The sequence below is a fragment of the Gilliamella sp. Pas-s95 genome, assembly GCF_009795795.1.
GTDB classification, from domain to species: Bacteria; Pseudomonadota; Gammaproteobacteria; order Enterobacterales; family Orbaceae; genus Gilliamella; species Gilliamella bombicola.
Window position 1 is genome coordinate 1 of sequence record NZ_WTFC01000021.1, and the last position, 43,013, is coordinate 43,013.

The 43,013-nt window shown below is 36.9% G+C and carries 34 protein-coding genes; 22 read left to right on the plus strand and 12 right to left on the minus strand.

The annotated features are described in order from the left end of the window. Nucleotides 1-356 (minus strand): hypothetical protein (locus GQ598_RS06900; RefSeq protein ID WP_160403161.1); only part of this gene is annotated, 356 nt, incomplete at its 3' end. 345 nt (nt 357-701) lie between these two features. Between GQ598_RS06900 and GQ598_RS06905 the strand changes: the two genes are divergently transcribed. Beyond that, nucleotides 702-3,344 carry an SEL1-like repeat protein gene (locus GQ598_RS06905; protein WP_160403163.1) on the plus strand — a complete coding sequence of 881 codons (2,643 nt, stop codon included), beginning with the start codon at nt 702-704 and terminating at the stop codon, nt 3,342-3,344. A gap of 39 nt (nt 3,345-3,383) precedes the next feature. Further along, nucleotides 3,384-3,707 (plus strand): hypothetical protein, encoded by a 324-nt coding sequence (locus tag GQ598_RS06910; RefSeq protein WP_091350508.1) that lies wholly within the window; start codon nt 3,384-3,386, stop codon nt 3,705-3,707. 77 nt (nt 3,708-3,784) lie between these two features. Here GQ598_RS06910 and GQ598_RS06915 read toward each other — a convergent pair whose 3' ends face one another. Both GQ598_RS06915 and GQ598_RS06920 read right to left on the minus strand, forming a co-directional pair. Then, complete coding sequence (locus GQ598_RS06915) at nt 3,785-4,771, minus strand: putative type VI secretion system effector (RefSeq protein WP_160403165.1); 987 nt, start codon at nt 4,769-4,771, stop codon at nt 3,785-3,787. A gap of 37 nt (nt 4,772-4,808) precedes the next feature. Next, a complete protein-coding gene (locus GQ598_RS06920; RefSeq protein WP_160403167.1) occupies nt 4,809-5,606 on the minus strand; it encodes a hypothetical protein in 798 nt (265 codons plus the stop codon). Between the two features lie 254 nt (nt 5,607-5,860). Between GQ598_RS06920 and ppnN the strand changes: the two genes are divergently transcribed. Beyond that, nucleotides 5,861-7,237: a nucleotide 5'-monophosphate nucleosidase PpnN gene (gene ppnN / locus GQ598_RS06925; protein WP_160403169.1), complete on the plus strand. Its 1,377-nt coding sequence runs from the start codon at nt 5,861-5,863 to the stop codon at nt 7,235-7,237. Nucleotides 7,238-7,323: 86 nt separating this feature from the next. Here the strand turns inward: ppnN and radA are convergent, their stop codons facing one another. The 3 genes from radA to GQ598_RS06940 form a co-directional block, all read right to left on the minus strand. Beyond that, on the minus strand, nt 7,324-8,703 hold the full coding sequence (gene radA, locus GQ598_RS06930; protein WP_091350518.1) for a DNA repair protein RadA: 1,380 nt from the start codon (nt 8,701-8,703) through the stop codon (nt 7,324-7,326). A gap of 9 nt (nt 8,704-8,712) precedes the next feature. Continuing rightward, a complete protein-coding gene (serB, locus tag GQ598_RS06935) occupies nt 8,713-9,687 on the minus strand; it encodes a phosphoserine phosphatase (RefSeq protein ID WP_160403171.1) in 975 nt (324 codons plus the stop codon). A gap of 189 nt (nt 9,688-9,876) precedes the next feature. Next, complete coding sequence (locus tag GQ598_RS06940; protein WP_160403173.1) at nt 9,877-10,218, minus strand: helix-turn-helix domain-containing protein; 342 nt, start codon at nt 10,216-10,218, stop codon at nt 9,877-9,879. Nucleotides 10,219-10,326: 108 nt separating this feature from the next. On the opposite strand from GQ598_RS06940, the gene GQ598_RS06945 reads away from it, so the two are divergent. Further along, entirely contained in the window at nt 10,327-10,866 is a 540-nt protein-coding gene (locus GQ598_RS06945) for an NAD(P)H-dependent oxidoreductase (protein WP_160403174.1), read from the plus strand. A gap of 55 nt (nt 10,867-10,921) precedes the next feature. On the opposite strand, the gene rsmB is transcribed toward GQ598_RS06945, so the two are convergent. Beyond that, the gene (gene rsmB, locus GQ598_RS06950; protein WP_160403176.1) at nt 10,922-12,214 is read right to left on the minus strand and encodes a 16S rRNA (cytosine(967)-C(5))-methyltransferase RsmB; all 1,293 of its coding nucleotides are present in this window, start codon (nt 12,212-12,214) and stop codon (nt 10,922-10,924) included. A gap of 29 nt (nt 12,215-12,243) precedes the next feature. Continuing rightward, the gene (locus GQ598_RS06955) at nt 12,244-13,587 is read right to left on the minus strand and encodes a Na+/H+ antiporter family protein (protein ID WP_160403178.1); all 1,344 of its coding nucleotides are present in this window, start codon (nt 13,585-13,587) and stop codon (nt 12,244-12,246) included. A gap of 187 nt (nt 13,588-13,774) precedes the next feature. Here GQ598_RS06955 and GQ598_RS06960 point away from each other — a divergent pair, with 187 nt between their 5' ends. From GQ598_RS06960 to GQ598_RS07010, 11 genes are all read left to right on the plus strand, one after another. Next, on the plus strand, nt 13,775-14,647 hold the full coding sequence (locus tag GQ598_RS06960; protein ID WP_160403180.1) for a shikimate dehydrogenase: 873 nt from the start codon (nt 13,775-13,777) through the stop codon (nt 14,645-14,647). Nucleotides 14,648-14,760: 113 nt separating this feature from the next. Then, nucleotides 14,761-15,534: a type I 3-dehydroquinate dehydratase gene (gene aroD, locus GQ598_RS06965; protein ID WP_160403181.1), complete on the plus strand. Its 774-nt coding sequence runs from the start codon at nt 14,761-14,763 to the stop codon at nt 15,532-15,534. Nucleotides 15,535-15,810: 276 nt separating this feature from the next. Continuing rightward, complete coding sequence (plsB, locus tag GQ598_RS06970) at nt 15,811-18,246, plus strand: glycerol-3-phosphate 1-O-acyltransferase PlsB (protein WP_160403190.1); 2,436 nt, start codon at nt 15,811-15,813, stop codon at nt 18,244-18,246. A 242-nt stretch (nt 18,247-18,488) separates the two neighbouring features. Next, on the plus strand, nt 18,489-21,557 hold the full coding sequence (gene fdnG / locus GQ598_RS06975; protein ID WP_160403192.1) for a formate dehydrogenase-N subunit alpha: 3,069 nt from the start codon (nt 18,489-18,491) through the stop codon (nt 21,555-21,557). Between the two features lie 13 nt (nt 21,558-21,570). Then, a complete protein-coding gene (fdxH, locus tag GQ598_RS06980) occupies nt 21,571-22,545 on the plus strand; it encodes a formate dehydrogenase subunit beta (RefSeq protein WP_160403194.1) in 975 nt (324 codons plus the stop codon). Beyond that, the gene (locus GQ598_RS06985; RefSeq protein ID WP_160403196.1) at nt 22,538-23,254 is read left to right on the plus strand and encodes a formate dehydrogenase subunit gamma; all 717 of its coding nucleotides are present in this window, start codon (nt 22,538-22,540) and stop codon (nt 23,252-23,254) included. Before fdxH ends, GQ598_RS06985 begins: the two co-directional genes overlap by 8 nt. Before the next feature lie 91 nt (nt 23,255-23,345). Next, on the plus strand, nt 23,346-24,254 hold the full coding sequence (gene fdhE, locus GQ598_RS06990) for a formate dehydrogenase accessory protein FdhE (RefSeq protein ID WP_160403198.1): 909 nt from the start codon (nt 23,346-23,348) through the stop codon (nt 24,252-24,254). A gap of 151 nt (nt 24,255-24,405) precedes the next feature. Then, nucleotides 24,406-25,368: an ABC transporter substrate-binding protein gene (locus tag GQ598_RS06995; protein ID WP_160403200.1), complete on the plus strand. Its 963-nt coding sequence runs from the start codon at nt 24,406-24,408 to the stop codon at nt 25,366-25,368. 271 nt (nt 25,369-25,639) lie between these two features. Beyond that, nucleotides 25,640-26,620, plus strand: coding sequence for an ABC transporter substrate-binding protein (locus GQ598_RS07000; protein ID WP_160403202.1), 981 nt, complete (start codon nt 25,640-25,642; stop codon nt 26,618-26,620). A 67-nt stretch (nt 26,621-26,687) separates the two neighbouring features. Then, nucleotides 26,688-27,620 (plus strand): ABC transporter permease, encoded by a 933-nt coding sequence (locus GQ598_RS07005; RefSeq protein ID WP_160403204.1) that lies wholly within the window; start codon nt 26,688-26,690, stop codon nt 27,618-27,620. A 2-nt stretch (nt 27,621-27,622) separates the two neighbouring features. Continuing rightward, nucleotides 27,623-28,417 carry an ABC transporter ATP-binding protein gene (locus GQ598_RS07010; protein ID WP_091350557.1) on the plus strand — a complete coding sequence of 265 codons (795 nt, stop codon included), beginning with the start codon at nt 27,623-27,625 and terminating at the stop codon, nt 28,415-28,417. A gap of 69 nt (nt 28,418-28,486) precedes the next feature. On the opposite strand, the gene GQ598_RS07015 is transcribed toward GQ598_RS07010, so the two are convergent. Further along, nucleotides 28,487-29,836 (minus strand): histidine-type phosphatase, encoded by a 1,350-nt coding sequence (locus tag GQ598_RS07015; protein WP_160403206.1) that lies wholly within the window; start codon nt 29,834-29,836, stop codon nt 28,487-28,489. A gap of 232 nt (nt 29,837-30,068) precedes the next feature. Here GQ598_RS07015 and dauA point away from each other — a divergent pair, with 232 nt between their 5' ends. Both dauA and GQ598_RS07025 read left to right on the plus strand, forming a co-directional pair. After that, nucleotides 30,069-31,742, plus strand: a complete 1,674-nt coding sequence (gene dauA, locus GQ598_RS07020) for a C4-dicarboxylic acid transporter DauA (protein WP_160403208.1) — start codon at nt 30,069-30,071, stop codon at nt 31,740-31,742. A 190-nt stretch (nt 31,743-31,932) separates the two neighbouring features. Next, nucleotides 31,933-32,487, plus strand: a complete 555-nt coding sequence (locus GQ598_RS07025) for an HdeD family acid-resistance protein (RefSeq protein ID WP_160403210.1) — start codon at nt 31,933-31,935, stop codon at nt 32,485-32,487. 123 nt (nt 32,488-32,610) lie between these two features. Here the strand turns inward: GQ598_RS07025 and rsgA are convergent, their stop codons facing one another. Then, entirely contained in the window at nt 32,611-33,639 is a 1,029-nt protein-coding gene (rsgA, locus tag GQ598_RS07030; RefSeq protein WP_160403212.1) for a small ribosomal subunit biogenesis GTPase RsgA, read from the minus strand. A 79-nt stretch (nt 33,640-33,718) separates the two neighbouring features. Here rsgA and orn point away from each other — a divergent pair, with 79 nt between their 5' ends. The 5 genes from orn to GQ598_RS07055 all read left to right on the plus strand — a co-directional run bounded on the left by orn (nt 33,719) and on the right by GQ598_RS07055 (nt 39,607). Further along, nucleotides 33,719-34,282 (plus strand): oligoribonuclease, encoded by a 564-nt coding sequence (gene orn, locus GQ598_RS07035; RefSeq protein WP_160403214.1) that lies wholly within the window; start codon nt 33,719-33,721, stop codon nt 34,280-34,282. 5 nt (nt 34,283-34,287) lie between these two features. After that, nucleotides 34,288-35,559 carry a lipid IV(A) 3-deoxy-D-manno-octulosonic acid transferase gene (waaA, locus tag GQ598_RS07040; RefSeq protein ID WP_160403216.1) on the plus strand — a complete coding sequence of 424 codons (1,272 nt, stop codon included), beginning with the start codon at nt 34,288-34,290 and terminating at the stop codon, nt 35,557-35,559. A 9-nt stretch (nt 35,560-35,568) separates the two neighbouring features. After that, complete coding sequence (gene hemH / locus GQ598_RS07045) at nt 35,569-36,564, plus strand: ferrochelatase (protein ID WP_160403218.1); 996 nt, start codon at nt 35,569-35,571, stop codon at nt 36,562-36,564. Nucleotides 36,565-36,758: 194 nt separating this feature from the next. Next, nucleotides 36,759-38,090 (plus strand): CoA-disulfide reductase, encoded by a 1,332-nt coding sequence (locus tag GQ598_RS07050; RefSeq protein ID WP_160403220.1) that lies wholly within the window; start codon nt 36,759-36,761, stop codon nt 38,088-38,090. Nucleotides 38,091-38,185: 95 nt separating this feature from the next. Continuing rightward, nucleotides 38,186-39,607, plus strand: a complete 1,422-nt coding sequence (locus GQ598_RS07055; RefSeq protein ID WP_160403221.1) for a cation:dicarboxylate symporter family transporter — start codon at nt 38,186-38,188, stop codon at nt 39,605-39,607. 771 nt (nt 39,608-40,378) lie between these two features. Here GQ598_RS07055 and GQ598_RS07060 read toward each other — a convergent pair. Both GQ598_RS07060 and GQ598_RS07065 read right to left on the minus strand, forming a co-directional pair. Next, nucleotides 40,379-41,812, minus strand: a complete 1,434-nt coding sequence (locus GQ598_RS07060) for a hypothetical protein (protein WP_160403223.1) — start codon at nt 41,810-41,812, stop codon at nt 40,379-40,381. Between the two features lie 490 nt (nt 41,813-42,302). Then, complete coding sequence (locus GQ598_RS07065) at nt 42,303-42,647, minus strand: hypothetical protein (protein WP_160403225.1); 345 nt, start codon at nt 42,645-42,647, stop codon at nt 42,303-42,305. Between the last annotated feature and the right edge of the window lie 366 nt (nt 42,648-43,013).

The window sequence follows — 43,013 nt, forward strand, 5'->3', positions numbered from 1 at the left end:
ATGAATGGCTGTGAACAAGGCGTTAATGCCACAGAACCCTGTGAATACGACAACAACAATACCACGAAGAACAACGCCGATTTAGATAACAATGAAGGCCTAAACAATAATGGCGGTTTGAATAGTAATGGCGGTCTTAATAACCACTTGGATATCGGCGATAATTTTGCCGAAGAGGTTGTCGAAGTACCCGCCGAAAACATCTCCTGAAAAAACCTCGATGACGGCGTCCATTTCGCTACGCGAAATGACTTCGCTGATGAAAATAAGAACTGTGTCTGTTTTAGACTACGGTGAAATTGAAAAAGATTTTGGGCATAGGTTTGGCAGGCCAGATGCCAGATGCCAGATGCCATAAATGGTAACACATTTCGATCATCCTGTCAAGTAAATTTTTGTTTTATTTGAATTTTTTATAATTGACTGCTCAACTAATGAGCACTCCCTTGCTTTAAAAGCGCTTAAATTATAACCGCTTGATTAATAATGCGCTAGCTTTTTTGTTAAAAATTTGTAAAGATTTGTTAACCCTGCCAATTGATTACAGAATAAACTTAATAAAATATAATAAGTTAAATCAGTTTATTTTATTGAGTTTGATTGGCTGTTATGCGGTGAATTGATGATTTAGATGTTGCTAATTTAATGATATACCACTACCCTTTAGGCTGTTTGCGATTAATATATATGGACGATAATTAATGCGAAATTTAAAATTATTATCTTTATTTTCAATGGTGTGTGCTTTTTCAAGTGATGCCTTTGCCGATACAATTTCACAAAACGTTTGGTCTTTGGCAATAAATAAGCACGATAGTGTCGCTCAATATACAGTTGCTCATGCTTATAACCCTTTGGTTGAAAATAAAGATTTGGACTGTGAAACAAATCAGTTTTATCTCAAGTCAAAAAATAAAAAATTGCAAGGGTGCTATGATAAATCGGCCGATAAATACATCGAATTTTTAACTAAAGCAGCCGAAAATTCATCCCCATCCCCCCTTGCCCAAACAGACTTGGGCATCGCCTATATTGAGGGAGAATTAGTCGCTAAAGATATTAAAAAAGGTTTGTATTGGTTAGAAAAGGCCGCATCCCCCATTTCAGATAAAGCAAAACTTAGTCTAACTGAAGGAAACAGTAAATTTGACAAGCAATTAATGAAAAATGGCGTAGGTCTAGCTCAATATGTATTAGGTAAACTTTATCATCAAGGCATAGAGGTTAAAGCTGATTATGATAAAGCAATAAAATACTATGAAATGGCAAGCCAAAGTGATGATTTTGGATCTTACGATGCGCCGCAATATCAACTTTATCAACTCTATAAAAATAAAGTTAATAACCCCAAAATGGCTTTATATTGGCTTGAACAGAGTTTGGGGAATATGAAATATAATGATGAATGGGATGCAGCAACCGAGATAGTCGACTATTTTTTGGACGGAGGCCAGATAGATGGTTCAAAATCAGAACAACCTAATTACCCATGGGCAGCTAAATGGTTAATTGAATTTGTTAAAGGTCGATCACTTAAAGATGAGACTAGGCAAAAAATGGCTTTTCAACTAGCTTGGCTTTATTTAAACGGTTTAGGCGTTGAAAGGGATCCCAAGGAAGCGGCAACATATTATCATTTAGGGATGAACATTAATCCTGATGTTAATTTCGATATTCAATCGTCTAATGAGCAAACCCTGCAAGAGCAGTTTTTACTTAATGTAATTAAACCTATTTATGAAAATATCGATAATAACCAAACAATTGAATATAGTGCTTTTTTTGAAACAATTTATCCTGATAAATTTAAAAAAATACAAGCTAAACTCGATTATGCCAATAATCTTTATATTGAAAACGCCAGTAAAACCGTAGAAGCGATTTTTGGTGATAATTTAAAAGATGAACAAATTTTTTATGCTCAACTTGACAAAGAGCTACAATCCTATAGCGATTTAGAAGAATTCCCTCATACTTCTCCTTTGCTGGCATTAGCTCAACATCGTGGAATTGCTTATGGTTTTTATCGTGATGCTGAAAACCTTATGGGTAAGTCAAGCAATGAATTAATCAAGCTTTACCAAGCTGCATTGAAAATTGAGCCAAATAATCCAATAATTTTATACCGATTTGGTACGTTATATGATTTTATTCTTCAAGATACCAACACAGCAATATCATATTATAAGCAGGCCGCTGATTTAGGGGATGCAGTGGCAAATTATCGGTTAGGGGTAATTTATTATTTAGGCAAAAACATTGAGCAAAATTATCATGAAGCTTGGCGATATCTTGACTTGGCGGCAAAACAATATTATGTGCCAGCACAAAATTTTTTGATCACTATCGACAAATCACACCCTGAATTTGAATGGTTAACTACACAATACATTGAGCATCAGCAAACTTACCGTTCACCAACGGTAATGGTTGATGGTGAGGATTGGCTAAAGGTACAAAAGGCAAATAATCCGTCACCTAAAGTGATTTATCATCTTACAAAACATAATTCTGATCGTAATGGTCTAAAAACTTATGAGGGTTGCAAAGCCGCAATTGAGTTGGCAACACAGGGCAATACCTTGGCGCAGAGAGAATTAGTTAAACAATTAAATAAGAATTATTTTCTTTGTACACCAGAGCAAAATTTAATTTTTTCTTGGATTGATAGCATCTATAAGGATGATCAATATAAGCAATTCTTAAAATTGAAATACTACAAATTTACAAAAACAGATGAGCAATATCAAAAAGAGCTTAATAATTTAGCAGATAACCAAAATCATTATGCGATCATTGAATTATTGAATAATACTCAGAGATATTACGATTCAAGAGATGATAATTACCTTTCAAAAATCAAAATGTTGCTTAAGTCAGGTAATGTTAGTGCTGCCGAATTACTTATCAGATATTATACTTTAGATTCTTATTTAAATTCTGATTATCGTCAAATTCCCAATAGCATTTACCAACACACTAAAGCGATTTTATTAAGAAATGATTTAGCCGATTATGTTTCGGCATTGCCTGAACAGACTTATACCGAGCCGAAATATATTTATGCTGATAACATGCTTTCATCTTCTGATATTTATCAAATGTGGTTTGAACTTGCCGATATGCATGAGCAAGGTGTTGATATTCCAAAAAATAACATTTTTGCCTATGTTTGGTACAGTTTATTGGTAGAGCATAATCAAACCCAAGCATTAAATAAAGTACAAGAATTAAAAGCACAATTAACAGCAGAAGAATTAACAAAAACGAATGATAAACTTAATCAATACCGTAATTTATATCGTTTTCTTCCTTTAACCCATGTGGAATTAAACCAAGAATAGGTATGTTTAAGTTTAGTGAGTTAATATAGGATATTAGGGATGAATGATTCAATTATTATATCAAGCAAAACAACTTCCCGCTCAAAATTTTGGGTATTTGCTATAGTGTTATTAATATTAACAATAAGTGGCGGATATTATTTATGGCAGGAAAATAATCTTTCCATTCAATCATTTTTCCCCATCAAGGAAAAGGTGGTAAAAATTTATGATACAAATCAAGAACTTTATAATTCTAGAGGTCAAACCGTTGCATTTAAATGCATTGTATCGATCAAATATGGCGATAACCCAATAAGTTATAATTTTATTTCTAGCTATGATAATGAGCAAAAATTTCTTGAAAATTGTATACCACTATAAAACCAAATAACAATAAACACGGGATTTTGCCCGTGTTTTTGTTTCCAGAACTGAATAAAACACTCAACAACTAACCATTATTGCCCATGGCTGTCATCATGGTTTTCGGTATGAATAACGTTAATATAGCTAGGGATGGCTGGCGTATTAACATAAAAGAATGCCCATTGAATCCCGTCTATTTTTTTAGTTTGACGTAAATATTGTTTTAGTAATATATCGTCCTGAGAATCATCTTCTGATTGCTGATGTATATAATGATCAATAAACTCATTATATGTATCTTCATCAGTCGCTAAATATCCATTGTGATTTTCACAATATTGTTTATATAAATCGAATAATTTGTCGACAAAAACATTATATTCTTTTTCAATATCAAACGTTTTAGGATTACTATACCCCAAAGTCGCAAAAATCTTATCAGCAATAGCAGAACCGGATTTTGATTTTTTTAATGCAGAAGAGAATAAATAAGTTGGTAAAATAAAAAATAATCCCATAACAGCCATAAGAAGTAGCGAAAAATTATTTTTAGAAAAGGCCATTACTACAAAATAAAAGAAAGTAAATACCCCCAATCCTCCAGCACCAATAAGGAAAATACGCGGTAAAATAGGTATATTTAGTTTTGAATTGCCAGCTTCTGTTCCCTCTGTTGCATAAGGATGTAACCATAAAAGCTTATCGGCAGGACGGCGTAATGCATAAGCAAAATAGCTTCCACCAGCTAGTGGATCAACAACCGCCTCCACGTAGTCTCCCTCATTAAAAAAGGTTCGACAAAATGCGCCTTCAATCACCTTATCACCTAATTTACAGCAAAAATACTGCTCAATATCGGCTGTATCGTAATCAATTTTTTCAATTTTTGCTGAAGTTATTTTCATACTATTAGCCATAGAAACTAAATCTAAATGCCCTATTGTTAGTAAATTGACATCAGGGCGTCCAGCTAGTTTGCGAGCATTAAGATAACTTTCTCGCGTGTCATAGACCTCCAGATCGGTGATATAACCAGTAATAATTTGGTAATAATGGCTATCGCCTATATTCTGTTCCATATTTTTTATTCCTTATATTTATCTGTTGAATTATTTGTTATTTTTTGTTTCGTTCATCAATGACTTTAACCCAATTAGGTAAAGTTGGCGTTCTACAGTAGTAATTTGTTAATGCTTTAAATTCTTTGAATTTTTCAAAGTCCGGGCTCTGTGGATCGTTAAATATTTCAGGATCATTGATTCGATACAATTTTTTAAAGCGTTCCTTTTCTTTTTCAGAATCATATTTCCACGGTTTTTCATACCCAAAACAGGCATAAATTTGATTAGAAATAAAAGAGTATCCTCCTCCACCTATCAAAAAAGAAACAATAATTGCAATGATCCACCCCAAAAAACAGTATTTAAATATGTTAAAAATATAATTTAATGAACAATCGTTAACTAGTTCAATAATTAACAAAATAAGTAGGAAAACAACGGCAAATACCGTCATCAAAATAAAAATAACTTTTAAAAGTGGGAACGTTGTTAAACCAATATGTTGCGGGAAAATTATCGCATGTTGTTTCGGAATTCGTACGGCATAAGGCTGGTAAACATCATTTTTTTTCGGCTTAACAAGCATTTCAACATAATCGCCCTCATTAAAACCAATCCTGTTAAGCCTTCCCTCTACTTTTTTATTGCCGATCTGGCAACAAAAGCGTTGCCCCCTTAAAGGCGGACGACAACAAATAAAAAAGCAAATCAATGCTATAATTGAACAAAACACCGCATAAAAATCTTTTTCTATTCGATCCGTCATCGTCAGCTTAGTGCCAGTTTGTTGCGGATTTTTATCTACTTGTAAACAACTTACAGTTCCTTTTAATAAGTAAAAATCATTCCTCATTAACTCTATACCTTGTTGAATTTCATAATTAAAATACCAAATAATTTTATAGCATGATTAAGCTATTAACCACAATAAAAATTAATTCATTTAATATTTAACTCAAAATAAGTTACTTAATTTTGAATATTTATTCAAAATTATCAATTAAAAACAAAGTGTTGGATTGATTAAATTGATCCACTTTTCCTATTCAATCAGTTTGAGTATATAATAATCGCTTTGTTGATAAAACCGTCAAAATAGAGGTTGTGATGATTACCCATATTAGCCCATTAGGATCAATGGATTTACTTGCTCAGGCTGAAGTCGATATTTTAAAAAAGTCAGCAAACAGCGAGCTTTATCAATTATATCGGAATTGCTCATTAGCAACATTAAATGCCGGCAGCAAAACCGATAACACCAAAGATCTGTTAGATAGATTTAAGTCTTTTGAAATTAATGTGATCAGTAAAGAGCGCGGTGTTAAATTAGAATTAGTAAATGCCCCTGAAAGTGCTTTTGTTGACGGCAAAATCATCCGCTCTATTCAAGCCAATCTGTTTGCTGTATTACGCGATATTTTATTTTTAAATAGTCAAATTACTGCTATTAAAGAGTTAATAGAAAATATCAAGCTTGAAAAAGATCATTCATTTTATATTTCTAATCTTGTGTTTTCGATTTTACGTAATGCCAATGCGCTACATGTAGGCGAAGAGCCTAATTTGATCGTTTGTTGGGGCGGACATTCCATTAATGAAAATGAATATTACTATGCTCGCCAAGTGGGAATGCAATTAGGTTTACGTGAACTAAACATTTGCACTGGCTGTGGCCCCGGTGTAATGGAAGCACCAATGAAAGGAGCCGCGGTTGGTCATGCACAACAGCGTTATAAAGAGAGCCGTTTTATTGGCATGACTGAACCGTCAATTATCGCCGCAGAGCCCCCTAATGCGTTAGTCAATGAGCTAATTATTATGCCCGATATCGAAAAACGTCTTGAAGCGTTTGTGCGAATGGCGCATGGCATTATCATATTTCCAGGTGGACCAGGTACAGCCGAAGAGCTACTTTATATTCTGGGTATTTTGCTAAATCCAGCCAATAAACAGCAAACATTGCCGTTGATTTTAACTGGCCCTAAAGAGTGTGAAGCCTATTTCGCTTCTATCGATAACTTTATTCGTAGCACGTTAGGCGATGAAGCAACTAAGCTTTATCAAATTGTGATTGATTCGCCGGAACAGGTCGCTCGCATTATGAAAGAGGGTGTTAAGCACGTTAAATCTTCACGATTAAAAACCGGCGATGCTTATGGATTTAATTGGCTATTAAAAATCGATGAATCATTGCAACATCCTTTTGAGCCAACACATGCCAATATGGCGTCATTAAATCTTCATCGTGATCAACCGGTCGAACTGTTAGCCGCTGATTTGCGTCGTGCATTTTCAGGTATTGTCGCTGGCAATGTTAAAGAGTTTGGTATGAAGCAAATTGCTGAAAAAGGTCCTTATAAGTTACAAGGTGATAGCGAAATTATGAAACAAATGGATAATTTATTGCGTAGCTTTATTAAGCAAGATCGTATGAAGTTACCGGGCGGAACGGCTTATCAACCATGTTATGAGCTCTGTTATTAGTGCCTATTTGGTAACCTAACTTTAATACTCTATTTATGCCTTACCGCCAAGGTCGCTCAGTGGTAAGGCAATAAGTGTATTTTTAGCTAAAAATTACTTAAAATATCTAACACTTCTGATATTTTCTTTACCCCAAAAATTTGCATATTTTCTGGTTTCTTTTTAGGCATATTGGCAATCGGTACAATTGCTTTTTTAAAGCCATGTTTAGCGGCTTCTGAAATGCGTTCTTGTCCACTTGGTACGGGGCGAATTTCGCCACCAAGGCCAATCTCACCAAAAATCACAATATCTTGAGGTAAAGGCCGATTACGGAAACTGGACACTAAGGCCGAAATTAACGCTAAATCGGCACTGGTTTCAGTCACCTTTACCCCGCCAACCACATTAACAAAAATATCTTGATCGGCCATTTGTAATCCCCCATGCCTGTGTAACACAGCAAGCAATAACGCAAGTCGATTTTGATCTAAACCAACAGTCACACGTCTTGGGTTACCATACATAGAGTGATCGACAAGAGCTTGGATTTCAACGAGTAATGGGCGCGTGCCTTCCCACAGCACCATTACCGAACTACCAGGTAGCATTTCATCTCCACGACTTAAAAAGATGGCTGATGGATTACTAACCTCTTTTAAACCTTGTTCGGTCATGGCAAACACACCCAGTTCATTCACTGCACCAAAGCGGTTTTTGTGGCTTCGCAGTGTTCTAAAACGTGAGTCGGCATCACCATCCAATAAAATTGAACAGTCAATACAATGCTCAAGCACTTTTGGCCCTGCAAGCGAACCATCTTTGGTTACATGCCCAACCATAATAATGGCAATCCCTTTGGTTTTGGCAAAGCGTGTTAAATAAGCTGCTGTTTCGCGTACTTGTGCAACACTGCCGGGGGATGATTGGATATCAGTCAGATGCATTACTTGAATTGAGTCAATCACCATTAGTTTAGGTTGTGACTGATCGGCCAATAAGCATATTTGTTCAATGCTGGTTTCGGACAGCATATTTATATTATCAGCAGGTAACCCTAAGCGATGGGCACGCATCGCCACTTGTTGAAGGGATTCTTCACCAGTTACATACAGTGTATTCATTTGCGAAGAGAGCTTACTCATGGTTTGCAGTAACAATGTACTTTTACCCGCTCCCGGGTTACCACCAATAAGAATAGCACTGCCCGGCACAACACCCCCACCAAGCACTCGGTCAAATTCTGAAAACCCAGTCGAAAACCGAGGCAATGCCTCTAAACTGATTTCGGATAATTTCTGAATTTTAGCCTGTCCAGCACCACTACCTGCATAACCCGTTAACCGATCGTTACGCGATGATGTGCTAGCAAGTCTAACTTCAGTAATGGTGTTCCAAGCATGACATGAGCTACATTGCCCTTGCCAACGCGGGTAATCTGCTCCGCAATCATTACAAACATAAGCACGTTTTACTGCTTTTGCCAATTTAATCTCCTAACCTTCACTTAATAAGCTGGTGGATAAAATACACCATAATCCTGTTAAATCAGCATAATTAATACTAATTCGTGCTTTTTCGACCACTTTCGGTTTACCATGATAAGCGACTCCAAGGCCAGCAATACGGATCATCATCAAATCATTGGCACCATCACCAATGGCGACCGTTTGCTCAATAGGAATTTCCAATGATGCCGCTAGCTGTTGTAATGTTCTTGCTTTATATTTGGCATCAACAATTTGCCCTTTGACTTTACCGGTTAATTTGCCATGTTTAATCTCTAATTCATTGGCATAGCTATCAACTAGTTTTAACTTTTGCTTTAAGTGATCAGCAAAATAGGTAAATCCCCCCGACGCAATGGCAACATGCCAATTTTTTTTATGCAGTTCTTTTACTAAATAAGTCAGCCCCGAAGTCAGCGGTAAATTATCTTTGACTTGATCTAAAATAGCTTGATGTGCGCCTTTTAAGGTTGCCACTCGTTTGCGTAAACTGCTAGCAAAATCAAGCTCACCACGCATTGCTTGTTCGGTCACTGCGGCAACTTGTTCACCAACTCCTTGCAATTTGGCAAGTTCATCAATACATTCAATACCAATCGCTGTCGAATCCATGTCCATAACAAGTAACCCCGGGGAGCGTAGCGTGGGTAAATTATCGATTGGGGCAACATCAATACCTAATGCTAATGAAATCGATTTGGCTTTTTTAGGTATCACCCCTGCAATACGAACAATTTGGTAAGTTTTGATTTTCCATGATGAAACAATCACCATAGGCATGGCAAGCTGATCTTGGAATTTTGATAAGATGGTTTTATTTAGCTTTTTGCCATAAATAATCCAACCTGTTTTACCAGCATTATAATCCAATGGAACCACTTCACACCCATTTAATGAAAGCGGTAAACCTTGCCAATGTTGGATATTTTCAGGAAGATCATTGTAGGTAAGTATATAAGCCATATTAGGAGGTCTTCATAACATAAAATAAGCCCAAAATTTACCATAACTATTAAAGATTGTCCAAGTAAGGATTAAGTTGTTTCTTTACCCAATTTTATACTTAAATAATATGTTATATAAAACTTTTTAACAAAATAGATAAATCTATCGATTGCCTTTAATCATTCCACCGCGATACTGATATCGATCTTAAATATTCAACGCCCATAAACAAAGTTGCTCTAATATAGGCCCCAATTTTTCGCCCAATGGAGTTAATTTATAGACAACTTTTAAAGGGGGTTTATCACCAAAAACATGTCGAGTAATTAACCCATCTTCCTCTAATTTTTTAAGTTGTATACTTAATGTCATATCGGTAATATTAGGAATAACGGTTTTCAATTCGCTGAATCTTTTTTCACCAGAAAGCAAATAATAAATTATCACCCCTTTCCATTTTCCGCCAACTAAATCCATTGATAAACTAATAGGACAATAATAAGTTTTATTGTTATAACGTTTTAATGGTCTTTGTTCATCTATTTGCATTAATTCACCTAACTATCAAGTTTGATAGATATTGCTATAAGCTTATTTACGAATAAACTAATTAGAGTAACTATCATTTTAATAGCAAAAAAGGAAAAAGGAATCATTATGGCATTAATTATTTTAGGTCACCCTAACATTAAACAGTCTATCGCCAATAAAACAATTATCGAAACACTACAAGATAAAGTTGAGGATATTGAAATTTGCAATATTCACAATCTTTATCCAAACTATCAAATCAATGTGCAAGAGGAGCAAGCCGCATTACTCAGACATGACCTTATTATTTTACAATATCCAATGTACTGGTATAACATGCCGGCAATATTAAAAATATGGTTTGATGAAGTATTCACTTACCAATTTGCTTATGGCTCCAAAGGCGATAAATTAAAAGGTAAAAAACTATTACCAAGTTTAACTATAGGACAACAAGAACAGAATTATAAAAAATATCGCAACGATTTAATGGATAATTTATTAGAGCCCGTTAAAGTATCAGCCTTATATGCGCAAATGGAATATCTGCCACCAAGACTTTTATATGGTGTTTCACCAGAGGTTGAAGAAGTGCAAGCTAAAATAAAAACAAAAGCACAACAACACGGTCAGCAGTTAGTTGAAATTATAAACAAATATAACTAATAAAAATCAATATGATATTTATAATAATTAATAAATAATCATATTTCATGTTGTATCAACTCTGCTTTTTTAAAACCGCATAAAAGAAACCATCACCACCATTTTCAGTAGGTAAAAATTGTTTAAGTTCACCTTGTAATTTGGCGCTGGTGTTTTCTTGCAAAAAACGTTCAATTTGTAATTTATTTTCGTCTGGTAGAATTGAACAAGTGGCATAAACCAAAGTACCACCAGTTTTTAAATAAGACCAAATATTAGTTAAGATTGCATGTTGTAATTCAGTTAATTGTGCAATATCACTATCTCGGCGTAACCATTTTATATCTGGATGTCGGCGAATAACGCCTGTTGCAGAGCAAGGTGCATCAAGTAAAATACGATCAAAACATCGCCCTTTACACCAATTTTCGGGTGTTAGTCCATCCCCCACTTTCACTTCAGCTTGCTGTTTTAAGCGAGCTAAGTTTTCACCAATACGTTTTACTCGGCTAGGATCAATATCTACCGCCAAAACTTGCGCTTTTGGAGCAACTTCTAAAATATGCGTGGTTTTACCACCGGGAGCTGCACACATATCCAAAATGTGCTCACCATTTTGTGGAGCAAGTAAATAAGCAGCATATTGAGCAGATAGATCTTGTACTGTGACAGCACCTTCATCAAAATACGGTAATTTATTCACACCGACAGGCGACAATAATCGCAGAGCACTAGGTAACTCTGGAAAGCTATCGGATTCAATTTGTTGCTCAGCAAGTAATTGTTGGTAATCACTTACTGAATATTGGTTAAGATTAACTCGTAACCACATTGGTGGCTTTTGATTATTAGCATTAACAATAGCTTGCCACTGCTTTGGATAGGCTTGTTTAATTCGTGTTAACAACCAACTTGGGTGTAATGTTTGTTGGTTTTGTTGCTTACTGTCTTGTGTAAATGTTTGTTGTAATGAGGCTTGTTGGCGTAAAAATTCGCGTAGTACGCCATTTATTAATCCTTTAAGTTGTGTTTTTTTGAGTGTATTAACAGCATTGACTGTTTCGCCAACTGCGGCATGCTCGGGAATTCGGGTATAAAGAATCTGGTAAATCCCCACTAACAATAAATAGTGCAAAATTCTATTTTTACCGGTTAACACTTTACTCATTAAGGAGTGAATATAGAAATTAAGTTCTGGTAATACTCGCATCACACCAAAACAGATTTCTTGCACCAATGCCTTATCTTTATCGGCTATTTGATGACTTAAAGCTGTCAATGTCGCACTTAATGACTGACCTTCTTCCAGTACGTTAAAAATAGCTTGCGCACAAACTGCACGAATATTTTGGTGTGATTTATTATTCATAATGACCTAAATAACAACAATTATGTTGATTATAAAATTAATGATCCAACCCAACCCGCAATAAATAGCGGAATATTAAAATGGGTAAATGTAGGGATAACACTATCACGAATATGATCATGTTGCCCATCACTATTTAGCCCTGAAGATGTCGCTAAAATAGTATCTGATGGCGGTGATCCCGCATCACCAATAGCACCAGATGCACCAATTAAGCATACTGTGGCAATTGGCGAAAAACCAAGTTGTACACAAAGTGGTACATATACTGCAGCAATGATAGGGACTGTCGAAAATGAAGATCCAATACCTAATGTAATAACCAGTCCAATTAGCATCATCACAAAAGCTGCAATCACTTTATTACCAGCAAATAGTGCTGCACTATTAATAACTAAAGGTTCTATTTCATGAGTCTGTTTTAATACTTCGGCAAAACCTTGCGCTGAAATCATCACAAAACCGATCATTGCCATCATTTTAATGCCGTCAGTAAAAACACCATCAGCTTCACCCCATTTAATCGAACCCGATACAATAAAACAAATAAAACCAACTAAAGCACCTAAAATCATTGAACCAGTATAAAGTTGAACAGTAAAAGATAGAACAATCGCCAATAATGAAACAATAAGTGAACGCTTATTCACCTCTTTTAAAGTACCTTGATTCTTTTCTCCACGAATAATTTTATATTCTCTAGGCTTACGGTAGCTCACAAAGATAGCCCATAATAAGCCAATAAACATACCTAATGCAGGGATCGCCATGGCATGCATTACATTGACATGACTCACATCCATTCCCGATGCAGTAATATTTTTTAATAAAATTTGATTCAAAAAGATGTTACCAAAACCAACAGGTAAAAACATATACGGAGTAATAAGCCCAAATGTCATAATACAAGCAATCATTCGTCTATCGAGTTGTAATCGTGACATCACATATAAAAGAGGCGGAATTAAAAGTGGTATAAAAGCAATATGAATGGGAATGACATTTTGTGAGGAAACACTTACTAGAGCAATGATAATAATTAATAACCATTTAATACGCTTTTTAGCACTACTTGTTGTAAGCTGTTGTATTGCTTTATCTGCAAGTAACTCTGGTAAACCAGATTTTGATATCGCCACCGCAAAAGCACCGAGCATTGCATAAGAAAGTGCAATATTGGCACCATTACTGATACCTGTATTAAAAGCATCAATCGTTTCTTTTAGAGACAGATGACTAAATAAACCACCAATAAAAGCCCCAATAATTAGGCTAATGACCACATGAACACGACAAAGGGACAAAATTAACATACAAATTACCGCTATCACAACGGCATTTATCGACGAGAATAACTCAAGTATTGTATTCATAAATAGATTTTTAATTAATGAACAAAGTTCGTTATTCTAGGCGATACATGGTGAAAGTGCAATTGATAGTGTATACTCACTCTTTTTCAATAGAAGAAATCCTAAATATACAGTTGAAGAATTATTAAAAATAAAAAGCCCAAGAATAAAATAAACCCAGAGCAAATCTGGTTGTGGAGAATGGTTAATGAGAAATAATATCGACGGAAATTTTTTATTGATTGGTTTAATGGCATATCCTATTCGTCATAGTTTATCGCCACAAATGCAAAATACTCTTTATGCTAAAATGAATGTACCTTATGTTTATTTGGCGTTTGAAGTTGACCAAGAAAAACTCCCTGATGCAATTAAAGGGCTCCGAGCATTAGGTCTACGCGGTAGTGCAGTATCCATGCCCAACAAACAGCTCGTCTGCCAATACCTTGATAAACTAACTCCAGCCGTTGAAATGAGTGGAGCATGTAACACTATTTCAAATGATAATGGTGTTTTAACAGGTTATAACACTGATGGCATGGGTTACATGCGTATGCTCAAAGAAGCTAATATTGATGTGATAGGCAAAAAAATTACCATCCTTGGTGCTGGTGGTGCAGGCACCGCCATTGCGGTGCAAGCTGCTCTTGATGGCGTGAAAGAAATCGTGATATTTAATCAAAAAGATGATTGCTATACCAAAATAGAAGCAGTTGCGAAAAAATTGAATCAAAATACACAATGCCATGTGCGTGTTATCGATCTTGCCGACAATAAGCAATTACGCCAAGAAATAGCAACAAGTACTGTTCTTTGCAATGCAACAGGTGTCGGGATGAAGCCATTAGAAGGTCAAAGTTTAATTAACGATCCAACCATGTTACACTCAGATCTTATTGTGACAGACTGTATTTACTGCCCACGTAAAACAAAACTACTAGAAATGGCTGAACAACAAGGTTGCAAAACCTTAAATGGAATTGGCATGATGTTATGGCAAGGGGCTGCACAAATAAAAATATGGACAGGCGAAGAAGCACCAATCGAATATGTAAAAGAAAAAATGGGCTTTAACGATTAGTTCAACTCTATGTGATAACATTATATTAACTCATCTTATTCTATTGTTGTATTTAATATAATCCATAAAATAAAACCCTATAATAAAATTATCGACAATTAGCAGGAAATAAAATGAAAACAGTCACTATTAAACAACTTGAGATCGGTGTAGGCGCACCAAAAATTATTGTACCGATTGTTGGTAAAACTCAAGCAGAATTAATTGAGGAAGTTCAGTTTTTGCAATCAATTGATTTTGATGTTTTAGAATGGCGAGTCGATCATTTTAACCAAGTTGATGATATTCAGGCAGTTAAACAAGTCGCTAAAAAAATTGTAGATTTATTACCCAACAAACCACTTTTATTCACCTTCAGAACGATAAACGAAGGCGGAGTAAAACCTTGGGCATTATCCTCTTATATTCAATTGAATAAAGAAATGGCCTGTAGTGGACTTGTCGATCTGATTGATGTTGAAGTGTTTATTGGCGATGATTATGTAAAAGATATTATTGATGTGGCACACAAAAATCAGGTCTTTGTTATAGCTTCAAACCATGATTTTGAAAAAACACCGCCTAAAAATGATATCATCAATCGATTACGAAAAATGCAAGATTTAGGGGCTGATATTCCTAAAATTGCCGTTATGCCTAAAACCACGGATGATGTATTAACCTTACTGGCTGCCACTACCGAAATGAACGAGAAATACGCCACCAAACCGATTATTACTATGTCCATGGCGGGGCTAGGTGCTATTAGTCGTATTGCTGGTTCGACATTTGGTTCAGCAATGACCTTTGGTGCGGCTAAAAATGCATCAGCGCCCGGTCAATTGGATGTGAATCAATTACGATATATTTTAGAAGTATTACAACAAAACAAAAAGTTAATTCAATAACGACAGATTTTTCGAAAAGCTGTTAGTTATCTTAATAAATCAATAGATAATAATATAGATCAACATTAGCAATAAAAGCCAATTCGGTTCGTGGCGTTGATAGTAATAAACCGTTATAATACGACTATGTATCGTTATAATTTTGCTTTAAGTTGATCTAATCATATGGTCTAAAGATTACGCAAATTTACTAACGATTGGGTGATAACAAGTATATACTCAATTCATCGCTTTTTAAGTATATGAATAACGCAAAAGTATGAGGTTTATTTTTTTATGTTTTCTTGGTGGACTAAAGTCTATTTTTTTCTTATCCAACTTTTGATCAAACTTTTTGTTAAAAGTAAACCGATTCCTACTAATCCAATAACAGAATTAGGGCTTGATACTGCTAGACCAATTTTATATGTTCTACCTTACAACTCTCAAATTGATTTAATGGTAATTCGCTCCCTTTGTTTGCAATATAATTTACCTGATCCATTAATTGGTATCGATATTAACGGAAAAACTGTTCCTGCTTATATCTATATTGATAAAGGCCCCGGTATTTTTGCATCTAACCAACAAAGAAAAAAAGCTATTGGTATTTTAAGGGATTATATTTCTGCACATCAACAAAATCATGATCTTGATATTCAAATGTTACCCGTTTCGGTGATGTTTGGACGTCGGCCAGATAAAGAAGGTAAAAAAAAGCTATCACTACAAGTGCTTGGTGCAACTAGTAAATTTCTAAAAATTATCACATCAGGAAGAGACTGTTATACACGCTTTTCTCGTACCGTTTCGTTTAAAGATATTCATGTCGATAAACAAGATCTTTCAGTTTTAGCACATAAATTGGCCCGCGTTGCACGTATTCATTTTGCCAAACAACGTATGGCTTCAATTGGTCCTAAACTGCCTGTTCGCCAAGCAATGTTGAATAATTTACTCAAAAAACAAGCACTATCAGAAGCAATACAAGAAGAAGCCAAAAGTAAAAATATCACTCTTGATAAAGCAAAAAAAAATGCATTAGCTAATTTAAACGAAATTGCAGCTAACTTTTCTTATCATATGCTTAGAGTCACTGATTTTGTCCTTACTTGGGCGTGGAATAGGCTTTATCAAGGGCTCAAAGTAACCAATGCAGATCCCGTTCGCGAATTAGCTCAAAATGGACAGGAGATTGTCTATGTACCTTGTCATCGTAGTCATATGGATTACTTATTGTTATCCTATGTACTTTATCGACAAGGGTTAGTACCTCCTCATATTGCTGCAGGTATTAATCTAAACTTTTGGCCTGCCGGCCCTATTTTTAGACGATTAGGCGCGTTTTTTATTCGTCGTTCGTTCCGTGGTAATAAACTCTATACGTCTGTTTTTCGGGAATATTTAGCAGAGTTATTTATTCGTGGTTATGCTGTTGAGTACTTTATTGAAGGTGGGCGCTCACGTACAGGTCGGTTACTTGATCCTAAAACGGGTATGTTAATGATGACAATTCAAACATTACTACGTGGTGATGCAAGGCCTATTGCAATAGTTCCTGTTTATATTGGTTATGAACATGTATTAGAAGTCGCAACCTATGCCAACGAATTACGCGGCGCTAAAAAAGAAAAAGAGAGTTTATGGCGTACTATCAAAGCATTTTTAAAACTAAAAAAATTAGGATTTGGTTATGTTAACTTTGGTCAACCTATCCCACTAAATCAATTTCTAAACCAACACGTTCCAGAATGGCGAGATGCTATTGAACCAACTGGCACTCAACGTCCTCAATGGTTAACACCAACAACTAATTTACTTGCTAAGAAAATTATGGAACATATCAATTTATCAGCGGCAATTAACGCAATGAACTTATGTTGCTCAATATTATTGGCTGCGGACCAACGTGCTCTAACAAAAATTAGACTTGTTGAACATATTGATTATCTTTTAAAATTACTAAAAAAAGTCCCTTATTCACATTTAATTACTATTCCAGATCAGACACCCGAAGAATTATTTGAACACGCTAAAGATATGGGGAAATTCATTATTACCACCGACAAAGTTGGCGAAATGGTCGGTCTTACCACCGAACAAGCAGTATTAATGACGTATTACCGCAATAATATTCAGCATTTACTGATTATCCCTGCTATCGTAGCCAGAATTGTGCTTAAACATAACCATATATCATCTGACGAAATTTTAGAACAAGTAAAGTGTCTCTTCCCTTTAATCAAATCAGAGCTATTCCTTTATCATAATGATGAACAACTTACTGAATATGTGCAACAAATCATCACAACTTATATCGAGCTGAATTTAATTAACGATTCGACAGATAAGTTGGTAGTAAATTATTTAAAAATTTCAGGATTACAATTACTTGCTTCATCATCTAGAGATACACTGCAACGTTATGCTATTGCGTTTTCTTTATTACAAAAAGATCCAACAATCAGTCGAGCAACGTTAGAAAAAGAAGGCCGATTAATTGCCGAGCGATTATCTGTCTTACACGGTATTAATTCCCCTGAGTTCTTTGACAAAGGCGTATTTTCAACACTTGTTGCATCACTACGGGAACAAGGTTATCTAGATGATCAAGGTGACGAAAACGTACCAAAAATTGAAAAAATGAACGAAATCCTTAAACCACTTATTACCACTAGAGTAATGCAAACCATTGACGAAATTAACCCTTTAGCTAAGCAATCCAATAGCTAAGTTCACTAATTCAGTTTGCCCATTTATCCAAATGGGCAAATTTAGGCCAATAAATAGAGAATAAATTGATATAAAGAACAACTATTTTGTATAAAATTTGACCCATGTCAAATTTTCTGGATTCCTGTTTGTTTTTTCCTTTATTTCCATTTCATTAAAGATTATCATTATGAATAGTAAGGATGTTAATCGCTTCCAATAGAATAAATTAAAATGTAATGTCAGCTTTCTAAGGAGTCCATATGCTATTTAACCGTAGACAGTTCTTTAAGATCTGCGCTGGTGGTATGGCAGGCACAACAGTTGCCACACTCGGACTAGCACCGAATGTCGCACTTGCACAAACTCGCCAATTTAAATTACTCAAATCAAAAGAAACCCGTAATAACTGTACTTACTGTTCAGTTGGTTGTGGAATGCTACTTTATAGCCGAGGAGATGGTGCTAAAAATGCCGAATCTTCCATTTTTCATATTGAAGGCGATCCAGATCACCCTGTTAGTCGTGGTTCACTTTGTCCGAAAGGGGCTGGTGTTCTTGATTATATAAAAAGTGAAAATCGCGTTAAATATCCAGAATACCGTGCTCCGGGTTCAGATAAATGGCAAAAAATAAGTTGGGCTGATGCCATTGATCGCATTGCTCGTTTAATGAAAGCTGATCGAGACAAAAATTTTGTTGAAAAAAATGACAAAGGCAACACGGTTAATCGCTGGACTACAACTGGATGGCTTGTAACATCAGCTGCTAGTAATGAAACAGGTTGGTTAGCGTTTAAAGTTGCTCGCGCATTAGGAATGTTAAGCCTTGAAACTCAGGCACGAGTTTGTCATGGTCCTTCCGTATCAAGTTTAGCAGCCACTTTTGGACGTGGTGCAATGACCAATAATTGGAACGATATCAAAAATGCCAATGTTGTCATTGTCATGGGAGGTAATGCGGCAGAAGCTCACCCAGTTGGTTTTAAATGGGCAATTGAAGCCAAAATTAATAATGGTGCTGAGCTCATAGCTATCGATCCTCGTTTTCACCGAACAGCTTCTGTTGCTGATCACTATGTGCCTATTCGTTCAGGATCGGACATTGCATTTTTACTCGGTATTATTAATTATCTAATTACTCATAACGAAGTTAACTTTGAGTATTTAGTCACGCATAGTAATGCGAGCCTCATTGTGCGTGATGATTTCAATTTTGATGCCGATAGTGGGTTGTTTAGCGGTTATGACGCAACTAATCGCCAATATGATCAAACGAGCTGGGCATATCAAAAAGATGAAAATGGTTATGCACTTCGAGATAAAACACTCAGCCATCCTCGTTGTGTTTGGAATCTATTAAAACAGCATGTTAGCCGTTACACTCCGGAAATGGTAAATAAAGTGACCGGTAGCCCAATTGACGGATTTTTACATGTTTGCCGTTCTCTGGCTAGTACAAAGACCAATGATAGAGCGGCTACTTTTCTATACGCATTAGGTTGGACTCAGCATAGTTATGGTTCACAAATTATTCGCACTGCTGCAATGATCCAGCTTATATTAGGTAATATTGGTGTAATGGGTGGTGGCGTTAATGCACTTCGCGGCCATTCAAATATTCAAGGTTTAACCGATGTTGGTTTATTATCAAATCGCTTACCTGCCTATCTTGATTTGCCTAAAGAGTCTCAAGTTTCACTCGCTCAGTATTTGGATGAAAAAACACCAAAGCCGCTTGGTTCGAGCGAGGTGAACTTTTGGGGGAATTATCCAAAATTCTTTGTCAGCTTTATGAAGTCAATGTATGGCGATAAATCGACTAAAGATAATGACTGGGGTTTTGACTGGTTACCAAAATGGGATAAAACCTATGACGTTTTAAGATTCAATAAAATGATGCGTGACGGCCAAGCTAATGGATTTATTTGTCAGGGCTTTAACCCACTCGCTGCACTACCTGATAAAAATAGTGTCCGTGAAGGTTTATCTAACTTAAAATTCCTAGTTAGCATTGATCCTATGCCTACAGAAACCGCTGAGTTTTGGAAAAATCATGGTGAATCAAATGATGTGGATTCTAGCAAAATTCAAACTGAAGTCTTTAGATTACCATCTAACTGTTTTGCCGAGGAAAACGGAACAATAGTTAACTCCTCTCGTTGGTTACAGTGGCATTGGGCAGCAGCAAGACCTCCTGGCGAATCTTTATATGATCCTGAAATTATTGCACGTATCTTTTTGAGAATTAAAGAATTATACGCTGAAGAAGGTGGTGCCTATCACGAACCAATTGATAATTTAGTTTGGGATTATCAAAACCCTGAAGGTCCAGCGGCTGAAGAATTAGCTAAAGATTATAATGGGCGTGCACTTGCTGATATAACCGATGCAAATGGTAATGTGATCCTTAAAAAAGGTCAGTTATTGAGTGGTTTTTCTCAATTAAAAGCAGACGGTACAACCTCATCAGGTATTTGGATCTTCTGCGGTTCTTGGACTGAGCAAGGAAACCAAATGGCACGACGAGATCCAAGCGATCCGTCAGGAAAAGGGGTTCACTCTGGTTGGGCTTGGGCATGGCCAATGAATAGGCGTGTGCTTTATAACCGTGCCTCGGCAGATGAACACGGCAATCCATGGGATCCAAAGCGCGTTTTAGTCAAATGGAATGGCTCAAGTTGGGTGGGTAACGATGTTCCTGATTTTACAGCAACATTACCACCAAGTGCGGGAGCGGGTGCGTTTATTATGAATAATGATGGTTTAGGGGGATTATTTTGTTTAAATCGGTTAGTCGATGGGCCATTCCCTGAACACTATGAACCGTTTGAAACACCAATTACTAATAACCCTTTTCATCCAAATCAAATAAGTAGCCCAGTGGCTCGTGTATTTAAAGAAGACTTGGCGCGATTAGGCAATGCAAGTGAATTTCCTTATGTTGGTACTACTTATAGTATCACCGAGCATTTCCATTTTTGGACACAACATGCAAAATTAGCGTCAATCACTCAACCAGAACAGTTTATTGAACTGAGTGAAAATTTAGCCAATAAAAAAGGTATTAAATTAGGCGATACAGTCAAAGTAACGTCACACCGAGGCTATATCAAAGCTAAAGCTGTCGTAACAAAACGTCTTCCGACATTAACTGTTGATGGTAAAGAAATCGAAACTATTGGAATTCCTATTGTTTGGGGGTTCACAGGTCAAACGAAGAAAGGATTTTTGGTGAATGAATTAACGCCTCATTTAGGTGATGCAAATTCACAAACGCCAGAATATAAATCATTCTTAGTTAATATCGAAAAAGTGACCAGCGCAGCATAAGGAAGAGTAAATTATGTCATTACAAACACAAGATATTATTCGTCGCTCTGCAACCAACACATTAACGCCAGCGCCACGAGCACGCGATTATCAACAAGAAGTAGCGAAGTTAATAGATGTCACAACATGTATAGGCTGTAAAGCTTGCCAAGTAGCTTGCAGTGAATGGAACGATCTGCGGGCCGAAATTGGTAATACCGTCGGCGTGTATGATAATCCAGCAGATTTAGAGCCAAAAGCATGGACAGTAATGCGTTATTCCGAAGTTGAAGTTAACGGTAAATTTGAATGGCTTATTCGTAAAGATGGCTGCATGCACTGTGCTGATCCTGGCTGCTTAAAAGCTTGTCCATCAGAAGGTGCGATCATTCAATATGCTAATGGTATTGTTGATTTTCAATCTGAGCATTGTATTGGTTGCGGTTATTGTGTTGCGGGTTGCCCGTTCAATATTCCTCGAATTAGTAAAGAAGATAATCATTCGTACAAATGTACTTTATGTGTGGATCGTGTGGCTGTCGGACAAGAACCTGCTTGCGTTAAAACCTGCCCAACTGGTGCGATTCACTTTGGTACTAAGCAAGATATGATTCGTCATGCTGAAAATCGAATTGTAGATTTGAAAAAACGTGGTTTTGAACATGCAGGCCTCTATGACCCGCAAGGGGTGGGGGGAACTCATGTGATGTATGTTCTTCATCATGCAGATCAACCTGAGCTATATCATGGCCTACCGAAAGATCCTAAAATTAGTGAAATCGTCAAATTTTGGAAAGGTATTTGGAAACCGTTATCTGCAGCTGCATTTGTGGCAACATTTGGAGGCTTACTTTTCCATTATATGGGGGTTGGTGCAATTGAAGTGGATGAAGATGACATTGAACAAGAAAAGGAAGTTGATAGGCAAGCTCGAAAACGCCTAGGCTTACCTGTTTTTGGTCGCAAAGATAGTGCTAATTTATCACAACAGGAGAATCACCATGAATAAAAAAGGGATGATTTTAAGAACACCACTTATTGTCCGCTTCTGCCATTGGTGTATGGTCTGTCTGTTTATACTTACCGCACTATCAGGCTTATCACTATTTTTCCCATCAATTAAATTGTTTGGGTTAGTGCTTGGCACACCGCAATTAGTAAGAGCATTACATCCGTTTTTAGGAGGTATTGTTTTTATATTACTCATGTTTATGTTCTTAAAACTTGCTCATCATAATATTCCAAATAAACAAGATATTTTATGGATAAAAAACTTTAAAAAAGTGATTATGGGCAAAGAAGAAGGTATTCCAATTGGTAAATACAATGTTGGTCAGAAGTTTCTATTTTGGTGCATTATGAGTTTAATTTTGGTCTTGTTTGTTACAGGAATCATTATGTGGCGCCAGTATATTTCGGACTATTTTCCTGTACCAATTGTTCGTATAGCAATATTCTTTCACTCGCTTGCCGCTATTGGCTTAATTCTACTTGCTATTGGTCATGCTTATATGGCAATTTGGGTTAAAGGCTCAATTAAAGGAATGATAACAGGTTACGTATCACGTGCTTGGGCACGGAAAAATCATTCCGCTTGGTATGAAGAAGAAATGGAAAAAAGTTATCAAGCAGAATTAAATGCTAAAACTGAATCCGAGCCAAACAAAGCTACCGCTAAACATGACATCGAGAATGATATTGAACATAAACCTATTTAACCATTTTTACCGCTGAGCATACTATCAGCGGTATCATGCTTAATGGTATAGAGGCAATAATCAGCTAAATCACAATCAATGAGAATGTACAATGAGTATAAAAATAATTCCACAAAAACAACTTGAACAACAAGCATCAAACTCAGTGATTAGGCAGATCCCATTACTTTTTTTTCCATCACCCCAAAATATTTATGCTCATCGAGCAAAGCGTTTAAAAACATTGGCGACCAATAACCCGTTTAATGATTATTTAAGTTTTTGCGCCCAAATTGTCGAACAACAAGCTAATTTAGCCATACAAAACTCAGTTAATGTGGACTTGTCTCACCTTCTAAATGATAAATATCCACCATTAAGTTTAAACAACCTCCCTTTGTCCAACGTTTGGCAAGAATATCTTAATAACTTATTAAGTTCGATAACTGCAACGACCGAACAAATAGCATTAGTTATTGAGCAACTTAAACAAAATACTGCCCAACAATTACACGATAAAGCACTGCATTTACTCAATGGTAAGTTTGATTGCGTAGACGGTAACGAAGCCCTATTTATTTGGTCAAGCTTATCGGTTTATTACAGCCAGCTAGCAAGCCAAATCAAAGGTAAAGCAATAGCAGAAAGTACAGATAAAAACTATTTATGCCCCGTATGTAACAACATGCCCGTTGCCAGTATCATCCAATTAGGTAGTAACAATGGTTTACGCTATTTGCATTGTAGTTTGTGCGAAAGTGAGTGGTATGTACCTCGAATCAAATGCACAACTTGTGATAATATGAAAGATATCCAATACTTTTCGCTTGACATAGAACTATCCGCCACAAAAACAGAATGTTGTGATGCTTGCCATAGTTATTTAAAAATCCTCGATCAAGATAAAGATCCACACATTGAGGTCATTGCCGATGACATTGCCTCGTTGATATTAGATATCAAAACAGAAGAAGAAGGCTTTGCCAAAAGCGGAATGAATCCTTTTATATTTGCTCAATAAAAAGTGTATATAACACTATGATTAATAAATAGTTTACGATGGCCGTATAGCAATTTTATTAACAATAATCATTAATTCATAAAATACAACTTAACTTTTCTAATGAATAAGGCTACAATAAAACTATTGTACTAGTTTATGAGTGTGTTTTATGAAACGTTTTATTTTATTAATAATAATGGTATTGCTTACGCCTTTTTACAGTTTTGCTGATACAATGAAAAATGTTGCCATTACGGCAATTGTTGAACACCCATCATTAAATCAAATTCGTGATGGTGTTAAAGATGAACTAGTAAACAGCGGCTATAAGTTAGATGAAAATTTGACTGTACAATATAAAAGTGCACAAGGAAGTAGCGCAAATGCAGCTCAAATTGCAAGGCAATTTACTACAACAAAGCCCGACGTTATTGTGGCAATTGCAACACCAAGCGCACAAGCAACCGCTGCTGCAACTAAGCACATTCCTATCGTCTTTGCTGGTATTACCGATCCAATAGCGGCTAAATTATCTAAAGATTGGCAGCCAACAGGTACCAATATTACAGGGGTATCTGATTACCAAGAAATAGGTCCACAAATTGATTTCATGAAAAAAATCGTACCTAACGTTAAATCGATCGGTTATATTTATAGCCCGAGTGAAATTAACTCAACGGTTGTGCTAAGACACCTTCAAACTTTATTAACAGAACAAGGGATCGCCCTTTTTGCTGTACCCGCTCAAAGAACAGCAGATATTTCAACAGCGGCAGCTTCTTTAAAAGGTAAAGTTGATTTGATCTATACCACAACGGATAATAATGTTGTTTCAGCCTACGAATCTTTAGTCAAATTTGCCAATGAAAATAAAATTCCCCTTTTAGCCTCATTTCCTGATGCCATTGAACGGGGAGCGGTTGCGGCATACGGCATGAGTTATTATGATGTGGGTCGTCAATCAGGTAAACTTGTTGTACGTATTTTAAAAGGTGAAAATCCAGGGAACATAGCCCCAGAAATAGGACAAGCCCTACGCCTTGTCATCAATACCGATGCAGCTAAAAAACAAGGCATCACATTAACACCAGAAGTCATTCAATCAGCAGATAAAGTCATTGGAAATCATTGAATAAAATAAATTAACAGCCTTGTTTAATTAAGTAGACAAGGCTCTCAATACGGCAAACAACCACTCCTAATCAGCAAACATTACTGACAGCCAACTTTAATTCAACAATAAAATAATCCGTTACAACATCTTTTGTTTAATAATAACAATCATCCATAATTGTAATGAAATGTTTACACATAATATTTTTACTCTAGAAAATTATCTAATTTTGCTTTATAGTAACTCAATATTTAACTTATATGTAAAAAAAATATTACAGGAGCATTTTATGATGCGTAATTCTATTATTAAGTTTTGCATACTAATGAGTTTATCATTAGTAACATTTTGTTCTTTTGCTGAGTCTAAGACGGAACAAAAATTTGTAGCCATTACGGCCATCGTTGAACACCCTGCATTAGACAATGTACGCAAAGGAGTTGAAGATGAGTTAAAAGATAACGGTTATATTAATGGCGAAAATTTAAAATTACAGTTTGCTAGCGCGCAAGGAACTAGCGCAAATGCGGCACAAATTGCCAAACAATTTGCTGCCAGTAAGCCTGATGTTATCGTCGGTATTGCAACCCCAAGTACACAAGCTTTAGTTGCCGCAACAAAACGTACTCCTATCGTTTTTACAGCGGTAACAGATCCTGTTGCAGCAAAATTAATCCCGAGTTGGGAAGCATCAAAAACAAATGTAACAGGTGTTTCAGATGCCTTGTCTCTTGATTCTCAAATCGACATGATGCTAAAAATTAAACCTGATACTAAAAATATCGGTTATATTTACAGTCCAAGTGAAGTAAATTCTACAATTGTACTTAAAGAGTTACAAACCGCACTTGAAAAGCGCAATATAAAAATTACAGCAGTACCAGCACCACGAACATCAGATATATCAACCGCTGCTCGAAGTTTAAAAGGTAAAGTTGATTTAATCTATACTACAACAGATAATAACGTGGTTTCGGCTTATGAAGCTTTAGCAAAAGTGGCAAACGAAAGTAAAATTCCTCTAATTGCGTCAGATCCTGATTCAGCAGAACGAGGGGCAATTGCTGCTTTAGGTATGAGTTATTATGATCTTGGACGACAAGCTGGTAAAATTGTTATCCGCATACTTAATGGCGAAAAACCAGGAGATATTCCCCCACAAGTGGGCAATATCATTCAACTCACAATTAACAAAAAAGCAGCTGAACGACAAGGTGTTACCTTATCTGAAGAGGTATTAAAGTCAGCCGCAAAAATTGTTGAAAAATAATTTTTAATTTTTACTCTTTTGTCATTAAACCGCCAATCTTGGCGGTTAACTTTAACGGATTTTTTTAATGTCTTTTGAATTTTTATTAGGCTCAACCGAAATTGGCCTTATTTATGCACTGGTTAGCTTGGGTGTATTTATATCATTCCGTTTACTAGATTTTCCTGATCTTACTGCTGATGGAAGTTTCCCTCTGGGTGGGGCGGTATGTGGAGTTTTTATCTATATCGGCGCTGATCCTTGGATTGCGACATTCCTTGGCATGTTTGCAGGTTGCCTTGCTGGTGCCATGACAGGATTTTTATATGTAAAACTAAATATATTACAACTACTTGCTAGTATTATTGTGATGATGGGACTTTACTCAATAAACCTAAGAATTTTAGGGGTTGGGCACTATGTCATGAACGAAGCGAATAGAATTGTAGGTACACCAAACCTATCATTGCTGGGTTCTGATACGATTTTCTCATCACTTCCTTTTGATGAATCTATTGCACAATACTTGATAATATTAGGGTTTGTAATTGTATTTTGGATATTACTAAATCTATTTTTAAATACTCAAAAAGGACTTGCCTTAAGGGCGACTGGAACTAACCAACGAATGGCAAAATCCCAAGGCATACCAACCGATGGCATTATCATTTTGGGAATGGCGATCTCAAATGGTTTAATTGCGCTTGGCGGCTCGTTATTTGTACAGACGCAAGGAAGTGCCGATATTACTATCGGTGTTGGCACTATCGTTATTGGTCTGGCATCAATTATACTCGGTGAAAGCATCTTCCCAACAAAACGAATTTGGTCGATTATGTTTGCGATCATTTTGGGCTCTATTTTGTACCGTTTATTTATTGCTTTTGCATTAAGTAATGAATCCCTAAAAAGTATCGGTGTTGGAACAGAAGATCTAAATATTATCACCGCATTATTAATGGTATTAGCGCTTGTTTTACCCAAACAACTAAAAAAACTCTCGAAAAACAGAGGAAAGTAAACATGATTAAAGCAGAACAATTACAATTAACCTTTAATCAAGGTACTCCGATTGAAAATCATGTATTGCGAGGGTTAAACCTTAACATCAGTGAAGGAGAATTTGTCACTATCATAGGCAGTAACGGTGCAGGTAAGAGCTCGTTACTCAATGCAATTAGTGGTGATTTACTGACTGATTCTGGTCGTATTACGATTAATGATAAAAATGTCACTCGTTGGCCAGCATGGAAACGAGCCGGTATGGTTGCACGAGTATTCCAAGACCCGATGGTTGGAACTTGTGAAAATTTAACGATAGAAGAAAACCTAGCAATTGCTTATAACCGAGGTCATAAATTCACATTATTCCCAGCACTTAACCGTAAAGCACGATCGATCTTTAAAGAAAAGCTAGCAACATTAAACCTAGGCCTTGAAAATCGATTAACGGACATGATGGGGCTGCTTTCTGGTGGACAAAGGCAAGCTGTTAGCTTATTAATGTCAACGTTACAACCGTCTAAAATACTACTTCTAGATGAACACACGGCTGCACTGGATCCTAAAACCGCACAATTTGTTTTAGATTTAACCGATCAAATCGTTTCACAAAACAAATTAACAACAATGATGGTAACCCACTCAATGAAACAAGCCTTAGAATATGGCACCCGAACTGTCATGCTTCACCAAGGCCAAGTAGTACTTGATGTATCGGGTGAAGAGCGCGCTAAATTAACCGTTACCGATCTCTTAGCCATGTTTGAACAAACACGTGGTGAAAAAGTCACCGATGATGCTTTACTTTTAGGTTAATGATCATAAAAAGCAATATTTCTGATAGAAATATTGCTTTTGAACTCTTGTAATCAGTTCCATTACAGCTTAATCTTTTGTTGCTTGCAGTGGAATATTTCCTAGACCTAATTTATTGAGCTTATCTATATAAAATTGCTTCATGTCACTCCAACGATAATAAGGATAATCCGCTGATTTTATAGGTAGATGCACTTCACGTTCGTTCAATAATACTTTTACTAATATAGGCTGATTTGCTTGTTTACTTTTATAAAAAATCCATTGAATATTGGCACCCATAGGAATAATTTTATCAGCTTGCCAAACAGAATAATAATCAAAAATTGAATCAGCAGTAGTAGCTGCACCTTCAATTTCAAGTAAAGTAGCTAAAGGTGAAACAGTTTCAGCATGAGCGAAACGTAAATTAGCATCAATATTATCATTTGCTATAGCAATATCAGCAGTATTTAGCATATCCCACAACAAGGGTGCTGCAATTTTTATTTGGATACCATTTGCATCAAAAGCAGGGCCGATTTCCAGATAATTTTTAGCCGAAACAACTGTATTCAACCATGCATTTTCATCACTCGAGAAATACGGATTAAAGTCAAGGCTATTATCCTTTAATACTTGAGGCGAAAATGCCTGTAACTCTTGATATAATTGATAAATCGAAATCACAAAATCCCGTGTTTTTACTGATGATTTATCGACGACCTCAATACCATTATCTAACTTTTCGATAAAATCATGAGTAAAGATTTTTTTTACTACTCCTTCACTTATTTGCTCTGTTTTAGAAGCCATTTCTACCGATTTCACCGCATTTTTAACTGCTTTACTGTGTTTATATTCATCATAAGCAGGTGAATAATCAAAAAAACGCAATAAAATTTGCTGATCTTCGGGTTGCTGAGTGACTTGGATATCTGGATATTTAGATTTGAAAGATTCAACAAAAATTTCTGCGGTTTCTTTTGCTCGTGGTGAGCGAGATGAAACGACATCAATTCTCTTTCCTTTAAAAACAGTTGGATTATTCTTTTGCATACGCTGGCTAATCAAGGCAATATCTTTACGACCAAGATCAGTAAGCTCACCATAATGATGTTTATTTAGTTCAGTAATACGTCTTATTTGCTTAAATAAATCCTTTCCAAGGTCTGTCAATTGATCTTGCTTTTCAGCCATTAACAAAATTTGATAAGCAATATCTTCATATTTTGGCTTACTAATATAACGAGAGCCATGTCGCCCAACATGATCAATGTAAAAAGCCATATACCCTGTTGGTGCTGGTGTAATTTTTTGCCCAACATCATATTGATAAGCAGTTTTAGACCCCACAATCATTATTTGTTGAGCAAAACTTATAGAAGAAAACGCATATAAAAAAATAGTAAACAATTTACGAAAATGTACCATAATCATATGTTTTTCTCCCATTGCCATTGAAATAAACAACCTAATATATCATTAAAAAGAGTCTAAATATCAATATTTACATTGTAGATTAACATTAAAAAGTAGCTTTAATTAAACTCTATCTATAAATAAATTTCACAAAAAAAGATGATTATTTTCATAACACTCTTTTATTTTTCGTAAAAAAGATTATCTTATTAGTCACTCAACACAACTTCCCTTTAATTGATTAAACACAATGAAATTATATGGCCTTTCTGGTACCAAAATTAGCTGTGCACTGATATCAGCATGTATAAATACCCCTTACAACATCCCCCGTTTTATTAAAGACTTAATAGCTGGCATAACCGTTGGTATTATTGCTATCCCACTTGCAATGGCATTGGCAATCGCTAGCGGTGTACCACCACAGCATGGCCTATACACAGCCATTATCGCGGGTTTGGTGATTGCATTAACGGGTGGCTCTCGTTTTAGTGTTTCTGGCCCGACAGCAGCATTTGTGGTTATTTTATACCCGGTGTCATTACAATACGGATTATCTGGATTACTAATCGCTACCTTATTGTCGGGTATATTTCTTATTTTTATGGGCATGGCTCGATTAGGTCGATTAATAGAATATATTCCACTCCCTGTTGTATTAGGCTTCACTTCGGGCATTGCCATCACTATTGCCACCATGCAAATTAAAGATTTTTTTGGCTTAACGCTCGAACATATGCCTGAAAGCTATATTAGCAAAGTCATTGAATTAACAAAAACTCTACCAACTATCAATATCGCTGACACCATTGTTGGATTTGTCACACTGATGGTATTAATTGCATGGCCAAAGCTTAAAGTAAAAATACCGGGGCACCTACCTGCACTCATTGCTGGTGTGATTATCATGTTTATTTTTAATCAATTTGGCTACCAAATTGAAACAATTGGCTCACGATTTACCTACACAATGGCTGATAATACCATAGGGCATGGTATTCCATCAGTGTTACCAGAATTTTCTGTACCGTGGCTTCATACCGAATTTAATTGGGATTGGTCAATGCTCACAGCCCTATTACCTATTTCGCTGACCATGGCAATGTTATGTGCAATTGAATCGTTATTGTGCGCAGTAGTATTAGACGAAATGACACACACCAAACACCACTCAAATAGTGAACTTATTGGCCAAGGTTTAGGTAATATCATTGCCCCATTTTTTGGTGGCATATCAGCAACAGCAGCCATCGCAAGATCGGCAGCAAATGTCAAAGCGGGTGCGACCTCCCCTATTGCTGCTGTTTTGCATTCATTGGTTGTGTTACTTGCACTTATTTGCTTTGCACCAGTGTTATCATTCATTCCACTATCAGCGATGGCGGCTTTATTACTTATAGTGGCATGGAACATGAGTGCAGTTCAACGCGTCATTTACATCATTAAATGCGCCCCCAAAGACGATATTTTAATTATGTTTATTTGCATGTCGCTAACGGTACTATTTGATATGGTGATTGCAATTACAGTTGGAATAGTGCTTGCATCAATTCTATTTATGCGCCGTATAGCTCGAATGACCCGCTTAGTTGAACTAAACCAAGGCAACGATAAAACCCTTGCATTACGAATTAACGGCCCACTCTTTTTTGCAGCCGCTGAACGTACTTTTTCAGAAATATATCAAAAAATAAATGGTTATAAACACATTGTATTACAATGGGATGCTGTGCCTATTCTTGATGCTGGTGGGCTCAATGCTTTAATACACTTTATTGATGAACTCCCTGAACATGTCGATTTATCGATTTGCGAGTTGCAATTTCAACCATTAAAAACTCTTGCTCGAGCCAAAGTAGTGCCAACATCTAACAAAATCATGTTCTATTCAACATTAGAAGAAGCACTGAAAGATAAAGATTAATTTTAAATTTAGTCTTATCATATTTACTAATTTATTGCACAGTCAAATTTTCAACAAAAATAACGACTGTGTAATAAATTAAAACTTCAAGACCTTTCTTTTTATTTTCTAATCACTATTAGCAAGCGCATAGGTTTTAAAAAATTTTAATTTAAAACCCAAAATTAACTTATAAAAACAGGGAAATAACATGATATCTAACGAAAACAATCTACAAAGCCTTAAACAAAAATCAAGTTGGTTTATTTTAATCGGTGTTATTTTAATTGTATTGGGGTGCTTAGCATTAGGTTATCAGTTTATCGCTACCGTCTTTTCTGTCTATTTTATTGGTTCATTAATATTAATTGCAGGAATTGCTCAAGCGTTACATTCATTTAATATTAAAAGCTTTGGCCAATCGGCTTTATGGGCAGTAATGGGGATTTTATATATTGTGATTGGCTTGATGTCGTTTTTCCAACCGGTTGCGGTTTCATCAGCTTTAACGTTAGTCATTTCATTCTTATTACTGATGGGCGGTTTTACTCAATTATTTGCAGCGCTAAATAATCGCAATTTGCCTCGCTGGGGATGGATTTTAACCTCTGCCATTATTACACTTATTTTAGGCTTTATGATTATCATGGGGTGGCCATATGACAGCCTTTGGGTATTAGGCATGTTTTTAGGTATTGACCTTATCTTCCAAGGTTGGGCTTATGTTGTTATCGGTTTTGCAATTAAAACGGTGAATGAAAAATAAATCACCCTATTGCTCACAATCAAGTGGCGACACTTTTAGCTGTCTGGTACGGTTACTACTTATTGTGAGCACTCATTGATGAACATAATAGATTAATTGTAAAAAACAACGCGCCCAAATCCACTACTTGTAGCTTTTATTGGTTTTTGCTTTAACTTCTTGCATTGACTGCAAAATTCGATGATAGTTATCTAACCTTGATTGAGCAATTTCACCATCTTGCACGGCTTTTTGTAATAAACATCCTGGTGTGTCAAGATGATTACAATCACGAAAGTGGCAACCACCTAAATAATTATTAAATTCTTTAAAACCACTAATCACTTGCTCCGGCTCTAAGTGCCATAAACCAAATTCACGAATGCCCGGCGAATCAATAATATCGCCACCATTTGGTAAATGGTAAAGCTTTGATGAGGTTGTGGTGTGTTGACCAAGTCCTGATATTCCCGAAATATCCCCAGTCATTGCTGATTGTGATTGATCAGGTAACAATAAATTAATAATACTTGATTTACCCACACCTGATTGCCCAACTAAAATAGAAACCTTACCTTGCAAAGCATCTTGCAATACCGCAATACCTTGTTGGTGCTGGCATGAAACATACAACACTTGATAACCAATTTTGGTATAAATCGCCAATTGTTTTTCAACTTCAGCGCGTTGCTCATCATTGAGTAAATCAATTTTGTTTAAAACAATAATGGGTTGTATATCGGTACTTTCACAAGCCACTAAATAGCGATCGATAATATTTAGTGATAGTTCTGGCAAGACAGCCGAAATAATCACGATTTGATCAACATTTGCGGCAACAGGTTTAACACCATCATAAAAATCAGGGCGAACAAGCTCAGAGTGCCGAGGATGAACCGCTTCAATGATGCCATTGGTGTTTGGCTCTAAACTTTCGCGCCACAAAACTTTATCGCCAGTGACTAACGACGGTAACGTACGCCGAATACTACAACGATAAATAAGGCCTGCATCATCTTCGACATCAGCCGATTTACCAAAACGACTTATCACCACACCATCACGAGGGGATGAAAAATTTGATAGACTTTCATCTTGTTTTATAGCTAATCGTTGCTGGTGTTTTGCCGCTACACGCCTTTTTTGATTATTGGAGAGTTGATTTTTTGCCATAGCACTCATTTTTTACTAAAACAGATTGTCAGTTATGCTACACTACTCAGTATCAAAAAGAAAATTTCTATCGCAAATTATGAGCAAACAACCACAAATTAACAATAGTAATCTTATTTGGATCGATCTTGAAATGACAGGACTTAATCCAACCACTGATCGCATTATTGAAATTGCAACCATTGTTACCGATTCTAATTTAAATATCCTTGCTGAAGGACCGGTCATTGCCGTTCATCAATCTGATGAGCAATTAGCTTTAATGGATGAGTGGAATCAAAATACTCATGGCAAATCAGGACTCATTGAGCGTGTTCGTACAAGTACCATTAGCGAACAACAAGCCGAACAACAAACCATCGAATTTTTAAAACAATGGGTACCTGAAAACTGCTCACCAATTTGTGGTAATACTATTGGGCAAGATCGTCGTTTTTTATTTAACTATATGCCTAATTTAGAACGTTATTTCCATTATCGTTATTTAGATGTCAGCACAATTAAAGAATTAGCTAAACGTTGGAAACCAGAAATACTAAAAGGAATTAGTAAACAGAGTTCGCACCAAGCGCTTGACGATATTCGTGATTCGATTGCCGAACTGGTTTATTACCGCGAGCACTTTTTTGATCTAACCCAATAATTAGCATGCAAATTTTATATACTGTTTTATTATATTTGATTCAACCCTTGGTTTGGCTAAGGCTACTTTGGCGTAGCTGTAAAGCGCCTGCTTATCGTAAGCGTTGGCTTGAACGCTATGGTTTTTGCCAAAATAAAGTTGAACCTAACGGTATTTTACTTCATGCCGTATCAGTGGGGGAAACGATTGCCGCTATCCCACTAATCAAAGCATTGCAACAACAATATCCTAATTTACCTATCACTGTGACCACTATGACGCCAACAGGCTCGGAGCGAGTGAAATCATCATTCGGTGATAGCGTTCATCATGTCTATTTACCTTATGATTTGCCTTGCGCAATAAATCGTTTTTTAAAAACAACTCAGCCAAAATTAGTGATTATTATGGAAACTGAGCTTTGGCCTAATTTTATTGGTCAGTGTTACAAACGAAATATTCCGCTGATTCTTGCCAACGCCAGATTATCAGAACGATCAGCTAACCGATATCGAAAACTAGGACGCGCGATTAGCCATTTACTATCAAAAATTAGCACCGTTGCCGCACAAAATAAACAAGACGGAGAGCGTTTTGTGTCATTGGGTTTGCCAAGTGATCATTTAGCCATAACCGGCAGTATTAAATTTGATATTGATTTAACGGCTCAACAGCAGCAAAAAATTGCAATGCTAAAACAACAGTGGCAATTAAACCGCCCTGTTTTTATTGCTGCAAGTACACATAGTGGCGAAGATGAAATCATCTTGTCTGCCTTTGAACGATTATTACAAACATACCCCGATTTGTTATTAATTCTTGTCCCCCGCCACCCAGAACGCTTTAAAACTGTCGAAAAATTAATTAATGACCGCGGGTTAAATTATATCAACCGCAGTAGCAACCAAGTTCCGACTCAACAGACGCAAGTTATTTTGGGCGATACAATGGGAGAGTTAATAGAACTTTATGGCATGGCCGATATTGCCTTTGTTGGTGGTAGTTTAGTGAAGCATGGTGGGCATAACCCATTAGAGCCAGCACTTCACCACATCCCAATCATTAGTGGCGAACACTTTTTCAATTTTAAAGTTATTTGTGAACAGCTCATTTCAGCTAACGGGATGATCACTTGTGCTAGCTCAGCAGACGCTCTTTATTCAGCGGTTAATACGCTTTTGGCAAATAAAAGTCATAGTCAGCAAATTGGCGAACAGGCATATCAAGTATTAAAACAAAATCAAGGTGCACTGGATCGGCTGCTTAACATTATCAATCATTATCTTTGCGCAAAATAAGGATTGCTTGTGGAAAAAAAACAAGGTCTATTATTGGTTAATTTAGGCACGCCAAGTGCGGCAACGCCAGATGCAATAAAGCAGTATTTAACCGAGTTTTTGCTCGATCGGCATGTGGTTGATTTGCCAAAGCTGTTTTGGTCTCCCATGTTAAAGTATATTGTAATACCAAAACGAGTACCTTATATTATTCACCATTACCAAAAAATTTGGATAAATGGCGCATCACCTTTATTACATTATAGCCAATTATTATGTGATAAGTTACAACGCCATTTACCTAATATCCAATGTGAATTAGCCATGACCTATGGCGAACCGGATATGCAATCTGCGTTGAACAAGCTTCAATCATGCTCAAAGATTACCGTATTACCACTCTTTCCACAGTATTCCACAACCACAACTCTGGCAGTACTTGACAAACTTAAACAAATTATCGCCTCTGATCAAATCATCGATAACATCTGCTATATTCGTGATTATGCTGATCATCCAAGCTATATCAATGCACTTTATCTACAAATTAAGCAGGCTTTTGAAGATCAAGGAGAGCCTGAAGTGCTCGTACTTTCTTATCATGGTATTCCTGAGCGTTATATTCACAAACGAAAAGAGGATTATATTGAACGTTGTGAAATGACCACACAGTTATTAATCGAAAAATGTCGAGCAAATGGTATAAATCGACCAATCCAAATGGCGTACCAATCCAAATTTGGTAAAGGTAAATGGGTTACACCAAGTACCAGTGACACACTACAAACACTAGCGCAAAGTGGCGTTAAAAACGTGCACGTCATCTGCCCGGGTTTCTCGGTAGACTGTATTGAAACCCTTTATGAAATTGATGAAGAAAATCGAGAACTGTTTTTTAATGCAGGCGGAAAAACGTTTTATTATATTCCCGCATTAAATGAGAGCGACTTACAGATGAGTTTAATCATAGAGTTAATTAATCATACTCAACCGCTTACATTTAAAAACTTATACTCAAACACATAGTCTCCTAAAATTTTTTACATAAGCAATGCGACTTAAAAAGATTATGCAAGATTAGTAATTGTTCATGTTCAAATGATTCAAATTTTAAATTAACAAATATTCATGCTAAATAGCTGTCTATCTCCCCTATAATTTATGGCGTATGATAGGATATTATGAATAATTGAATATCTGAGCACTGAGGAGAAAATTAAGTGAAAATCATCATCATTGGCGCTCAAGCCGCAGGCGCAAGTGCTGCAGCAAAAGCCAAAAGAATGAACCCAGAGGCAACCATCCGTATTTATGAAAAATCGAATATTGTTTCGTTTGGCGCTTGTGGCTTACCCTATTTCATTGGTAACCACTTTACTGATGCCAATGAAATGATATCTCGAACACCAGAACAATTTCAAAAAGATGGTATTGAAATTAAAACGTTACATGAAGTAATAGCGATTGATGTTAATCAAAAAAAATTAACAATTAAAGATCACAATACTGGTGATTGCTTTGATGACAACTACGATAAATTATTACTGGCGGTTGGCGCAAGTCCTATTATGCCGGCTTTTAAAAATGGTCAGCTAAAAAACATTTTTACATTACGTGATCTGCACGATGGATTAGCAATCAAACACCTATTATCAGACCAAAATACCCAAAATATTATTGTTGTCGGTGCTGGCTATATTGGGCTTGAAATCGCTGAATCTCTGGTCGCCTTACAAAAAAAGGTTAAATTGATTCAATTGGATGACAGAATCCTTGTCGATGCGTTTGATGAACAAATTACCGACCTAATTGAAGAAAATATTAAACAACATTGCGACCTACACTTGCAAGAGCGAGTACTTGGCTTTGAAGGCTCACACAATGTCACGCATGTAATTACCGATAAAGGACGATATCCTGCTGATATGGTTATTATTGCAACGGGAGTAAAACCAAATAGTGATATCTATAAAGATCTTGGCATCAACACACTTAAAAATGGCGCCATAATCACTAACAGCTTAGGGCAAACCAATATTACCGATATTTATGCCGCTGGCGATTGCGCTGCACTTTACCATAAAGTTAGCCATTCAATGGTATATATCCCACTCGCCACAGGAGCAAACAAGCTTGGCAAAATTGTAGGCGAAAATTTAGGTGGCGGACATTGCGAATATCCCGGCACGATTGGCACTTCAGCGTTAAAAGTTTTTGATATCGAAGCCGGGCGCACTGGTTTAACTGAAAACGAAGCCAAAAAAGCCGCAATCCCCTATAAAACGGTCATAGTTAAAGATAAAAATCACAGTAATTATGTTGCTGGACAAACAAGTGTAACAGCCAAACTTATTTATCATGCCGATACGCGCGTGATTTTAGGTGGACAAATAGCCGGTGGGCAGGGCGCGGTATTAAGAGTAAACACGTTAGCAACGGCTATATGGGCGAATGTGAAAATTGATGAATTGGCCATGATGGATTTTCTGTATGCGCCCCCTTTTTCCAGACCTTGGGATATTTTAAACATTGCCGGCTCTATAGCCAAATAAGCAGCATTAATGTGTATTTATCGTTATACATCAAATCATGTAATTAAACATAGATTGTTAACCAGATAATTGAATTATCAAAAGAGAGGCTAATTATGTCAGATGCCATTTTTCAGGGGACTTTTTTTGAAAAGTTCCTATCAATAACTCATTATCAAACTCTCATTGGTATTGGGCTACTTCTCATCTGTTTTTTTGCGGTGATGAAACCGTTACAAGATAAAAAAGTCAATTTTTCAGTTCGTATGTTAGTTGGCTTAATCCTTGGTGCTGTGCTTGGCTTAGGCATACAAGCTGTAGCCGGCTTTCCTGATACATCAACCCTCTGGATGCAAGAAACCGCAACATGGTATGGGCTATTTGGTCGAGCATTTATTGCCTTTATCCGAATGTTAGTGATACCACTTATTTTTGTCTCGATTGTTAAAGTGATTATCGACTTTTCGGGCAAAAAAAATCTACCTCAAATTGCATTTAGAGGGATTTTTTGGTTACTGTTTACAACAGCCATTGCCTGTGTCGTTGGTATTTTGCTAGCAAATCTATTTGCTTTAGGTGAAATAAGCTCAAGCTCTGTACATCAAGCCCAAGCAAAACAATACACCAATATTATTGATACCTTTATAAATCTAATCCCAAGTAATATTATTGCCTCAATGGTAAATGAAAACATTGTTGGATTAGTCATTTTCTCGGCTTTAATGGGGCTTGCCGCCAATAGAATGGAAAAGAAGAATCCACAACCTATTGCACTCTTTAAAACATTTATCGAAGCGCTTTACAAAATCGTGATGTCCATTGCGATGACAGTGATTAAATACATGCCTTACGCAGTCATTGCGTTACTGGCTCGCACCATTATTTCTAATGGAATACCGGCTATTATTCAGGTTTCTAGCTTTGTTGCCGCCATCTATATTGCCACATTGATTATGCTAATTGTGCATATCGCCATTGTCTCGATTCATGGTGTTTCACCAATCATGTTTATCAAAAAAGCACTAGGAACCTGGTTATTAGCCTTTACTAGTCGCTCATCAGTTGGCTCACTACCAATGACTATCTCAACGTTAACCGTTCGAATGGGAGTAAATACCGGCACGGCAAATTTAGTCGGCTCACTTGGCAGCACGATGGGAATGAACGGTTGTGCTGGTTTTTTCCCTGCTTTACTTGCTGTGATGGTAGCGCATATGGTTGGCATTGAAACGAATATTCAATTTTATATTATGCTTGTCATTGTGGTAGTTATTGGCTCAATCGGCATTGCCGGCATTCCCGGCACAGCAACCGTTGCTGCAACCGTTGTTTTATCTGGTATGGGGATGGCAGAATATTTCCCATTAATTGGGATGGTTTTAGCCGTGGATCCAATTATTGATATGGCAAGAACTTTAGCCAATGTATCTGGCGCCATGACAGCGGCTGTGGCAACCGATCGTGAAATTGGCCTTATGGATATGGCTGTGTATAACGATCCTAATATTACTCTTGAAAATGAGCCGTCAGAAATTTGATGGTGATGAGGGGGGTTCTAACTTGATGTAGGTGTTGATTTAAAAAACTTTAATAAAATCAATACCTTTTCTGACCGATTTTTGGGTGTAAAATCAGGCCTTTTTGGGTTGGTGGATAGAATGAATTAGGTGTGGTGGTTTCGGACGTTTTGACCGTTGGTGAACAAAATAGCTACAGTGACCACGTCCGAGTCAGGGAATTAAAGCGAATTCCCTGACAACCCACGCTTTGGCTGCAGAATGTGGCCTGCGGCTACCCTCCGCCGTCGCTCGGTCTTAACGCACCGGCTATGATTCGCTCCAGGCGAAGCATAGCCTCGCCAAACATCCCTGTTTGGCGTGCTAACCTCGCTCTGTTGTCGGCACATTCTGACGCCGGAATAGGACAAATAACATAACCATTGTTTTTGGGATGGGGTATTGTGTTTTTATAAGGCGGTTTTTGTTAAAAAACAGCCAGAAAAAACTTTAATAAAATCAATACTTTTTCTGACTGATTTTTGAGCGGAAAATCAAGCCTTTTTGTTTTGGTGAATAGGATGGATTGGGGGTGGTGGTTTCGGACGTTTTGGCCTTGGGTGGACAAAATAGCTATAGTGACTACGTCCGAAACCTTGCCGCACTAAAATGACTCACGAATTTAAACTGCAACAGCGCAACACCAATAGTGCTCCCAACTTACGCGGAGGCTTAATTCTTTGATAAATTATCCTCTAATCTGCACCATAACCGCTCCCCGCAACCCAAGTATTAAGGACTAAAAAATAAAAGCTAAGGTGTGGTGCAAACAACAAATAAACTATTGGTGAGAACACCAGCACCACTGACGACGCCGTTGTGCGAGAGGATACTAGAGCCATCATCAGTTGTTGTTGCGTCGATTGTCCAGTAATACCCATTGACGAAGCCTACATCGGCGTAATTAACCATGTAACCCCACTCAGTGAAAAATCCTGCACCTATTCGACGTTGGTAATAATTACCAGATGACGATGGCGTGGCGCCAACAACACTTTCACAATGAAAATCTGCGGATGGGTTACTCCACACTCTACCACATACTGCATTAGTTAAATCCTTAACCCGTGGCAAACGATAACCCAAACTTCTACACCAAGAGGATTGGTTAGACTGAATATCACCTTTACTACCCCGATGCACGAACCACTGCTTTAACACAAATCCATATTTAACTAACACCCTACCACTACTATCTTTACCTACTAACTCAAAGGTCTGTGGCAAAGATGGTACTGTAAGTTGACTAGGAGTAGCTGAATTTATCTGGGCGCTACTCTCTCTAGGGCCTCTTAACGTTACTCGTGTTACATATTTCGATTTATCACGAATCCAGTAATCGGCTGTCACGATATTTCCTTCAGGGTCTTCAAATGTACCCGAATACGGCCTTGTCCAACTCACTGTGGCCGTTATTCCACCCTGAGTAATAGGAGACCACGTCAATTGACTTGCATCCACCCCACCTATATCTAAATCAAAATACAATCCATCAGCACCCGTCGTCGGAAAATTACGACCGTAAGATGACGAACTTGTTGACTGAACTAAAAAACCCTTATTGGGATTCCATATGTTAGTTGGACCGGCAAAGTGAGGTTTATCATAAGAAGAGATGCCAGTAGAACCACCGAATAACAAATTCGGCCTTGCAAAGCAGATTTTAGGTGATTCATTCGGATTTATATAATACACCGCTGAGCTTCCACCAAAAGTACTACTATTCGGCACACCATACTGAGTAGTTAAACTTCCCCCTGTACTATTTAATGTTACCTTATAAGGTGCATTACATATATCTAATGCATCACTACGATTTACTGTACGGCCATTTTTATCAGTAAAACTTACCGATATACTTCCTGTCGCAGTAACACCATTAGTACCTTGTCCATCTCCATCGTCATCGCCCCAATTACCTTGAGTAATTAAATCATTTAAACTCACTGAATAGGCACCATTGAGTAGACCGACTGATGACGGCACCAATGTGCCTATATCACTTAAAGTGCGCCCAGTTGGTAAAATGATTGGATTTATTCCGCTTGATGTATTCGTTGACGGTGTGACCTTTGTACCATCCGGCAATGTGATGGCCAATAGCGTGTCAGTCGTTGTTACCTTAGTTACACCCCCATCAAACGTTAAATATGGCGCACTCCCCTCAATTGCCCTTGAGGTAGACACCGTTAATGCCTGAGAGCTTTTTGAATACGGCAATAACAATAACGCTGCAAAGACTATTGAAGACCTTGATAAGAAGGAGAAAAGCTTGAACCTTGGGCTTGACGATAACCCTACTGGTAAACTCGGTGAGTTCGCTGAGCTTGATGATTTCGATAACTTAAGTGATAAAAATAAGAATGGAGTCTGATTTAGACTACGGTGAAACTTAAAAAGATTTAGGGCGTAGGTTTGGCAGGCCAGATGCCAGATGCCAGATGCCGATTATGATAGCGCATTTCGATTAACCTGTCAATTAATTTTTTGTTTTATTTCAATTTTTTATAATTATCCGCTCAACTAATGAGCGTTCCCTTGCTTTAAAAGCGATGAAATTATAACCGGTTGATTAATAATGTGCTAGTTTTTTTGTTAAAATTTTTAAGGTTTTGTTAAGGCTTGAGTCAACCTGCGTTGGTGTGTTTTGGGGAAGGGTTTGGGTGGTGGTTTTTAGCTAAAAACCATCAAATAAAAACTTTAATAAAATCAATACCTTTTCTGACTGATTTTTGGGCGGAAAATCAGGCTTTTTGGGGTTGGTAAATAGAATAAATTGGGTGCGCAGGTTTCGGACGTTTTGACCTTGGGTGGACAAAATAGCTATTGTGACCACGTCCGAGCTAAGGGAATTAAAGCGAATTCCCTTAGCAATCCCGCGCTTTGGCTGCAGAATGTGGCCTACGGCTGCCCTCCGCCGTCGCTCGGTCTTGACGCACCGGCTATGATTCGCTCCCGGCGAAACATAGCCTCGCCAAACATCCCTGTTTGGCGTGCTAACCTCGCTCTGTTGTCGGCACATTCTGACGCCGGAATAAGACAAATAACATAACCATCGTTTTTGGGAAGGATTGTTGTGTCTTTATAATTATATCGTTGATTTTATTTTGATTAAACGCCTACGCGGCGTTAAGGGCTAGCCGTTCCTGCGTTGCTTATCTTCTTACTTTCTAAACCGCCTACACGGCGTTAAGGCTATGTCGGCTTTTTTAGATTTGATTATATTTTTTCTAAACCGCCTACACGGCGTTAAGGTGCAATCAATGGCAGGAGCAAAACTTCTCATTTTTCTAAACCGCCTACACGGCGTTAAGGTAGAGCTTAAGATTTGATAAATCTTGCTGTATAAAGATAAACAACAATTTTGGTTTTGAAAACCCTTTTTTTG

Coding starts and splice junctions, on each gene's coding strand:
- GQ598_RS06960 (WP_160403180.1), top strand. CDS start 13,775: ATGAGAAATAATATCGACGGAAATTTTTTATTGATTGGTTTAATGGCA.
- orn (WP_160403214.1), top strand. CDS start 33,719: ATGAGCAAACAACCACAAATTAACAATAGTAATCTTATTTGGATCGAT.
- GQ598_RS07015 (WP_160403206.1), bottom strand. CDS start 29,836: ATGATTATGGTACATTTTCGTAAATTGTTTACTATTTTTTTATATGCG.
- GQ598_RS07025 (WP_160403210.1), top strand. CDS start 31,933: ATGATATCTAACGAAAACAATCTACAAAGCCTTAAACAAAAATCAAGT.
- fdnG (WP_160403192.1), top strand. CDS start 18,489: ATGCTATTTAACCGTAGACAGTTCTTTAAGATCTGCGCTGGTGGTATG.
- GQ598_RS07010 (WP_091350557.1), top strand. CDS start 27,623: ATGATTAAAGCAGAACAATTACAATTAACCTTTAATCAAGGTACTCCG.
- GQ598_RS06940 (WP_160403173.1), bottom strand. CDS start 10,218: ATGCAAATAGATGAACAAAGACCATTAAAACGTTATAACAATAAAACT.
- fdhE (WP_160403198.1), top strand. CDS start 23,346: ATGAGTATAAAAATAATTCCACAAAAACAACTTGAACAACAAGCATCA.
- GQ598_RS06945 (WP_160403174.1), top strand. CDS start 10,327: ATGGCATTAATTATTTTAGGTCACCCTAACATTAAACAGTCTATCGCC.
- waaA (WP_160403216.1), top strand. CDS start 34,288: ATGCAAATTTTATATACTGTTTTATTATATTTGATTCAACCCTTGGTT.
- aroD (WP_160403181.1), top strand. CDS start 14,761: ATGAAAACAGTCACTATTAAACAACTTGAGATCGGTGTAGGCGCACCA.
- GQ598_RS07065 (WP_160403225.1), bottom strand. CDS start 42,647: ATGTGCCGACAACAGAGCGAGGTTAGCACGCCAAACAGGGATGTTTGG.
- GQ598_RS06995 (WP_160403200.1), top strand. CDS start 24,406: ATGAAACGTTTTATTTTATTAATAATAATGGTATTGCTTACGCCTTTT.
- dauA (WP_160403208.1), top strand. CDS start 30,069: ATGAAATTATATGGCCTTTCTGGTACCAAAATTAGCTGTGCACTGATA.
- GQ598_RS06905 (WP_160403163.1), top strand. CDS start 702: ATGCGAAATTTAAAATTATTATCTTTATTTTCAATGGTGTGTGCTTTT.
- rsmB (WP_160403176.1), bottom strand. CDS start 12,214: ATGAATAATAAATCACACCAAAATATTCGTGCAGTTTGTGCGCAAGCT.
- GQ598_RS06910 (WP_091350508.1), top strand. CDS start 3,384: ATGAATGATTCAATTATTATATCAAGCAAAACAACTTCCCGCTCAAAA.
- GQ598_RS07000 (WP_160403202.1), top strand. CDS start 25,640: ATGATGCGTAATTCTATTATTAAGTTTTGCATACTAATGAGTTTATCA.
- serB (WP_160403171.1), bottom strand. CDS start 9,687: ATGGCTTATATACTTACCTACAATGATCTTCCTGAAAATATCCAACAT.
- ppnN (WP_160403169.1), top strand. CDS start 5,861: ATGATTACCCATATTAGCCCATTAGGATCAATGGATTTACTTGCTCAG.
- plsB (WP_160403190.1), top strand. CDS start 15,811: ATGTTTTCTTGGTGGACTAAAGTCTATTTTTTTCTTATCCAACTTTTG.
- GQ598_RS06985 (WP_160403196.1), top strand. CDS start 22,538: ATGAATAAAAAAGGGATGATTTTAAGAACACCACTTATTGTCCGCTTC.
- GQ598_RS06915 (WP_160403165.1), bottom strand. CDS start 4,771: ATGGAACAGAATATAGGCGATAGCCATTATTACCAAATTATTACTGGT.
- fdxH (WP_160403194.1), top strand. CDS start 21,571: ATGTCATTACAAACACAAGATATTATTCGTCGCTCTGCAACCAACACA.
- GQ598_RS06955 (WP_160403178.1), bottom strand. CDS start 13,587: ATGAATACAATACTTGAGTTATTCTCGTCGATAAATGCCGTTGTGATA.
- GQ598_RS06920 (WP_160403167.1), bottom strand. CDS start 5,606: ATGAGGAATGATTTTTACTTATTAAAAGGAACTGTAAGTTGTTTACAA.
- GQ598_RS07055 (WP_160403221.1), top strand. CDS start 38,186: ATGTCAGATGCCATTTTTCAGGGGACTTTTTTTGAAAAGTTCCTATCA.
- rsgA (WP_160403212.1), bottom strand. CDS start 33,639: ATGGCAAAAAATCAACTCTCCAATAATCAAAAAAGGCGTGTAGCGGCA.
- GQ598_RS07005 (WP_160403204.1), top strand. CDS start 26,688: ATGTCTTTTGAATTTTTATTAGGCTCAACCGAAATTGGCCTTATTTAT.